45 protein-coding genes, 1 tRNA gene and 1 rRNA gene are annotated in these 41,726 nt (G+C 74.4%); 35 read left to right on the top strand and 12 right to left on the bottom strand.

Annotated elements, in window-relative coordinates:
- The 24 genes from rrf to CLV92_RS19985 form a co-directional block, all read left to right on the top strand.
- Window positions 1-83: ribosomal RNA gene (gene rrf, locus CLV92_RS23265) — 5S ribosomal RNA — on the top strand; the annotation flags it as partial.
- 244 nt (window positions 84-327) lie between these two features.
- The gene (locus tag CLV92_RS20100) at window positions 328-756 is read left to right on the top strand and encodes a tetratricopeptide repeat protein (protein WP_245886997.1); all 429 of its coding nucleotides are present in this window, start codon (window positions 328-330) and stop codon (window positions 754-756) included.
- Window positions 753-1,859 (top strand): HAD-IIA family hydrolase, encoded by a 1,107-nt coding sequence (locus CLV92_RS20095; protein WP_211291314.1) that lies wholly within the window; start codon window positions 753-755, stop codon window positions 1,857-1,859. Before CLV92_RS20100 ends, CLV92_RS20095 begins: the two co-directional genes overlap by 4 nt.
- A 9-nt stretch (window positions 1,860-1,868) precedes the next feature.
- Window positions 1,869-2,075, top strand: coding sequence for a hypothetical protein (locus tag CLV92_RS20090; protein WP_104435762.1), 207 nt, complete (start codon window positions 1,869-1,871; stop codon window positions 2,073-2,075).
- 5 nt (window positions 2,076-2,080) lie between these two features.
- Entirely contained in the window at window positions 2,081-2,893 is an 813-nt protein-coding gene (locus tag CLV92_RS20085; RefSeq protein WP_104435760.1) for a TlyA family RNA methyltransferase, read from the top strand.
- Window positions 2,890-3,792 (top strand): NAD kinase, encoded by a 903-nt coding sequence (locus CLV92_RS20080; RefSeq protein ID WP_104435759.1) that lies wholly within the window; start codon window positions 2,890-2,892, stop codon window positions 3,790-3,792. Before CLV92_RS20085 ends, CLV92_RS20080 begins: the two co-directional genes overlap by 4 nt.
- A gap of 115 nt (window positions 3,793-3,907) precedes the next feature.
- On the top strand, window positions 3,908-5,878 hold the full coding sequence (gene recN, locus CLV92_RS20075; RefSeq protein ID WP_104435757.1) for a DNA repair protein RecN: 1,971 nt from the start codon (window positions 3,908-3,910) through the stop codon (window positions 5,876-5,878).
- 28 nt (window positions 5,879-5,906) lie between these two features.
- Window positions 5,907-7,172: a putative cytokinetic ring protein SteA gene (gene steA, locus CLV92_RS20070; RefSeq protein ID WP_211291313.1), complete on the top strand. Its 1,266-nt coding sequence runs from the start codon at window positions 5,907-5,909 to the stop codon at window positions 7,170-7,172.
- A gap of 55 nt (window positions 7,173-7,227) precedes the next feature.
- The gene (locus CLV92_RS20065; protein ID WP_104435753.1) at window positions 7,228-8,259 is read left to right on the top strand and encodes a copper transporter; all 1,032 of its coding nucleotides are present in this window, start codon (window positions 7,228-7,230) and stop codon (window positions 8,257-8,259) included.
- Entirely contained in the window at window positions 8,256-9,155 is a 900-nt protein-coding gene (locus tag CLV92_RS20060) for a hypothetical protein (protein WP_104435751.1), read from the top strand. The genes CLV92_RS20065 and CLV92_RS20060 overlap by 4 nt, the downstream gene beginning before the upstream one ends.
- Window positions 9,156-9,165: 10 nt before the next feature.
- A complete protein-coding gene (gene murJ / locus CLV92_RS20055) occupies window positions 9,166-10,863 on the top strand; it encodes a murein biosynthesis integral membrane protein MurJ (protein WP_104435783.1) in 1,698 nt (565 codons plus the stop codon).
- Window positions 10,860-12,119, top strand: a complete 1,260-nt coding sequence (locus CLV92_RS20045; protein ID WP_211291312.1) for a glycosyltransferase family 4 protein — start codon at window positions 10,860-10,862, stop codon at window positions 12,117-12,119. Before murJ ends, CLV92_RS20045 begins: the two co-directional genes overlap by 4 nt.
- A 50-nt stretch (window positions 12,120-12,169) precedes the next feature.
- The gene (locus CLV92_RS20040; RefSeq protein ID WP_104435777.1) at window positions 12,170-13,843 is read left to right on the top strand and encodes a CTP synthase; all 1,674 of its coding nucleotides are present in this window, start codon (window positions 12,170-12,172) and stop codon (window positions 13,841-13,843) included.
- Complete coding sequence (locus CLV92_RS20035) at window positions 13,840-14,511, top strand: NUDIX domain-containing protein (protein WP_211291311.1); 672 nt, start codon at window positions 13,840-13,842, stop codon at window positions 14,509-14,511. The genes CLV92_RS20040 and CLV92_RS20035 overlap by 4 nt, the downstream gene beginning before the upstream one ends.
- A gap of 81 nt (window positions 14,512-14,592) precedes the next feature.
- Complete coding sequence (xerD, locus tag CLV92_RS20030; protein WP_211291310.1) at window positions 14,593-15,570, top strand: site-specific tyrosine recombinase XerD; 978 nt, start codon at window positions 14,593-14,595, stop codon at window positions 15,568-15,570.
- 524 nt (window positions 15,571-16,094) lie between these two features.
- On the top strand, window positions 16,095-16,982 hold the full coding sequence (locus CLV92_RS20025) for a ParA family protein (protein ID WP_425433595.1): 888 nt from the start codon (window positions 16,095-16,097) through the stop codon (window positions 16,980-16,982).
- 97 nt (window positions 16,983-17,079) lie between these two features.
- Window positions 17,080-17,994 carry a segregation and condensation protein A gene (locus CLV92_RS20020; RefSeq protein WP_211291309.1) on the top strand — a complete coding sequence of 305 codons (915 nt, stop codon included), beginning with the start codon at window positions 17,080-17,082 and terminating at the stop codon, window positions 17,992-17,994.
- Window positions 17,991-18,854, top strand: coding sequence for an SMC-Scp complex subunit ScpB (gene scpB, locus CLV92_RS20015; protein WP_104435747.1), 864 nt, complete (start codon window positions 17,991-17,993; stop codon window positions 18,852-18,854). The genes CLV92_RS20020 and scpB overlap by 4 nt, the downstream gene beginning before the upstream one ends.
- A complete protein-coding gene (locus CLV92_RS22995; RefSeq protein ID WP_281256958.1) occupies window positions 18,851-20,134 on the top strand; it encodes a pseudouridine synthase in 1,284 nt (427 codons plus the stop codon). Before scpB ends, CLV92_RS22995 begins: the two co-directional genes overlap by 4 nt.
- A 28-nt stretch (window positions 20,135-20,162) precedes the next feature.
- Entirely contained in the window at window positions 20,163-21,284 is a 1,122-nt protein-coding gene (locus CLV92_RS20005; RefSeq protein ID WP_104435745.1) for a prephenate dehydrogenase, read from the top strand.
- A gap of 91 nt (window positions 21,285-21,375) precedes the next feature.
- Window positions 21,376-22,134, top strand: coding sequence for a (d)CMP kinase (cmk, locus tag CLV92_RS20000; RefSeq protein WP_104435743.1), 759 nt, complete (start codon window positions 21,376-21,378; stop codon window positions 22,132-22,134).
- Entirely contained in the window at window positions 22,131-22,856 is a 726-nt protein-coding gene (locus tag CLV92_RS19995; protein WP_104435741.1) for a lysophospholipid acyltransferase family protein, read from the top strand. Before cmk ends, CLV92_RS19995 begins: the two co-directional genes overlap by 4 nt.
- Window positions 22,853-24,403 carry a ribosome biogenesis GTPase Der gene (gene der / locus CLV92_RS19990; protein WP_104435739.1) on the top strand — a complete coding sequence of 517 codons (1,551 nt, stop codon included), beginning with the start codon at window positions 22,853-22,855 and terminating at the stop codon, window positions 24,401-24,403. The genes CLV92_RS19995 and der overlap by 4 nt, the downstream gene beginning before the upstream one ends.
- Window positions 24,404-24,502: 99 nt before the next feature.
- Window positions 24,503-24,576 (top strand) — tRNA-Pro (locus CLV92_RS19985).
- A 110-nt stretch (window positions 24,577-24,686) separates the two neighbouring features.
- Here CLV92_RS19985 and CLV92_RS19980 read toward each other — a convergent pair.
- From CLV92_RS19980 to CLV92_RS19935, 10 genes are all read right to left on the bottom strand, one after another.
- Window positions 24,687-26,054: a tyrosine-type recombinase/integrase gene (locus CLV92_RS19980; RefSeq protein ID WP_104435738.1), complete on the bottom strand. Its 1,368-nt coding sequence runs from the start codon at window positions 26,052-26,054 to the stop codon at window positions 24,687-24,689.
- Complete coding sequence (locus CLV92_RS19975) at window positions 26,051-26,311, bottom strand: helix-turn-helix domain-containing protein (RefSeq protein WP_211291308.1); 261 nt, start codon at window positions 26,309-26,311, stop codon at window positions 26,051-26,053. The genes CLV92_RS19980 and CLV92_RS19975 overlap by 4 nt, the downstream gene beginning before the upstream one ends.
- A gap of 52 nt (window positions 26,312-26,363) precedes the next feature.
- Entirely contained in the window at window positions 26,364-27,461 is a 1,098-nt protein-coding gene (locus CLV92_RS19970) for an AAA family ATPase (RefSeq protein WP_211291307.1), read from the bottom strand.
- On the bottom strand, window positions 27,458-28,546 hold the full coding sequence (locus CLV92_RS19965; protein ID WP_211291306.1) for a bifunctional DNA primase/polymerase: 1,089 nt from the start codon (window positions 28,544-28,546) through the stop codon (window positions 27,458-27,460). Before CLV92_RS19965 ends, CLV92_RS19970 begins: the two co-directional genes overlap by 4 nt.
- A gap of 256 nt (window positions 28,547-28,802) precedes the next feature.
- Window positions 28,803-31,094 (bottom strand): FtsK/SpoIIIE domain-containing protein, encoded by a 2,292-nt coding sequence (locus CLV92_RS19960; protein WP_104435734.1) that lies wholly within the window; start codon window positions 31,092-31,094, stop codon window positions 28,803-28,805.
- The gene (locus tag CLV92_RS19955) at window positions 31,091-31,558 is read right to left on the bottom strand and encodes an RRQRL motif-containing zinc-binding protein (RefSeq protein WP_211291305.1); all 468 of its coding nucleotides are present in this window, start codon (window positions 31,556-31,558) and stop codon (window positions 31,091-31,093) included. The genes CLV92_RS19960 and CLV92_RS19955 overlap by 4 nt, the downstream gene beginning before the upstream one ends.
- A complete protein-coding gene (locus CLV92_RS19950; protein WP_104435733.1) occupies window positions 31,555-31,797 on the bottom strand; it encodes a hypothetical protein in 243 nt (80 codons plus the stop codon). The genes CLV92_RS19955 and CLV92_RS19950 overlap by 4 nt, the downstream gene beginning before the upstream one ends.
- A complete protein-coding gene (locus CLV92_RS19945) occupies window positions 31,794-32,051 on the bottom strand; it encodes a hypothetical protein (protein ID WP_104435731.1) in 258 nt (85 codons plus the stop codon). Before CLV92_RS19945 ends, CLV92_RS19950 begins: the two co-directional genes overlap by 4 nt.
- A complete protein-coding gene (locus tag CLV92_RS19940) occupies window positions 32,048-32,260 on the bottom strand; it encodes a hypothetical protein (protein WP_104435729.1) in 213 nt (70 codons plus the stop codon). The genes CLV92_RS19945 and CLV92_RS19940 overlap by 4 nt, the downstream gene beginning before the upstream one ends.
- Window positions 32,257-32,520, bottom strand: coding sequence for a DUF6284 family protein (locus CLV92_RS19935; RefSeq protein ID WP_104435727.1), 264 nt, complete (start codon window positions 32,518-32,520; stop codon window positions 32,257-32,259). Before CLV92_RS19935 ends, CLV92_RS19940 begins: the two co-directional genes overlap by 4 nt.
- A gap of 193 nt (window positions 32,521-32,713) precedes the next feature.
- Here CLV92_RS19935 and CLV92_RS19930 point away from each other — a divergent pair, with 193 nt between their 5' ends.
- From CLV92_RS19930 to CLV92_RS19900, 7 genes are all read left to right on the top strand, one after another.
- Window positions 32,714-33,787, top strand: a complete 1,074-nt coding sequence (locus CLV92_RS19930; protein WP_104435725.1) for a helix-turn-helix domain-containing protein — start codon at window positions 32,714-32,716, stop codon at window positions 33,785-33,787.
- Between the two features lie 12 nt (window positions 33,788-33,799).
- A complete protein-coding gene (locus tag CLV92_RS19925) occupies window positions 33,800-34,372 on the top strand; it encodes an HD domain-containing protein (protein ID WP_104435723.1) in 573 nt (190 codons plus the stop codon).
- Window positions 34,369-34,602 carry a helix-turn-helix transcriptional regulator gene (locus tag CLV92_RS23260; RefSeq protein ID WP_104435721.1) on the top strand — a complete coding sequence of 78 codons (234 nt, stop codon included), beginning with the start codon at window positions 34,369-34,371 and terminating at the stop codon, window positions 34,600-34,602. Before CLV92_RS19925 ends, CLV92_RS23260 begins: the two co-directional genes overlap by 4 nt.
- A 54-nt stretch (window positions 34,603-34,656) precedes the next feature.
- The gene (locus CLV92_RS19915) at window positions 34,657-34,974 is read left to right on the top strand and encodes a hypothetical protein (RefSeq protein WP_146099699.1); all 318 of its coding nucleotides are present in this window, start codon (window positions 34,657-34,659) and stop codon (window positions 34,972-34,974) included.
- A 202-nt stretch (window positions 34,975-35,176) separates the two neighbouring features.
- Window positions 35,177-35,329: a hypothetical protein gene (locus tag CLV92_RS21710; protein WP_158257358.1), complete on the top strand. Its 153-nt coding sequence runs from the start codon at window positions 35,177-35,179 to the stop codon at window positions 35,327-35,329.
- Between the two features lie 2 nt (window positions 35,330-35,331).
- Window positions 35,332-35,910: a hypothetical protein gene (locus CLV92_RS19905; protein ID WP_104435716.1), complete on the top strand. Its 579-nt coding sequence runs from the start codon at window positions 35,332-35,334 to the stop codon at window positions 35,908-35,910.
- A 103-nt stretch (window positions 35,911-36,013) separates the two neighbouring features.
- Window positions 36,014-36,343, top strand: a complete 330-nt coding sequence (locus CLV92_RS19900) for a hypothetical protein (RefSeq protein WP_146099697.1) — start codon at window positions 36,014-36,016, stop codon at window positions 36,341-36,343.
- Between the two features lie 118 nt (window positions 36,344-36,461).
- Here the strand turns inward: CLV92_RS19900 and aroA are convergent, their stop codons facing one another.
- Window positions 36,462-37,748 carry a 3-phosphoshikimate 1-carboxyvinyltransferase gene (gene aroA, locus CLV92_RS19895; RefSeq protein ID WP_211291304.1) on the bottom strand — a complete coding sequence of 429 codons (1,287 nt, stop codon included), beginning with the start codon at window positions 37,746-37,748 and terminating at the stop codon, window positions 36,462-36,464.
- 276 nt (window positions 37,749-38,024) lie between these two features.
- Here aroA and CLV92_RS19890 point away from each other — a divergent pair, with 276 nt between their 5' ends.
- From CLV92_RS19890 to CLV92_RS19875, 4 genes are all read left to right on the top strand, one after another.
- Window positions 38,025-38,588, top strand: a complete 564-nt coding sequence (locus CLV92_RS19890; protein WP_104435763.1) for a SigE family RNA polymerase sigma factor — start codon at window positions 38,025-38,027, stop codon at window positions 38,586-38,588.
- Entirely contained in the window at window positions 38,585-39,685 is a 1,101-nt protein-coding gene (locus CLV92_RS19885) for a hypothetical protein (protein ID WP_146099696.1), read from the top strand. The genes CLV92_RS19890 and CLV92_RS19885 overlap by 4 nt, the downstream gene beginning before the upstream one ends.
- Before the next feature lie 215 nt (window positions 39,686-39,900).
- On the top strand, window positions 39,901-40,323 hold the full coding sequence (locus tag CLV92_RS19880; protein WP_104435710.1) for a hypothetical protein: 423 nt from the start codon (window positions 39,901-39,903) through the stop codon (window positions 40,321-40,323).
- A 207-nt stretch (window positions 40,324-40,530) separates the two neighbouring features.
- Window positions 40,531-41,061 (top strand): hypothetical protein, encoded by a 531-nt coding sequence (locus CLV92_RS19875; RefSeq protein ID WP_146099694.1) that lies wholly within the window; start codon window positions 40,531-40,533, stop codon window positions 41,059-41,061.
- Between the two features lie 110 nt (window positions 41,062-41,171).
- Here the strand turns inward: CLV92_RS19875 and CLV92_RS21705 are convergent, their stop codons facing one another.
- Window positions 41,172-41,339 (bottom strand): hypothetical protein, encoded by a 168-nt coding sequence (locus CLV92_RS21705; protein ID WP_158257357.1) that lies wholly within the window; start codon window positions 41,337-41,339, stop codon window positions 41,172-41,174.
- Between the last annotated feature and the right edge of the window lie 387 nt (window positions 41,340-41,726).

Below are 41,726 nucleotides of genomic sequence, written 5' to 3'. Positions count from 1 at the left end.
ACATTCCGAACCCGGAAGCTAAGCCCTCCAGCGCCGATGGTACTGCCTCCGGGAGGGGGTGGGAGAGTAGGACACCGCCGGACTCAACGTGAAAGATCAGGCCCCGCGCCTGCCCGCACCACCCCCTCCAGGGTGGCACGCCGGGCGGGAGCGGGGCCTGTCCCACATCACCCCCCACCCACCAAGCCGGAGGCGCCGGCGAGGCCACCGTTCGCTGTGGTCATCGTGACGTCACCGCCCCCTCGACGTACGGTCGGAGGAGACGAGGCGTGCCGCGCGGGCAGACGGAGACTGCACGCCTGCCCGGGGTGACGGGAGGACGGATCGGTGTCCGATGGTGGAGCGGACGGCGCGGGGGCGGGTCTGCCCAGCGGTAGCGCATACGACTGGATGCAGCGCGGAACCGAGCTGCTGAAGCGCGGGGACGCGGCGGCCGCGGTGACCCTGCTGCGCCACGCGCATTCCGCCGAGCCCGCATCCGCGGCGGTGCTCGAGCTCCTCGCGAGGGCCCAGTACGACTCGGGTGACTTCGCCGGCGCGGTGGACTCGTTCGGGAGCCTCGTTCGGCGTCGACCGGATGCGGACTACGCTCATTTCGGGCTGGGGCTCAGCCTGAGCCGACTCGGCCGTTTCGCGCTCGCTGTGGAACACCTCGCGATGGCGCACGCGATGGCGCCGCAGCGGGCTGAGTACGCCGACCGACTGCGACAGGTCCGCGCCACCCTGGCGGCGCGGCAGACACCGGGGAGCTCGTGACCACGACGACCGACCGAGGCGCCGGCGGTGCCCTCGCACGCCTGCTGCCGAGTTCCGGACCCCTGGTGGACGACCACGACGTCGTGCTGCTCGACCTCGACGGTGTCGTCTACATCGGCCCGCACGCGGTGCCGGGTGCTGCCGAGCACCTCGGAAGCGCCCGGTCGGCGGGGGCGCGGCTGGTGTTCGTGACGAACAACGCGTCCCGCCCACCTGCGGTGGTCGCGCAGCACCTCACCGACCTGGGAGTCGACTGCGAGGAGACGGACGTCGTCACCTCCGCCCAGGCGGCGGCGCACCATCTGCGCAGCACCCTCGGCGCCGGCGCGCGGGTCCTCCGCATCGGCGGTGCGGGTCTCACCGAGGCCCTCGAGGCGGAGGGGCTGCAGCCCGTCGACTCCCTCGACGACGAGCCGGTGGCGGTCGTGCAGGGCTTCTCCCCGGACCTCACCTGGCGGCACCTCGCCGAGGCGACCAGAGCCGTGCGCTCCGGGCTGCCCTGGGTGGCGACCAACCTGGACCTGACCGTCCCGGTCGTAGGCGGCCCGGCGCCCGGCAACGGGACGCTCGTCGGGGCCGTCCGGACCGCCTCCGGGGTCGAGCCCTACGTCGTCGGCAAGCCGGAGCCGGCGCTCTTCGCCGAGGCTGTCCGGCGCAGCTCGGCGCGACGCCCCCTGGTCGTCGGGGACCGGCTCGACACCGACCTCGAGGGCGCCCGCCGCGCCGGCCTGCCCGGCCTGCTCGTCCTCACCGGCGTGAGCGGGATCCCCGACCTGCTGACCGCGCACCCCGGGGAGCGGCCGACCCACGTCTCCTGGGACCTCCGGGGGCTCCTCGACACCCACCCCGACGTGCGCGCGCGCGTGGACGGGCGGCGCGTCGAGGTGACCTGCGGCGCGGTGGTCCTCACGCACGCCGACGGCGGCTGGGACGCCGCGGGCATCGACGGCGCGGACGCGCTCGACGTGGTGCGGGCCGCAGCGGTCGCGGCCTGGTCGGCCGCCGACGCCGGGCTGGAGTCCGACACCGCCCTCCTGCACCGGGTCGCCGCGACCGCTCGCGATGATCGGCAGTTGCGTGGAGATGTCGCCGCGGGTGGGTAGCGTGGCCGCGTGACCGAACCGACCCGCCCCGGTGCCGCCGTCCCCGCCCCGCCGTCGGCGGTTCCGGAGTCCGCGGTGAGCCCGGTGGCCGACGAGGTCGGCACCTCGCTCGCCCGGCTGGACGCCCTCGAGGCGCTACCCGTGCACGAGCACGTCGACGTCTTCGCCGAGGTCGACCGGGCGCTGCGCCGTCGCCTCACGCTCGCCGAGGGCTGAGTGCAGTGCCCCGCCAGCGCCTCGACACCGAGCTCGTCCGCCGCGGCCTCGCCAAGTCGCGCCAGCACGCCGCCGACCTCATCACCGACGGTCGGGTGCGGGTGGGCGGCGCCCTCGCGGGCAAGGCCGCCACGCAGGTCGACACGTCGGTGGCCATCCTCGTCTCCGCCCCAGACGTCGGTGAGGAGTACGTCAGCCGTGGCGCGCACAAGCTGATCGGTGCCCTCGACGCCTTCGGGGACGGCCTCACCGTGGCGGGGCGGCGCTGCCTGGACGCCGGGGCGAGCACCGGCGGCTTCACCGACGTCCTCCTGCGGCGCGGCGCCGAGCACGTCGTCGCCGTGGACGTCGGCTACGGGCAGCTGGCGTGGCGGCTGCGCCAGGATCCGCGGGTGACGGTCCTCGAGCGGACCAACGTGCGCCACCTGCTGCCCGAGCAGGTGGCCCCGGCACCGGCCCTGGTCGTCTCCGACCTCTCCTTCATCTCCCTCACGCTGGTGGTGGGCGCCCTCGCGGCGTGCGCGGCTCCGACCGCCGACCACGTCCTCATGGTCAAGCCGCAGTTCGAGGTCGGCCGCGAGGCCCTCGGCAGCGGGGGCGTCGTGCGCGACGCGGGGCTGCGCGCCGCGGCCGTGCGGGCGGTGGCCGCCGCCGCCGCCGAGCACGGCCTCGGGGTGCGCGGCGTCGCGGCGAGTCCGCTGCCCGGACCGAGCGGCAACGTCGAGTACTTCCTCTGGCTCGGTTCCGGTGCCCCGCCCCTCGCGGAGGACCAGGTGCAGCGGGCGGTCGCCGAGGGCCCCCAGGCGGGGCTGTCGTGACGCGCCGGTTCCTCCTCCTCGCCCACACCGGACGCGCGGAGGCCGTCGCCGCCGCCACCCAGGTGGTCCGGTCGCTGGCGGAGGCCGGCATCGAGACGGTCATGGTGCCGGACGAGGCGGTGGCGCTGGACCCCGCGGAGCAGGCGCTCCTGGAGGTCTGCGACATCGCCGAAGCGGTGCTGCAGGCGGAGCTGGTCATCGTCCTCGGCGGCGACGGCACCATCCTGCGGGCGGCCGAACTGGTCCGCCAGACCGACGTCCCGCTCCTCGGCGTCAACCTCGGGCACGTCGGCTTCCTCGCGGAGAGCGAGCGGGAGGACCTCGACGAGACCGTCGCGCGCGTCGTCGCCCACGACTACCGCGTCGAGCACCGCATGACCCTCAGCGTCCGCGTCATCCAGGGCGGTGAGGTCGTCGCGCAGTCGTGGGCGGCCAACGAGGTCTCCGTGGAGAAGGCGAACCGCGAGCGCATGGTGGAGCTCGTCGTCGACGTCGACGGCAGGCCGCTGTCCCGCTTCGGCTGCGACGGCATGATCGCGGCGACCCCCACCGGGTCGACCGCCTACGCGTTCTCCGCCGGGGGGCCGATCATCTGGCCAGAGGTCGAGGCGATGCTCGTCGTGCCGCTCAGCGCCCACGCACTCTTCGCCCGCCCCCTGGTGATCGCCCCCACCAGCGTCGTCGGTTTCGAGGTGCTGCGGGGCATGGGGGACGGCGCGGTGCTCTGGTGCGACGGGCGCCGCACCTTCGAGGTGCCCGCCGGGTCCCGGGTCGAGGTCCGCCGCTCCAAGCACCCCGTGCGGCTGGCCCGGCTGACGCGGGGGGTCTTCACCGACCGCCTCGTCGCCAAGTTCCGCCTCCCCGTGCAGGGCTGGCGCGGCCCCGGGCCGCAGGCGTGAGCGCGGTGGCCCGCCCGCCGCACCGCACCGCCCGCTCCGCAGCGGCCTCGCACCTGCTGGTGCGCTCCTGGCGGGGAGCAGCGCTGCGGCGACCGCGACCAGAGAGGAGGCACCGGTGATCGAGGAGATCCGCATCCGCGAGCTGGGCGTCATCCGCGACGCCCGGCTCGAGCTGCAGCCCGGCCTGACGGTGCTGACCGGTGAGACCGGCGCAGGCAAGACCATGGTGGTCACCGGCCTCGGCCTGCTCCTGGGGGAGCGGGCCGATCCCGCGGCCGTCCGCCGGGGCGCGGGCACGGCCGTCGTCGAGGGACGGCTGCTCGTCGACCCGGACGGGCCCGCCGCCCGGCGCGCCGCCGACGCCGGCGGGGACGTCGACGAGGGCGTCCTCCACCTCGCCCGGTCCGTCGCGGCCGGGGGCCGCAGCCGCGCGCACGTCGGCGGGCGCGGCGCCCCGGTGAGCGTGCTCGCCGAGCTCGCCGAGCACGTGGTGGCGGTGCACGGGCAGACCGACCAGCTGCGGCTGCGGGCGCCGGCGCGGCAGCTGCAGGTGCTCGACGCCTTCGCCGGCACGGCCGTCCGGCAGCCCCTGGACGCCTACGCGCAGGAGTACGCGCAGTGGCGCGGCGCCCGCGCCGAGCTGGAGCACATCCGCACGCACTCCCGCGAACGCGCCCTCGAGGCGGAGCGCCTGCGGGCCGTCCTCGCCGACGTCGAGAAGCTCGTCCCGCAGCCCGGCGAGGACGCGCAGCTGCGCGAGGAGGCCGCGCGCCTGTCCCACGTGGAGCAGTTGCGCGCCGCGGCCGACGGCGCCCACGCAGCGCTGACAGGCGGGGGCGCCGAGCTCGCCGAGGGGGCCGCCGGTGCGGACGCGTTGATCGACGCGGCCAGGCGATCCCTGGCCGGCGCCGGCGACCACGATCCTGCCCTCGCCGCACTGGCGGGTCGCCTCGGCGAGGTCGCCTACCTGCTCGCCGACGTCGCCGCCGAGGTGGCCGCCTACGCCGCGGGTGTGGAGGCCGATCCGGCGCGGCTGTCCGCCGTGGAGGAGCGACGGGCCGAACTGGCCGGCCTGCTGCGCCGGACCTCGGCCGTCACCGGCGCCGAGGACGTCGACGCCGTGCTGGCGTGGGCGGAGGACGCCTCCCGGCGGCTGCTGGAGCTCGACGACGACGGGCGCGCCGAGGTCCTCGCCGAGCAGGTGCGGGTCCGCGAGCAGCGCCTCGCAGAGCTCGCCGACGTCCTCAGCGATGCCCGGCGCACCGCGGCCGCCGCCCTGGGCGGGCGCGTCAGCGCGGAGCTGGCGGAGCTGGCCATGGGCGGTGCCCGCCTCGAGGTGGCGGTGCGCACCGGCGCGGACTTCGGGCCGGGCGGGCGCGACGAGGTGGAGATCCTGCTGGCCGCCCACTCCGGTGCGACTCCGAGGCCGCTCGGGCGCGGTGCCTCCGGCGGCGAGCTCTCCCGGGTCATGCTCGGTCTGGAGGTCGTCCTCGCCGGGGCGGACCCGGTGCCGACGATGGTCTTCGACGAGGTGGACGCCGGGGTCGGCGGGCGGGCTGCGGTGGAGATCGGGCGCAGGCTGGCCCGGCTGGCGCGCTCGACCCAGGTGCTGGTCGTCACGCACCTGCCGCAGGTCGCGGCCTTCGCCGACCACCACTTCACGGTCGTCAAGACCGACGACGGAAGCGTGACGGAGTCCGGTGTGGTGCTGCTCGACGAGGAGGGCAGGGTGCGGGAGCTCGCCCGCATGCTCGCCGGCCGCGCCGACTCCACCGCAGCTCGCGAGCACGCTCGCGAACTGCTCGCGGCGTCCCGGTTGCCCGACGCCCCGACCGCCGGCGCGGGACCCGGCACAGAGGCGGGCGCGGAGGGCGGCGGTGCCGGGCCCGCCGCGCAGGGCGACGGCGCCGAGCCGGCGGGGCGCACCCGTCGTGGTGCCCGTGCCGGTGGCGCGGCGGCGAAGGCGCGGCCGGAGACGGCCCCCGACGCCACCCCGCGGCGGCGCGGGGGCAGGAGCGCCGGGCGCGGGGGGGCAGCGGGCGCCGCGCCGAGCAGCCCCGGCAGCGTGGGACGATCCGGGGGTTGAATTCCGGACGGCGGTGAGGAGCAGGGGCGTGCGGGCGCGGCGGAAGGGCAGGACGGGCGCGGCGGGGGCCGACCAGGCGCCGCCGGACGCGTCGTCGCTGTCGGGGCCGGCCCGCGTCGACCGGCGCACCAAGCGGCTCACCAAGCGGCTCAAGCCCGGCGACATCGCGGTCATCGACCACGTCGACATCGACCGGGTCTCGGCGGAGGCCCTCGTGGCCTGCCGGCCCGCTGCAGTCGTGAACGCCGCCCCGAGCATCTCCGGCCGCTACCCCAACCTCGGCCCGGAGATCATCGTGGCCGCCGGGATCCCGCTGCTCGACGAGGCGGGCCCGGAGCTGATGACCCGCGTCGCGGAGGGCGCCCGGGTGCGGCTGTCCGGCGACGAACTCCTCCTCGACGAGGAGGTGCTGGCCCGCGGCCGCATCCTCACCGTGGAGGCCGTGGCGCAGGCCATGGCCGAGGCGCGAGCGGGGCTGTCGGTGCAGCTGGAGGCCTTCGCCGCCAACACCATGGAATACCTGCGCCGTGAGCGCGAACTGCTGCTCGACGGGGTCGGCGTTCCGGACGTGCGCACCTCCCTGGAGGGGCGTCAGGTCCTCATCGTCGTGCGCGGCTACCACTACAAGGAGGACCTGGTCACCCTCCGGCACTACGTGCGGGAGTACCGCCCCGTCCTCATCGGCGTCGACGGTGGCGCCGACGCCATCCTCGAGGCGGGCTGGAAGCCGCACATGATCGTCGGGGACATGGACTCCGTCTCGGACGCCACGCTGCGGTGCGGCGCCGAGGTCGTCGTGCACGCCTACCGCGACGGCCGCGCACCCGGCCTGGAGCGCGTGCGGCAGCTGGGCATCGAACCGGTCGTCTTCCCCGCCACGGGAACCAGCGAGGACGTGGCGATGCTGCTGGCCGACGACAAGGGCGCGTCCCTCATCGTGGCCGTCGGAACCCACGCCACGCTGGTGGAGTTCCTGGACAAGGGACGCGCCGGCATGGCGAGCACCTTCCTCACGCGGCTGCGCGTGGGGGGCAAGCTCGTCGACGCGAAGGGCGTCTCGCGCCTGTACCGCTCGCGGATCTCGAACACGCAGGTGCTGGTGCTGGTGCTCGCCGGGATGCTCGCCCTCGTCGTCGCCCTCGCGGTCACCCCGACGGGGCAGGCGATCCTCGCGGTGACCGGCGCGCGCCTGGAGGACGTGTGGGCGCTGCTCACCGGATGGCTGCCGGGCGGGGCCTCCGACACCGTGCGCACCGCGACGGGCGAGTTCGGGCCGCGGGGAGCGCGGGCGTGAGGCGCAGCGCGGGAGTGCGTGCGGACGGGGCGAGGAACGACAGGCGGGACGTGCAGTGATCGACTTCCGGTACCACCTCGTGTCACTGGTGTCGGTGTTCATGGCGCTGGCGGTGGGCATCGTCCTGGGCGCCGGCCCGCTCAAGGAGGGCATCGACGTCGGCATCACCGACCAGATCCGGCAGCTGACGGCGGAGAAGGCGGACCTGCGCGAGCAGCTCGACGCCGCCGACCGGGCGATCGCCGCGCGCGAGGAGTGGACGGAGCTCGTGGCCCCGGAGGTCGTCGCCGGTGAGCTGGCAGGGGAGTCGGTGGTCCTCGTGCTCCTGCCCGGCGCGGAACCCGCGGCCGCGGACCAGATCGCGGAGACGGTGACGACCGCCGGGGCGGAGGTCACCGGACGCGTGACCATCCAGGACACCTGGACCGCTCCGGACGCGGAGGACGTGCGCGAGGCCGTGGCCGCCGAGCTGCGGGCGCAGACGGGGCAGACACCCCCGGCCGGGGAGGACGGCAGCGTGGGGGCCGTCCTCGCGGCGACCCTCGCCCAGGCCGTCGTGACCGAGGACGGCGACGACGACGCGTCGGCGACACCGGCCACGGCGGTCGGCATCTCGGCGCTCATGGGTGCCGGCCTGCTCAGCGGGGAGGTCTCCGGTCCGGCCACCCTGGCGGTCCTCGTCGCCGGTCCCGCCGACCCCGGCCCCGCCGCGGAGGAGACCGCGGCGGTGGCGGAGTCGCTGACGGCCCTCGCCGTCCGCCTCGACGTCGGAGCCCGCGGGGCGGTGGTGGCAGGCCCGGTCACGGCCAGCGCCGAGGAGGGCCTCATCGCGGCCATCCGGGCCGATCCGGACGCCTCCACTGTCGTGAGCACCGTCGACGACGCGGACCTGCCGATGGGACGCACGAGCGTCGCGCTCGCCCTGCGCGAGCAGGCCGACGGCGGCGTGGGCCACTACGGCATCGCCACCTCCGCCGAGGCCGTCTCACCGCCGTTGCGGCAGGAGGAACCGGACCCCCAGCAGGAGCAGGAGCAGGAGCCGGAGCAGCCGCAGGAGCCGCAGGAGCCGCAGGAGCCGGCGCCGTGAGCGCGCGGGCTGCCGCCGCCCGCTCGGCTGCGGCCGGTCTCGCCGTGGCCTTGCCCGTCGGTGCCGCCCTGGCCGGCGCCCTGGCCCGTCGCCCGCCCGGGGGCGCGCAGCGCTGGCGGCGCACCAACCACCGCGGTGAGGTGGTGACCCTGCTCGAGGGTCCGGCCGTCGCGGGGGCCGGGGCGGCCGCGGCGCTGGCCGCACCCGGTGTGCCGGCCCGCTGGCGCCTCGCCGCCGCCGGGGCCTGCGCCGGTGGGGCGCTGTTCGGGGCGGTCGACGACCTCGCCGAGCGCAGCGGCGAGCGCGACGCCGGTGCACGCGGCCTGCGGGGGCACTTCGCGGCCCTGCGGCGCGGGCGGGTGACCACGGGGGCGGTGAAGGTGCTCGGCCTCGGCGTCACGGGCGCGCTGGTGGCCGCCACCGCCGCGGGGCCGCGGGGCCGCGGAGGCCCGGCGCTCGGCCGGGTGCTGGACGTCGCGACCGGGGCCGCGGTGGTGGCCGGCTGCGCCAACCTCCTCAACCTCTTCGACCTGCGCCCCGGCCGAGCGCTGAAGGTGGTGCTGCTGGCCTCCGCCGCGCTGGCCCACCCGCCGGCCTCACCGGAGGCCGCCCGCGCCGCCGCCGCGCTGGCCGGGGCCGCGGCCGGGGCGGCTGCCGCGGCCCTGCCCGCCGACCTGGCCGAGCGCAGCATGCTCGGCGACACCGGCGCCAACGCCCTCGGTGCGCTGCTGGGCACGGTGGTGCTGGCGCGCTGCGGGGCCCGTGGGCGGCTGCTCGTGCTGGGTGGGGTGACGGCCCTGACGCTGGCGAGCGAGCGCGTGAGCTTCTCGAAGGTCATCGCCGCCACCCCGGGCCTGCGCGAGCTCGACGCCCTGGGTCGGCGTCCCGCGGGATGAGGTGCAGCACGTGAGGCCGGTGCGGACGCTGGCCGCGGCGGCCGTCACGGTCGCCGCGATCACGGTGCTGGCCCGGGTCGCCGGCTTCGGCCGGGTGGTGGTGTTCTCCGACGCCGTCGGGGACAACTGCCTCGGGGACGTCTACAACACCGCCAACCTCGTGCCCAACGTCCTCTTCGAGGTGGTCGCCGGCGGCATGCTGGCCGGCGCGCTCGTGCCGGTGCTGGCCGGGCCCCTGGCGGCGGGCACGGCGGAGGGCCGGGAGCGGGCCTCGCGCACCGCCTCGGCGGTGCTGACGTGGGCCGTGCTGGCCCTGGTCCTCGTCGCGGTCCTGACGGCCGTGCTGGCGCGGCCGGTGGCGGACCTGCTGCTCCAGGACAAGGGGACCGAGTGCCCGGGAGCGCTGCCGCTGGCCGTGGGGATGCTCTACGTGTTCCTGCCCCAGGTGCCGCTGTACGGCGTGGCCGTGGTCCTCGGCGGTGCGCTGCAGGCCCAGCGGCGTTTCACCGCTTCGGCGGTGGCGCCGCTGGCGAGCAGCCTGGTGGTGATGGCCGCCTACGCGGTCTTCGCCGCCGCACTGCCCGGCGGCACCGACCTGGCGAGCGCTCCGCTGTCGTCGCTGCCCGGGGGTGCGCTGGCCGTCCTGACCTGGGGAACCACCCTGGGGGTGCTGGCGATGGCCCTCACCCACGCACCGGCCCTGCGCTCGCAGATCCGCTGGCGGCCCGCTCTGCGCCCGGCCCCCGGGGACGGTGCGGCGCTGCGCAGGCTGGCGCTGGCGGGCCTGACCATCCTCTTCGCGCAGCAGGCGGTCGCCGTGACCGCCGTCGCCCTCGCCAACGACCGCGCCGCCGGTTCCGTCACGCAGTGGGGCTGGGCCTGGACGCTGTTCCTGCTGCCCTACGCGGTGCTGGCCGTGCCGGTGGCGACCGCGGTCTTCCCCCGGCTGGCGGCTGCGAGCGGCCCCCGCGCCCCGGACCTCGCCGCGCTGCTGGCCTCCACCGCCCGGCTGGTCACGCTGGCGAGCGCCGCGGGCGCGGCGGGGCTGGCGGCGGCGGCGCTGCCGATCGCGGCCTTCTTCCTCCTCGGGGACGGCAGTCCCGGCGACCCCGGTGACCTCGCGACGGCCCTGGTGGTGTTCGCCCCGGCCCTGCTCGGCTACGGGCTGACGGCGCTGCTGGTGCGGACGCTCTACGCCGTCGGGCGAGGTCGAGCGGCTGCGGTCGCCGCCACCGCGGGCTGGCTGCTGGTGCTCGGTGCCGCGCCCCTGCTGGTGCTCGCCCTGCCGCCGGAGCGGGTGGTGACCGCGCTGGCCCTGGCCCACACCCTCGGGCTGACGCTGGCCGGGGTGCTGCTGGTGATCGCGGTGCGCCGGGCCTGCGGGGTGGCGGCGCTGGCGGGGCTGCCGCGGGCGGTGCTCGCGGGTGCGGTGGCGGCGCTGCTGGCGGGCGGGGCGGGACACGGGGTGGCCTCGGTGCTGCCGCTGGCGACGACGTCGCAGGCGCTGGTCGCGGGGGTGGTCGCCGGTGCGGTGGCCGGGCTGCTGTGGCTGGCGGTCGTGGCGCTGCTGGACCGACGGGACGTGGCGGCGCTGGCGGGGCGCTTCGCGCGGGTGCTGCCCGTGCGGGGCGCTCGGGCGCCACGAGCAGAGGGCGCGCAGCCGGACGAGCGGGACGGGTCGCACGAGCAGGACGGGAGCCGCAGGTGAGCGATGTGAGCGGGACGGAACCCAGCGGGACGGAGCCGGGCGGGACGGAGCCGGGCGGGACGGAGCCGGGCGGGACGGAGCCGGGCGGGACGGAGCCGGGCGGGACGGAGCCGGGCGGGCAGGGCGTGCGCGGGCGGGTCCTGCTGGTCCTGGCCACCAGCACCGGCGGCGTGGGCCGGCACGTGGCGGCGCTGCTGCCCCTGCTGCCCGGTGCGGGCTGGCGGCCGCAGGTGGCGGCGCCCTCGGCGACGCTGCAGCAGTTCATGCTGCCCGCACTGGCGCCCTCGGTGGCCGTGGAGATCCCGGCGGCACCGCACCCGAGGGCGGACGCCCGGGCGGTGCGCGCGCTGCGATCGGTCCTGGCGGGGCTGGGCGCCGGCGACGTGGTCCACGCGCACGGCATCCGGGCCGGGTTCGTGGCGCTCGCCGCGCTGCGGACGGTGCCCGCGCGGCGTCGCCCGGGCCTCGTCGTCACCCTGCACAACGCCGTGCTCGCCGCCGGGGCGCGCGGTCTGCTCGGCCGCACCGTGGAGGCCGTGGTGGCGCGCGGCGCCGACGTCGTCCTCGCCGTCTCCGGTGACCTCGTGCGGCGGGCCAGGGCCGCCGGGGCCCGCGACGCCGCCCGGGCGCTGGTGCCCGCCCCGGCCTCCCGGCCCCCGCGGCGCACCCCGGCGGAGGTGCGGGCCCGGCTCGGCACCGGCGAGGCCCCGCTGCTGCTCACCGTGGCCCGCCTGGCGCCGCAGAAGGGCCTGCCCCTCCTCCTCGACGCCCTGGGTCGGTTGCGCGCCGCTGAGGGGCCTCCGGAGGCGGTTCCGGTGCTGCTGGTGGCAGGCGACGGGCCGCTGCGCGCCGAGCTGGAGGCGCGGGCCGCGGCGGAGGCGCTGCCGGTGCGCTGGCTGGGTGCGCGCCGCGACGTGGCCGACCTGCTCGCCGCCGCGGACGTCGTCGTCAGCTCCAGCGAGTGGGAGGGGCAGCCGCTGGCGGTGCAGGAGGCCCTGCGGGCGGGAGCCGCGCTCGTGGCCACCGACGTCGGCGGCGTCGGCGAGGTCACCGGCGACGCGGCGGTGCTCGTCCCGGTGGACGCGCAGGCGCTGGCGGCGGCCGTGCGCGGGCTGCTCGCGGACCCGCAGGCACGCCGTGACCTGCGGGAGCGGGCGCTGCGCCGGGCCGCGCAGCTGCCCACCGAGGAGGAGGCTCTCGCCCAGGTGGCCGACGCGTACGCGCGTGCGGCACGACGGCGGCGGGGCGTGGGGTAACCTCGAAGTCCGTGGCGGACCGCACCTCGCAGCAGCACCCCAACCAGCGCATGACGCAGCACATCTTCGTGACCGGGGGTGTGGCGTCCTCCCTCGGCAAGGGGCTGACGGCGTCCAGCCTCGGTCGCCTCCTTCGCGCTCGTGGCCTCCGCGTCGCGATGCAGAAGCTGGATCCCTACCTCAACGTGGATCCCGGCACGATGAACCCCTTCCAGCACGGTGAGGTCTTCGTCACCGAGGACGGGGCCGAGACGGACCTCGACATCGGCCACTACGAGCGCTTCCTCGACGTGCGCTTCGACGCGTCGGCGAACGTGACGACCGGGCAGGTGTACTCCGCGGTCATCGCCAAGGAGCGCCGCGGGGAGTACCTCGGCGACACCGTGCAGGTCATCCCGCACATCACCAACGAGATCGTCGACCGGATGCGGGCGCAGGCGCGGCCCGACATCGACGTCATCATCACCGAGGTCGGCGGCACCGTCGGCGACATCGAGTCCCTGCCCTTCCTGGAGGCGGCGCGCCAGGTGCGCCAGCGCCTCGGCCGCAGCAACGTCTTCTTCGTCCACGTCTCCCTGGTGCCCTACATCGGGCCGAGCGGCGAGCTGAAGACGAAGCCCACGCAGCACTCCGTGGCCGCCCTGCGCAGCATCGGCATCCAGCCCGACGCCATCGTCTGCCGCTCCGACCGGGAGATCCCCGAGAGCGTCAAGGGCAAGATCGCCTCCATGTGCGACGTGGACGCGGAGGCGGTCGTCGCCGCCATCGACGCCCCGTCCATCTACGACATCCCGAAGGTGCTGCACCGGGAGGGCCTCGACGCCTACGTCGTCCGCAGGCTCGGGCTGTCCTTCCGCGACGTCGACTGGCGCACGTGGGACGACCTGCTGCGGCGGGTCCACCACCCCGCCCACCAGGTCGAGGTCGCCCTCGTCGGCAAGTACATCGACCTGCCCGACGCCTACCTGTCGGTCACGGAGGCGCTGCGCGCCGGGGGCTTCGCCCAGGACGCGAAGGTGCACATCCGCTGGATCGCCTCCGACGACTGCCAGACCCCGGAGGGTGCGCGCAAGGCGCTGGCCGGCGTCGACGCCGTCTGCATCCCGGGCGGGTTCGGCGTGCGCGGCATCGAGGGCAAGCTCGGTGCCCTGCGCTACGCGCGGGAGAACCTCATCCCCACGCTGGGGCTGTGCCTCGGGCTGCAGTGCATGGTCATCGAGTTCTCCCGCAACGTCGCAGGCCTCGCGGGGGCGAGTTCGACGGAGTTCGACCCCGGCTGCGAGCACCCCGTCATCGCGACGATGGAGGAGCAGAAGCACATCGTGGCCGGTGAGGGCGACCTCGGCGGGACGATGCGCCTCGGGCTGTACGAGGCGCAGCTGCAGGCCGGTTCGGTGGTCGCGCAGACGTACGGCAGCGAGCGCATCTCCGAGCGGCACCGGCACCGCTACGAGGTGAACAACGCCTACCGCAAGCAGCTCGGCAAGGCCGGGCTGGTGTTCTCCGGCGTGGCGCCCGAGCTGGACCTCGTGGAGTTCGTGGAGCTGCCGCGGGAGGTGCACCCGTACTACGTCGCGACCCAGGCGCACCCCGAGTTCAGCTCGCGCCCGACGAAGGCGCACCCGCTGTTCTCCGGCCTGGTGGCCGCGGCGCTGGACCGCCAGCGCGAGGAGCGCCTGGTGGACGTGGAGACCCCGCCCGTGGTGGAGGTGGCCGTCCCGTGAGCGACGGCCTGCCGGGGACGCCCGCCACGGGCGCCGACCTGGCCGACCGGCGGGTGGAGCGGGAGGTCCGCAGCTCCGAGGTTGTCTTCGCCGGCCGGGTCTGGGACGTCGTCCGCGAGGACGTCGCCCTGCCCGGCGAGGACGGCGGGCAGGTCGTCACCCGGGAGTTCCAGCGCCACCCGGGTGCCGTGACGGTGCTCGCCCTCGACGACGACGAGCGGGTGCTGTTCCTGCGGCAGTACCGCCACCCGGTGCGGCACGAGCTGTGGGAGCTGCCCGCGGGGCTGCTCGACGTGGACGGCGAGGACCCGCTCGCGGCGGCGCAGCGTGAGCTCGCCGAGGAGGCGGACCTGCGGGCGGGGAGCTGGGCGGTCCTGGCGGACTGGTTCAACTCCCCGGGCGGTTCCGACGAGGCGCTGCGCGCCTACGTGGCCCGGGGCCTGTCCGCGGTGCCGGCGGAGCAGCGGCACGTCCGCGAGGACGAGGAGGCCGACATGCCGCTGCTGCGGGTGCCGCTGGACGAGGCGCGGGACGCGGTGCTGGCCGGGCGCGTGCACAACCCGGGCGCGGTCATCAGCGTCCTCGCCGCCTGCGCGGCGCGGGAGCAGGGCTGGGCGACGCTGCGCCCGGCCGACGCGCCGTGGCCGGAGCACCCCCGGCTGGGCTGAGCCCCGCCCCGGCGGGGCTGCCGCCGTGGTGGGGGCGTGGCGTTGGGCGGAGGGGACGGGCGGCCCGGCTAGGGTCGGCCCGTGCCCGCCCCCGCGTCCTCGCCGAGCTCCCCGCCGAGCCCGCTGCGGCACGCCCTGCAGGACTACCTGGGCCACCTCGGGGTCGAGCGGGGCCTGGCGGAGAACACCCTCGGTGCCTACCGGCGGGACCTGCAGCGCTACGTGGACTTCCTCGAGGCCGCGGGCGTCGGCGACGTCTCGGCCGTGCGCGAGGAGCACGTCAGCGCCTACGTCGTGGCGCTGCGCAACGGCACCGACGGACGCGGCGCGCTGACGGCGAGCTCGGCTGCCCGGGCGGCCTCGGCGGTGCGCGGCTGGCACCGATTCCTGCTGGAGGAGGGCCGCGCCGCCGACGACCCCGCCCACGGGGTGCGCCCGCCGGTGCCCCCGCGGCGGCTGCCGAAGGCACTGGACGTGGCGGAGGTGACCCGCCTGCTGGACGCGGCGGGGGCCGCCGAGCCGCCCGTGGGGCTGCGCGACCGCGCCCTCCTGGAACTGCTCTACGGCTCGGGGGCGCGCATCAGCGAGGCCGTCGGGCTGGACGTGGACGACGTGGTGGCCGCCGCCACGGCCGACGGGGTGGTCCGGCTGCGGGGCAAGGGGTCCAAGGAGCGGGTCGTGCCGGTGGGTTCCTACGCCCGCGCGGCCCTGGAGGAGTACCTGGTGCGGGCGCGGCCCGCCCTGGTGTCCGCGGGGCGCGGCACCGCGGCCCTGTTCGTGAACTCGCGGGGCGGGCGGCTGTCCCGGCAGAGCGCGTGGGCGGTGCTGCAGTCGGCGGCCGTGCGGGCGCGGCTGGGCAGCCGCGTCTCGCCGCACACGCTGCGGCACTCCTTCGCCACGCACCTGCTGGCCGGCGGGGCGGACGTGCGGGTGGTGCAGGAACTGCTGGGGCACGCCTCGGTGACGACGACGCAGGTGTACACGCTGGTGACGGCGGACTCGCTGCGGGAGGTGCACGCGGCCACGCACCCGCGGGCGCTGCGCCGCTCACCCGCCTGAGATCCGCCGCCCGGCGTCCTCCGGGCACCCCACCGCAGGAGCCGCCGCAGGGGTGCGCGGGCACCCTGGGGCGTGACGGCTGCGCCGCGCCCGACTAGGGTCACCCCGTCCACGGGGCCGTGCAGCTGATCGAGGAGGCCGGACGCCCCGGACGCCCAGCACGCCCCCCGCGGGCGACGTCCACACGAGGAAGTGCCGCACCCGTGAGCAGCGATCACCAGCAGGCCGGCCCCCTGAGCGGCGGCGAGCAGCCGGACCGCGCTGGAGCCCAGCCGCCCGTCGCGCTGTCGGTGGAGCAGCCCGCAGCCCCCGCGCCGGTGGGCGGGAGCGGCGCCGGACCCGTCGGGTGGCTGCAGGCGGTGACCGACCGGGACGCGCCCGCCGACCCCGTGGGATGGCCGCGGCTGCAGGACGGGCCGGAGGATCCGCGGGCCGTGCACGTGGCGGAACCCGCACCGGTGGAGGCGGCCGAGGCGGTGGAGCTTCCCGAGCCCGCCGAGGCCGTGCAGACGAGCGAGCCCGTCGTGGCGGCCCCCGAACCCGTGGCAGTGCCGGAGCCCGTGGCGGCACCGGTGCTGGGCGCGACCGGCCGGCCCATGCCCCTCTTCCGGGAGCCCGCACCGCTGGAGCAGCACGGCCCCGCGCGGGTCATCGCCATGTGCAACCAGAAGGGCGGCGTCGGCAAGACCACGACCGCCATCAACCTCGGCGCGGCGCTCGCCGAGTACGGCCGTCGTGTCCTGCTGGTGGACTTCGACCCGCAGGGCGCGCTGTCCGTCGGCCTCGGCATCAACCCGCACGACCTCGACCTCACCGTCTACCAGGTCCTCATGGACCGCGGCACCGACATCCGCTCGGTGGTGCGCGAGACGGCCGTGGAGAACCTCGACCTGCTGCCCGCCAACATCGACCTGTCGGCGGCTGAGGTGCAGCTGGTGGGCGAGGTCGCCCGGGAGAGCGTGCTGACGCGGTGCCTGCGTCCGGTGCTGCAGGACTACGACGTCATCCTCATCGACTGCCAGCCCTCGCTCGGCCTGCTGACGGTGAACGCCCTCACCGCCGCCCACGGCGTCATCATCCCGCTGGAGTGCGAGTTCTTCGCCCTGCGCGGCGTGGCGCTGCTGGTGGAGACGATCGAGAAGGTGCAGGAGCGGCTCAACCCCGCCCTGGAGATCGACGGGATCCTCGCCACGATGTACGACGGGCGGACCCTGCACAGCCGGGAGGTCGTCACCCGGGTGGTGGACGCCTTCGGCGACGACGTCTTCCACACGGTCATCGGCCGCACGGTGAAGTTCCCCGACGCCACGGTGGCGGCCGAGCCGATCACCTCCTACGCGCGCCAGCACCCCGGTGCCGAGGCGTACCGGCAGCTGGCCCGCGAGCTGATCGCCCGGGGCGACGCCGCCTGACCCGGCGGGGCGCCGACCGCCCGTCGCACCCGCAGCCGGGTCCGAGGGCGCTGCGGGCGTGTCCGGGAGAGGGCCCCGCGCTCTGTACCGTGAGGGGGTGCCGAACCCGTCGTCCCCCGCGCCCACGCGCAGGCCGGAGGCGACCCGGCGGGACGAGGGCGCGGGCGGCTTCCAGGTCCACCTGGAGAACTTCACCGGCCCGTTCGACCTGCTCCTGGGGCTGATCGGCAAGCACCAGCTCGACATCACCGAGGTGGCGCTGGCCCGGGTGACCGACGAGTTCATCGCCCACATCCGCGCCTCCTCCGAGAAGGGGCAGTGGGACCTCGACGAGGCGAGCGAGTTCGTCCTCGTGGCGGCCACCCTGCTCGACCTCAAGGCGGCGCGCCTGCTGCCGGCGGCTGAGGTGGAGGACGCCGAGGACCTGTCCCTGCTGGAGGCTCGCGACCTGCTCTTCGCGCGCCTGCTGCAGTACCGCGCCTACAAGGAGGTCGCGGCGGTGCTCGCCGAGCGCATGGCGGAGGGCGCGCGCCGGGTGCCGCGGACGGTGGCCCTCGAGCCGCACTTCGAGAAGCTGCTGCCGGAGCTGGTGCTGACGGTCACCCCCGAGCAGTTCGCCGCGGTGGCGGCGCGGGCGCTGACGCCGAAGCCGGTGCCCGTGGTGCAGCTCGGGCACCTGCACGCCAGCACCGTCAGCGTGCGGGAGCAGGCGGCGGTGGTGGTGGCGCGGCTGCGGACGGCGGGGACGGTGACGTTCCGGGAGCTGGTGGCCGACGCGGGCGACGGTCCGGACGCGACCCTCGTCGTGGTGGCCCGCTTCCTCGCCGTGCTGGAGCTGTTCCGGGAGCGGCAGGTCGCGCTGGAGCAGCCGGAGGCCCTGGGCCCGCTGACCGTGCGCTGGCAGCCGCAGGACGACGCGCCCAGCGGGGTGGACGTCCTGGCGGGCGTGGACGAGTTCGACGGCACCGACGCGGAGCGGGCGCCGCGGCCGGTCGAGGTGGGAGGGGCATGAGCGAGGCGGGAAGCGCCCTGGAGGACGGGTACGGGCCGGGCGAGCCGGTGCAGGACGAGCCGGGGCTGGACGACGGTGAGCGGGCGCGGCTGCGCCCGGCGCTGGAGGCGGTGCTGATGGTCGCCGACGACCCGGTCGGGGTGACGGCGCTGGCGCGTGCCACGGACAGCGACGAGGCGACGATCACGGCTGTCCTGCGCGACCTGGCGGGGGAGTACTCCGACGAGGGCCGCGGCTTCGAGCTGCGCGAGGTCGCCGGCGGCTGGCGGATGTTCTCCCGGCCGGAACACGCCGGGGTGGTGGAGGCGTTCCTCCTCGACGGGCAGACCGCCAAGCTGACGCAGGCGGCGCTGGAGACCCTGGCGATCGTGGCGTACCGGCAGCCGGTGAGCCGCGCCCGGGTCTCGGCGGTGCGCGGCGTCAGCGTGGACGGCGTGATGCGGACCCTGCTGTCGCGCGGGCTGGTCGCGGAGGCGGGGGTCGAGGCGACTTCGGGTGCGACCCTGTACCGCACCACCGACGAGTTCCTGCACCGGATGGGCCTGACCAGCCTGGAGGACCTGCCGCCGCTGGCGCCGTTCCTGCCGGAGCTGACGGAGGTGGACGCCGTGCTGCAGGAACTGGAGGAACCGGAGGTCCTGGCTCCGCAGCCACGGGAACCCCACCACGACGAGCAGCACCACGACGAGCAGCACCACGACGAGCAGCACCACGACGAGCAGCACCACGACGAGCAGCACCACGACGAGCAGCACCACGACGAGCCTGACCCGGCCGAGCACGAGCCGGACCAGCACCACCCAGACGAGCAGCAGACGGCGGGACGCGAGAGCGGGTCCGCCGACGAGGAGGACCGATGAGCCCGACCCCACCCCGCCGCGGCGGGGGAACGCCCGGAGCCCGTCCGGGCAGCGGGGCGCAGCGCTCCGCCGGCGCGGCGGGCAAGCCCGCCCGCGGCGGTAGGCCCGCTGGCGGCGCGAGCAGCGGGAAGTCGTTCGGCGGCAAGCCCGCCGGTGGTGGCGCGAGCGGCGGCAGGACGTTCGGCGGCAAGCCCGCCGGTGGCGCCACGAGCGGCGGCAGGACGTTCGGCGGCAAGCCCGCCGGTGGCGCCACGAGCGGCGGCAGGACGTTCGGCGGCAAGCCCGCCGGCAGTGGCGCGGCCGGCGGCAAGCCCGCCGGCAGTGGCGCGGCCGGCGGCAAGCGCGCAGGTGGCGCGACGGGCGGCAAGCCGTTCGGCACGTCGACCGGTCGCCGGACCGGCGGCGCCACCTACGGCGGCCAGCCCGGCACGGGGGCCCGCCCCACGCCGCGCCGTGGCGCCGCCAAGCGGATGACCGACGACATCACGCCCGCGCCGCAGCCGCCGCGCCGCGGCCCGCGCCCGCCGGCGCGCCGCGACCTCGACGTCCACGACCCCGAGGGCGTGCGCCTGCAGAAGCTCCTCGCCCAGGCCGGTGCCGGTTCGCGCCGTGCCTGCGAGGAGATGATCGCCGCCGGGCGCGTCACCGTGGACGGCGAGGTCGTCACCGAGCTCGGTGTCCGCGTCGACCCCAGCCGCCACGTGGTGCACGTGGACGGCCTGCGCTTCCAGGTGGACGACGACCTCGTCTACATCCTCGTCAACAAGCCCACCGGCGTGGTCTCGACGATGTACGACGAGGAGGGTCGGCTGAACCTCGCGGACATGGTCGGTCCCCGGGAGGAGCGCCTCTTCCACGTCGGGCGCCTCGACATGGACACCGAGGGCCTCATCCTGCTGACCAACGACGGGGCGCTGGCGCACCGGCTGCAGCACCCGTCCTTCGGGGTGCAGAAGACCTACCTCGCGGAGGTCCGCGGCCCCGTCAAGCGCGACCTCGGCAAGAACCTGCGCGCGGGCATCGAGCTGGAGGACGGCCCGGTGACGGTGGACTCCTTCCGGCTCGTCGACTCCAAGCCCGGCTACGCCCTCGTCGAGGTGATCCTCCACGAGGGCCGCAAGCACGTCGTGCGCCGGCTGCTGGAGGCCGAGGGCTACCCGGTCCTGAAGCTGGTGCGCACCCAGATCGGGCCGCTGGTGCTCGGCGACCTCAAGCCCGGTCGCAACCGGCGGTTGACGAAGGGCGAGGTGCAGCAGCTCCTCAAGGCCGCGGGGCTGTGACGGGCCGGGCGGCGCGGGGGTCCGCGCGGTGACCCTCGACCCCACCTCCCCGGCCCTGACCCGGGGGCCGGTGCGCGTCGTCGGCACGGGGCTGCTCGGGGGCAGCATCGGCCTGGCCATGTCGGCGCGTGGCGTCGACGTGCTCCTCAGCGACCCGTCGCCCACCGCGATGGCGCTGGCGCGGGACATGGGTGCCGGGCGGGTGCACGCGGAGGTTCCCGACGCCGCCGAGCCGGCGCTCGTGGTGGTGGCTGCTCCGCCCGACGTGGTCGCCGACGTGGTCGCGGCGGAGCTGCAGCGCTGGCCGGGGGCGGTAGTGACGGACGTCGCCAGCGTCAAGGGCGAGCCGCTGCGGGAGCTGCGGGAGCGCGGCGCCGACCTGGCCCGCTACGCCGGTGGGCACCCGATGGCGGGGCGGGAGCGCTCCGGCGCCGTCTCCGCCCGCGGTGACATCTTCGCGGGGCGGCCCTGGGCCATCACCGCCGCGCCGGAGACGGAGGCCGCGGCGGTGGAGGCGGTGCGGGCGCTGGCCCTCGACTGCGGCGCGATGCCGGTGGAGATGCCCCCGGAGCAGCACGACGTCGCGGTGGCGCTCGTGTCCCACACGCCGCAGGTCGCGGCGAGCCTGGTGGCGGCGCGGCTGCGCGAGGCGCCGGACGTGGCCGTGGGCCTGGCCGGTCAGGGGTTGCGGGACGTCACCCGCATCGCCGCGAGCGACCCGGCCCTGTGGGTGCAGATCCTCACGGGCAACGCCGGGCCGGTCGCCGCCGTCCTGCGCGCGCTGCGCGACGACCTGGACCAGGTCATCGGCGCGCTGGAGGCCCTCGCGGAGGATCCGGCCGCGCCCGGCGCCCGGGGGCTGCTGGCCCGGGCGATCGCCGACGGCGGGCTGGGGCGCGACCGCATCCCAGGCAAGCACGGCAGCGCGCCGACCCGCTACGCCCCGGTGCTGGTCGTGGTGCCGGACGCACCGGGCGAGCTGGCGCGGCTGCTGACCGACGTCGGCGAGGAGGGCGTCAGCGTCGAGGACCTGCGCCTGGAGCACTCGCCCGGCCAGCGGGTGGCCCTGGCGGAGATCGCCGTGCTGCCAGCCGCGGCGGAGCGCCTGCAGCACGCCCTACGCGCGCGGGGGTGGACCGTCCCGGAGTGACGGGCCCGGGGAGGGGGCGGGCCGAAGGGGGCCGGGGTGGTGCGCGACGCTGCCGTGCGGGGAGCGCTCGCGTGTCGACTAGCCTTCGACGGTGCCCCACCCCGAACGTCCCAGCTCTGCTGCCCCCGGTCCGCTGACGCCTCCCGCGCCCCTCGTGGTGGCGGTCGACGGCCCCTCCGGCTCCGGCAAGTCCAGCGTCTGCCGCGCCGCGGCCGACCGACTGCGCACCGCCTACCTCGACACCGGCGCCATGTACCGGGCGGCCACCTGGTCCTGCCTGCAGGCGGGTGTGGACCTCACCGACGGCGCCGCCGTCGCCGCGCACGTGCGCTCGGTCCCTCTCGTGATGGGCACGGACCCGCACGCCGCCACGACGGCGGTGGGCGACGTCGACGTGACGGAGGCCGTCCGCAGCGCGGAGGTCACGGCGGCGGTGAGCGCCGTCGCGTCGGTGCCCGCGGTGCGCGCCGACCTCGTGCTGCGCCAGCGGGCCCTCATCGACGCCGCCTGCGCGGTGCCGGCGCCGGGCCGGCGTCCCGGGGTCGTCGTGGAGGGCCGAGACATCACGACGGTGGTCGCCCCGCAGGCTCCGGTGCGGGTGCTGCTGACGGCCCGGGAGGACGTGCGCCTCGCCCGCCGCGCCCGCCAGGACCTCGGCTCGGCCGACTCCGGTGCGGTGGCGGCGGTGCGCGACGCCGTCGTGCAGCGCGACCTCGTGGACTCGCGCACCACCGACTTCCTGGTGGCCGCCGACGGTGTGGTGACGCTGGACTCCAGCGACCTGGACTTCGAGGGCACCGTGGTGGCGCTCCTGGGGATCGTCGAGCACGTCGCGGCGGTTCCGCAGTGAGCGCCAGCGTCGACGTGCAGACCCCCCGGCGCTGGACCAAGCACGTCGGGACGCTGCTGGCCCACGGGGTGTGGAACTCCTCGGTGCACGGTGCGGAGCGGGTGCCGCGCAGCGGGCCGGTCATCTTCGCCGCGAACCACGCCTCCATCCTCGACGGGCCGCTGCTGTTCGCGGTGGCGCCGCGGGACGTGCACTTCCTGGTGAAGCAGGAGATGTTCAAGGGCGTGATCGGCTGGGCCATCACGCGGGCCGGCCAGATCCCGATCGACCGCAGCCACGGTGACCGGGCGGCGCTCAGCGCCGTGCTGGCCGTGCTGCAGTCCGGTGGGGCGGCGGGGGTCTTCCCCGAGGGCACCCGCGGTGCGGGGGACGCCTCCTCGGTGCGCTCGGGGGTGGCGTGGCTGGCGTTGCAGTCGCAGGCGCCGGTCGTGCCGGTGGCGTGCCTGGGCGCGCACCGGCCGGGGGAGCGGGCCCGGGCCCTGCCCCCGCCGCGGCGGAAGCTGCACTTCTGCTTCGGGGAGCCGTTCACCGTCAGCAAGGAGGCGGGGGTGCCGGGCCGGGTGGCGCTCGCCGCGGCCGCGGAGCAGGTGCGCACGCGCCTGTCCGCCCACGTGATGGACTCGCTGGCGCTGACGGGGACCCAGCGCCCGCACGACATGCGCGAGGACGAGCTGGGACTCGGCGAGCTCGCCTCCGACGACGTCACCGGAGGTGGCAGGTGAGTTCCGACGAAGCACTGCACGAGCAGGACGGCCACGACGAGCAGGAGCCCGGCGGGCAGGAGCACGTCCCGCAGGACGAGGCGGGCGCTCAGGACGAGGCGGGTACCCAGGACGAGGCGGGCCGCGAGCGCGCGCTGCGGGTGGGCCTGGCCGAGTACGAGCTGTCCGAGGAGGACCTCGCCCTCCTCGACGGCGAGCACGGCGACGGCGGCCACCAGGGTCCGGACGGGCCGCTGCCCGTGCTGGCGATCGTGGGGCGGCCGAACGTCGGCAAGTCCACCCTGGTCAACCGCATCCTCGGGCGCCGCGAGGCCGTCGTGGAGGACGTGCCGGGGGTGACGCGCGACCGCGTCATGTACCAGGCGGAGTGGGCCGGGCGGGACTTCACCCTCGTCGACACCGGCGGCTGGGAGCGCGACGTCGTCGGGCTGGACCTGCGCGTCGCCGAGCAGGCGGAGATTGCCATCGAGCTGGCCGACGCCGTGGTCTTCGTCGTGGACGCCACGGTCGGGGCCACCGCCACGGACGAGGAGGTCGTGCGCCTGCTGCGCCGCTCCGGCAAGCCGGTGGTGCTGGCCGCGAACAAGGTCGACGACCAGCGCGGCGAGGCGGACGCGGCGGCGCTGTGGTCGCTGGGCCTGGGGGAGCCGATCCCGGTCTCCGCGGTCCACGGCCGCGGCACCGGTGACCTGCTGGACGCCGCGGTGGCCGTGCTGCCGCAGGTCTCCCAGGTCGGCGGGGCGGTCGCCGTGGGCGGTCCCCGGCGGGTGGCGCTCGTGGGGCGCCCCAACGTCGGCAAGTCCAGCATGCTGAACAAGCTGGCCGGCTCGGAGCGGGTGGTGGTGGACGCCACCGCAGGCACGACCCGCGACCCGGTGGACGAGCTGATCGAGCTGGGCGGGCGCCAGTGGCGCTTCGTGGACACCGCCGGCATCCGGCGCCGGGTGCACCAGACGAAGGGCGCGGACTTCTACGCGTCCCTGCGCACGCAGGCCGCGCTGGAGAAGGCGGAGGTGGCGGTCGTCCTCCTCGACGCCAGCCAGCCGATGAGCGAGCAGGACATCCGGATCGTGAGCATGGTGCAGGAGTCGGGGCGCGCCCTCGTCCTCGCCTACAACAAGTGGGACCTGACCGACGAGGAACGCCGCCACTACCTGGAGCGGGAGATCGAGCGCGAGCTCGTGCAGACGCAGTGGGCGCTGCGGGTCAACGTCTCGGCGGCGACCGGCCGGCACCTGGAGAAGCTCGTCCCGGCCCTCGACACGGCGCTGGAGTCCTGGGACACGCGCGTGCCCACGGGCAAGCTCAACGCCTTCCTGGGCGAGCTGGTGGCGGCGCACCCGCACCCGGTGCGCGGCGGCCGGCAGCCGCGGATCCTCTTCGGCACCCAGGCCTCGACCCGCCCGCCGCGCTTCGTGATCTTCGCGACGGGCTTCCTGGAGGCCGGGTACCGGCGCTTCATCGAGCGCCGCCTGCGGGAGACGTTCGGCTTCGCCGGCTCGCCGATCGAGGTCAGCGTCCGGGTGCGGGAGAAGCGCAAGCGCTGACGTCGGGACGGCAGGCGAGGGGAACCGCGTGCCAGGGGATGCCTCCGGTGCGGTAAGCTCCTCACCGGTTCGAAGCGCTCTCGGGCGCTCCGGCCGGATCGGGCTGTGGCGCAGCTTGGTAGCGCACTTGACTGGGGGTCAAGGGGTCGCAGGTTCAAATCCTGTCAGCCCGACAGGTAAGGCAGCAGGTCAGAGGGCCCAGGCGAAAGCCTGGGCCCTCTTGCTTTGCCGCAGGAGGGCTCGCGAAGCCTGTGCTGTAGCCAGATGTGTAGCCAACCGGCCCTCAAGAGGCGTCTACGGCGTCCTGCTCGGCATCGAGGGCGGCCTGGATGAGGGCGCTCATCCGCTCCGCCAGCGGGCGGTCCTTGCCGGTGGAGCGGTGCGTGTAGACCTGCATGGTGATGCTCGTGTTGGCGTGACCGATCCGGTCGCTCAGCGTCTTGGGGTCGGCGCCGGCGTCCATGGCGAGGGTGGCGTAGGTGTGCCGGATGTCGTGGAGGCGGATGCGAGGGACCCCGGCGCGGTCCACCAGCCGGTTGAAGCGCCGCGTGAAGGTGTCCGGACTCAGGCAGCGTCCCTCCGGGCTGACGGCGACGTGGTCGTGATCGGGGTAGCTGGCGCCGAAAGCTTCCCGCTCCGCGTCGAGGCCGGCCAAGTAGGCCCGCAGATGTTTGATCGTGAAGTCGTCCAGCGCGATCATCCGTCGCCCGGAACGGGTCTTGCCGTCCGAGTCCGCTACCCGCCCGTTGATGACGACGCGGGTGTCTTCCACCGTGAGGGTCTGCGCTTCCAGGTCGAGGCGTGTCCGGCGCACTGCTGCCAGCTCGGAACGGCGCAGCCCGGTGGTGGCGGCCAGGACCCACAAGCCGCCGTAGCGGTCCTCCAGCGCCACCCGGAGCCAGCGCGCCAGCTCCTCCACCGTCCACGGTGCGGTGCGCTGTACGGGCGTCTCAGCGCGTCGGCGGGGGAGGACGGCGTGCGCGGCGGGGTTGGACAGCAGGCACTCCCACGCCACCGCGTCGCGCAGCGCCCGCCGCATCAGGGCGTGGACGTGCTTGACACTCTTGGGGGAGAGGCCCGGCGTGGTCGGGGTGGGCACCCGTCCGCGCCGGAAGCGCATGGTGGCGGCTCGGGCGGCGGCCTTGGAGGTGCCGCAGGCTGCGGCGATCTCGGAAGGGAGGGGGCCGAACCCGCCGCGTTCGTCGCGGCGGGCTGTCCACATCTCGTACATGGCGGTGCCAGTGTCGGTGCGGACCCGGCCCTGCTCGCTGAGGTGGCGGTAGAAGGCGTTGAGGGTCTGCACGCTCAGGTCGCTCAGCCAGCGGTTGCCGAGGGTTGGGTAGACGTAGAACTCGGCCATGTTGCGGTAGTTGGCGTGGGTGGTGGCCTTCAGCGCCGGTCGGGTGGCCTCCAGCCACTGCTCCAGGAAGTCGCGGACCTTGATGCGGCGGTTGTGGGGCACCTGCCCCTGGTTGACGCGCTTCTGGGCGTCTACGCCCGCCGTCCAGGCTTCGCGTTCGGTGGGGAAGCCGCCCTTGTACTTGCGCTGCCGTTCCCCGGTGAGGGGATGCCGCTCGCCCTCGACCTGGTAGGCCCAGGTCTTGCCGCGTGGGTAGACGGTGAGGCCGGGGATGCTGCGCTGCCCGCTCACGCTGCCACCTCCTCACCGTTGACGAAGGCGGCGAGCTTGGCCGTGACGACGTAGACGCGCCCGGCGAGGCGGCGGGTGGGTAGGGCGCCGGAGGCGGCCAGGCGGTAGGCGCTGGCGCGGCTCAAGCCGAGGATGAGGGCGGCGCGGGGGACGGAGATGAGGACGGGCAGGCCGTCGAAGGGCTGCACGGGGCTCCCTGTGGTGATCGGAGTGACGGCGGACGGGGCGGGCGGCGTGGTGGTCCTGGTGCTGCGCACGGCTCTCCTCAGAAGGCTTTCCCGGTCGGGTGGGTCAGGTGCGTCAGGTGGGTCAGTCCGAGGGTGTCTCGGGGACGACGGGTTGCTGCCAGTCGCCCGGGGCGCTGTAGACACCGCCCGGATCGACGTGAAGTTGCCGGCTCTCGGCCATGCGCGCGCAGGTGCGTCGGACGTGCTCGCGGCTCTGCCCGGTGGCCTGCCCGATGGCGTCGTGGATAGCGACGGGCTTCGCGGGGCCGTGGGTGCGCAGGTGGCGCAGGATGGCGGCGCGGGTGTCGTGGAGGCCGTGTTCGTCGGCGGGGCGGTCGGACATGGTCCAGTGGCCGGTCTCGGGCTGGAACACGAGGGCGTGTTCGGTCTCTTCGACGTCGCGGCCGGTGACGTGCAGGACGCCGTCGTTCTGCCCTCGGGGGCGGCGCAGGACGAGGGTGGCGTCGGCGGCTCCAGCGATGCCGTTGGTGCCGGAGACCTCTTGCAGGAAGTCGTCGGAGCCTGCCTTGCGGACGTGGTGGACCAGGACGACGGCGATGCCGTAGTGGTCGGCGAGGCGCTTGGCGCGGCCTACGGCGGCGTAGTCGGCGTCGTAGGCACTCATCCCCTGCGGGGAGGGTCCGCGCATCTTGGCGAAGACGTCGAGGACGACCATCCGCGCGTCAGGGTGGGCGTCGAGCCAGGTGGCGATGGCCCGGTCTCCTCCGGCCGGCAGGGGCGGCCAGTCGGTGGCGATCTGCAACCCGGCCGGTGCCGCCTGGCCGTGGAGGAGTTTGGCCATGCGGGACTGCAGGCGGCGGGGGGTGTCCTCCAGCGCCAGGTAGAGCACGGGGCCGGGCTGGACGGCGATGGTCCCCAACGCGGTGCCGCCGCAGGCGACGCCCAGCCCCAGGTCCAGCGAGAGCCAGGACTTGCCGACCTTCGGTGCCCCCACCAGTAGGGACACGCCCTCACACAGGACGCCGGGGACCGCCCACTTCGGCTCGGGGAAGTTGGTGGCCATCAGCGTGTCGGCCGCCCACAGGTGCGGAGTCCAGGCGCGGGGCGCCTCCCCGTCGCGGACGGGACGCAGCCGTGGACCGTCGCCGCCGTGCTGGCCAGGTGCTCCGGTGCGGGGCGGGGCGTGCTGCGCCCCGGGGCGTTCCCGCTCGTTGCTCATGCCGCGCTCCTGTCGGTGGTGGCCGTCGTCCTAGTGGCCGCGCCTGCCGTGGCCGTGGTGGCCGCCGTGGCGGTGGTGGTGTCGAAGGAGCGGGGGCGGTCCTCGCCTCGGCGCAGGCCGGATGCGATGGTCTTGGCCGCCTCGGTCTGGGACTGCCCGACCTGGCACCCGGCCGTCAGCAGGACGGCCCGGACGGTCTCGGCGTCCAGCTCCCCGCCGGCCACGAGCTGGCCAAGCTGCACCGCCGCGCCGTAGAGAGCGGCGTTGTGGCCGTGGTCGGCGGACGTCAGCACTGCGCGGACCGCGCCGTTGAGAGCGGCTTGGAGGTAGGCGCGGCGGCGGGTGTCGCTGACGTCGGCCAGGCGCACTGTGATGGGCTGCTTGGGCGGCAGGGGCGCCGGGCGCAGTCGGGCGGTCAGCCAGCCGGGCAGCGGGGCGGGTTCTTCGTGGCGCACGATCCGGTAGACGCCGGTGGTGGTGCGGGTGGGGGGTGCGACGACGTAGCCGCCGTGGCCTCGGGTGTCGATCATCCAGCCGAGCCGGTTGGGGCTGCCGGGCCCGGTGTTGGGCAGCGCGACATCCGTGGGCTGGCGGAAGTAGATGTGCCAGCCGCCGCGTGCGGTGCGGGCGGTGAACGTGTGCGGCACCGCTCGGCGGGTGTCGGTGCAGAGTGCGGCGAGAACTCCGGTGCCGTCGCGGACCTGCCGGTCGGCCCAGTAGCCGGGCACCTCCTCTCCCGGCTTGGGCACGTCCAGGTCCACGACGAGCAGGCCCGAGGGGCCGCAGGCGATCCCGAGACCGAACACGCTCCCGCTCCGGTGCTCGGGGGAGCCCCAGGCGGCCCGGATGCGGTCGGGGTCGGTGGTGGCACGCTCCTCCCACTTGATGTGCCGTCCGGCGCGGGCGCGGCGCAGGTCACGGCCGGTGCAGGCGTGCTCGGCGTGGTCGGGGAAGGCGGGGCGCTTGTCCCCGGGGCGCAGCGGGAACACGGCCCACCCGGACTCGGCATAGGCCAGGGCGGCGGTCAGGACGTCGGAGACAGGGGCGGTCGAAGAGTCATCAGGGGTAGTCGAGGGCTGAAACACGGGGGGTTCCTTCCACATCAAGTTCGTCACGTTGAGTAGTCGCGAGCGGGCATGGGAATGCCCGGGGCGGTGGGGGTTAGCGGTTCGAGCGGCGGCCCGGAAAGTGCGCTGACCTGCGGTTTCACCCCCACGGTGGCGTGGGGCGCTAACGCGCTAACAGGCAGGTCAGCAGCGGCGTAGGGGTGTTAGCGGGGCCGCTAACGTTAGCGACGGGTGGTTGCCGTGTTAGCGGCCCCGCGAGGGTGTGCGGTGCGGGTCAGGCGCCGCGCTTGTCGTCACGTTCGGTGAGTGCGGCGTGGACACCGGATTGGGTGAGGCCGCGCCGGTTGAGGACCTTGGCGCCGTCTCGGCGCCCGACCTGGATGGTCTTGAGCCCGAAGGGGGCGACGGCGCCTGCGAGGTCGTCGGCGTCCCAGCCGGTGTAGACGTCCGGCCGGTACTCGGCCAGGCGCTGCACCAGCACCTCGGACCATTCCTTCTCCGGGCCGGTGGCCATCACCTCGGCCAGGTCGTCCAGCACCGTGGGCACGGGGGCGTTCTCGTCGGTGTCGGGGTCGATGCCTGCCGCGTGCCCGGTCAGGCGCCCAGCGGCGATGCGGGCGGTCCGTGCCCGTGCGGCGATGGCGGCCGCGGCGGGGTTGTCCAGGTAGGCGGTCTTGACGATGACGGGCTCGGCGCCCTCGCCGACGAGGTAGCCGATCCCGAGGTCGGAGCGGGTGAACGTCGTCGCCCGGATCCCCGCCTTGTACATCGACGTGCCCAGCACCATGTCGTTCTCGGTCTGGCCCATGACCCGCAGGCAGTACCGCAGGATCGCGTTGGCGCTGATGCCGGTCGGGAGGGACTTCGCGTCGGGGCGCTGCGTGGCGACCAGGACGACGATCCCGACCGCGGGGCCGCGCTTGACCAGGTCGGTGATGAGGGTCTCGGCGTCCTTGCCGTGGACGGGGTGCTCGAACAGGAACTGGCACTCATCGATCCCAAGCACCACTGGATGCAGGCCCAGCTCCCGGCGGGCGGCCAGATCGGGGGTGACCTTGTTCTCCGGGCACTCGCTCCGGGGCAGGGACCGGATCACGGTGTAGCGGCGGCGCATGTCCTTCACCAGCGCCCGCAGGTCCGCCATCAGGTAGGCCAGGTCCTCCTCCTCATCCCCCGCCCGGTAGCGGTGCGCCACCGTTTCGAGGGCGGAGAGGTCCCCGGAGCCCTTGAGGTCGTAGGGATGGACCTCGGCCAGGGGGTCCAGGGCGGCGGCGAGCAGGAGCAGGCGCAGGGTGAACGTCTTGCCCATCCGCGGGGTCGCGCCGATGACCATGGAGGCGTACATCAGCGTCAACGTCGCCGGGCGCCCCCGCTGGTCCACCCCGATCGGGAAGGGCTCGAAGAGGGAGACCTTGCCCGTCTTGGCCAGCGGCCACGGCACCGGCTTGCCCGCGGAGAGGGCCTTGTCCCCGACCCAGAGGATCAGACGGCCCTCGTGCTGGCTGGCGTCGGGCTCCGGCCAGACGCACCCCAGGGGGCGGCGCAGCCCCGAGGCCAGGCGGTCGCGCTTCTCGATGACGTCGGCTGCCGTCACCCCCGGGGGGAGGTCCAGGTCGGCGCGCCAGCCGGACCCGTCGCGGTGGATGGGGCCGACGAACCGCACCCCCTCCCCACCCGGCCTGCCCGCCTCGGCCAGGCGCAGGTGCTTGTTCAGCTCCGCGATCCCCAGCGACCCCAGCGCGGTCAGGATGAGATCGGAGGTGAACCGGGGCACCGCCGACGTCGAGACCGCTGAGCCGGTGATCCGTTCGTCGGGCTTGCGGCCCAGGGCGCCGATCCCGGCGAGGGTGGTGCCCACCGCGAGCAGTAGCGCCCACGCGGCCAGCGACGTCGCCAGCACGTAGCCCACCACCGTCACGGCGAGGACGGCGGCGCCCAGCACAGCCAGGCGGGTCCGGACCCGGTCGCGGTGCTGCTCCGAGACCCGGTGGAAGGCGGTGGCCTCGGCCGACCCCATCACCTGACCCAACGCCACCGCCCGGCGGACCTGCCGGCCGTTGCCGTCCGAGGCCCACCAGAACAGTGCCCGGACGATGCGCCACGCCCCGCGCGGGGCGAGCTGAAGCAGCCGCAGCCAGTACAGCGGCAGGCGCAGGGCGTGGAACGCCACGGTGAACCCGGCTCGTCGGGCGGAGTCCGCCACCAGCCCGGCCAGGGTTTCCCGGTCGAGGAGGTGGGAGGGCACCAGCTCCCGGCGCGACCGTGCACCGGCCACAGCCGGGGCCTTGCGCACCAGCTCATCGGCGTCGAGGACGACGCCCTCGACTACCTCCGCACCCTCCCCGGTGTCGTCGTGCTGGTCCTCGTCCAAGTGGCGGCGGGCGCGAGCCGCACTCAGGTCCACCACCTCACCGCGCACCCCCTCACCCCGGAGCACCACACCGCAGACGACGCTGCGCCCCGGTCCGCCGTCCTTGCTCAGGTCCACGCTCTCCGCCTCGTCGTCGCGTGCGTTCTCGTCGTGCCCGTGGTCGTCGTAGCCGTGGTCGTCGTGGTGCTGGGTCATGCCGCTTCCCCCGCCCATTGCGTCGCTGTCGGGGCGCCCCAGGCGCGATCGGTTCCGGCGACGAGGCCGGAGACCGGGAACATGCAGTCCACGCACTCCCGTGTGGACGTCGGCACGCAGTAGCCCACGTCCCGCCCGCAGCGGGTGCAGGTCCGACGTGCGGCCATCGCCTTGCCCAGCGCGGCGAGCTGCGCGGCGGACGGCACCCGCTTCGGCCTCGCGTCGGCGACCCGGTACAGGTACGCCACCCGCTTGAAGCCCCGGCCCCAGCGGATCTCCGCACCCGGCCGGCGCCCACCGGGGCACAGCCCCAGCGCACCGAGCTGGCGGCGGGTGACGTAGCCGTCCGGAGCGCAGCCCCACCGATACGTCAGCCACTCCCCGGCCTCGGTGGCGGCCACCGCCTCCGGCGTCGCAGACGCCGCGAACACCCGCACCCGCCGGGTACGGCGCCGGGCGGTCACGACCGGCCTTCGATGCGGCGCAGGTGCTCCAGCACGGCCGCGTAGGTGGTGCCCAGCGCCAGGGCCACGTCCTCCACCGCGTCCAGGACGTCGCGGTACGTCCCGATCCGCTCCGCCGTGCCGTCGAAGCGACAGGCAAGGCCGTAGGCGCCGACCTGAGCCAGCAGCAACGCCAGAACCTCCGTCGCGCCCTGCGGCGACAGACCCAGCCCCGGAGCCGTCTCCGGTGCCGCGCTCACGCCGCACCGTCCAGGACCTCGCCGTAGTCCGTCGGGGACACAGCCACCGTCCCCGTGAGGAGTGCGGCCAGGGCGGTCGGACGGGCCGCGTGGTGCAGCCCGTCATGGACCCCGGCCAGGAACTCCGCCTCCGTGGCGCTGCCCACCGCCGTCCCGGACAGACGGCACGCCAGGCACACCACCACCGACGCCGGCCCCTGCCGCGAGGGCCGCCTGTCTGGAGAAGTCGTCTCGATGCTCGTCATGGCGCTCACGCCCCAAACAGGCTGCGGCCGAATGCATCCAGGGCGGTACGCACACCCTCGATGAGGGAGCCCGCTACCCCGGACAGCGCCCCATCCGATCCGGCGATGGTCATGCCCAGCATCACGGCCACCACCGCCACGAACGTGGCCCGCCCGTTCTTCCAGCACCCACCCACCAGTGCCCCCAACAGGAACAGGCCGAAGATCGCCAAGCTCACGCCGCCACCCCCGCAGTCGTCACCGGTGCCGTGCTCGTCGTCTCCGCGCAGCGAGCGGCCCACGCCCGGGCTTCCATCGCGACGCGTGCCTCCGCCCGGCGCACCCTGCGCCGGGCCAGCTCGCAGGAGGCCGAGGCCGCCCGAAGCAGCGCGCTCTCGGCGTCCACCAGCTCCACTTCGGCCGCGATCAGCGGCCACTCCTCCTGAATCGCTGTCAGCTCGGCGGTCGTCGGACCACTCGAAGGGTTGTGCGGCGTCATCGATTCTCCCTAGGCTGTACAGCGTTGACGCTGTAGAGCAGCGGGTGTCGCTGCAGGCACATCAGCCTTGGCGAAGCGGCAGAAATCCTGGACTGACCACGGGTACGCGTTAGGGGACCCGGAGCGAGGCAAGGCGGCCCGATCCCGGCGCGGGAGCGGGCCGGAACACTGCGACTCACGAGGGGTTGGACGCATGGCTGAGTCCGCCGTGATCGCGGGCTACGTGTTCAAGGTGCTGCGTGAGGGGGTTGAGCTGACGCAGGCCGAGGCTGCGGAACGTCTGAGCGTCGACCTCAGCACCATCCAGGGCTGGGAGTCAGGCCGCCGCCCGCTCGGCTCGCTGCGCGCGAGCCAGCTCCTCGGGCTCCGTTCCCGCCTCACGCTGCTCGGCTGCCCCATCCGAGCAGCCGATCAGCTCCTGGCCGCCGTCGAGGCGGACACCATCGTGAGCACCGCGTTGGAGGCAGGGGACCGTCCAGTCCCTCCCCAGCTGCATCCCCTCGCGGCCGTGATTCACCGGCGCACCCTCGTTAACCTCATCACCTGGCCGTTCACCGGCCTGTCCCCGCTGGTCCTGCGAGAGCTGCCGAAGGCGCGCCGGCGCGGTCCCGTTGCCGACCGGCCGCTGCTCAGCGGGACCGAGCAGCGTCGCTTCTTCGACCACATGCGGGTGACGGCGGAGCTTGCCAGCGGCCCCGAGCACAGCGTGCTGAGGCGGCAGGCGGTCTTCCTCCTCGGATTCGATCGACGCCCGGAGACCGTGCACTGGCTGCTCACCCGAGGACAGGTCGTGATGCGACGCGTCGCGGATGATCTCGACCTGTCCTCCGGGATCGAACTGCGGTCCACCGCCCTGGCTCTGGCGCGCTACGGCGATGTGGAGCCGTTGCGGTACGCCATCGACCACGTGCTGTCCCACGAGCGGCACGCCGTGGCCAACCTCAACTACTGGGCCTACTGGCTGGGGGAGTCCAGTGAGTTGCACTCCCGCGATGACGACGTCCTGGAGGCTCCCGTGAGCAGCTGGGGCGGCACGAAGGTGATGGCGCACCTCATCGACCGGCTCGACACGCCGGGGCACGCGGACCTCAACATCCACAGCCTCTGGACGCTCATCCGCGCCCGCCAGCACCTGCTCGCCGACCACCCGCACCTGCGACAGGCGGCGGAGCAGAAGCTAGAGCAGGCCGGGGTCATCGACCTCAGCGAACGATCCCGCAAGGAGCTGGCCAAGCTCTCGGCGGCCATCGAGTTGGCGAACCACTAGGAGGAGCAGGTCATGGCAGAAGTCCCGGACGAGGCGGCGTGCAGCGTCGCGGCATTCGCCTACGAGATGGGCGTGCTCAAGCGCGTGCGCCGCTCCGGCTGGTGGCACGTCGGGGTCCGCGACCCTGAATCCGTAGCCGAGCACTCCTTCCGCGTCGCCCAGCTCGCGGCCCTCATCGCCGCAGAGGAGGGCGCCGACCCGCAGCGCGCTGCGTACCTCGGCCTGTGGCACGACTCACAGGAGACTCGGATCACCGACCTGCCCCACAGCGCCCGGCCCTACGTCGAGGCCGCCGCCAACGAGAAGATCACCGCAGACCAGGTCGCGGCGCTGCCCCTCGCCTCCGCCACCACCATCACCGACGCCGTCGCCGAGTACGAAGGCCAGGCGACCGCCGAGGCCCGCTGTGCCCGCGACGCCGACCGGATCGAGTGCCTCATCCAGGCCGTGGAGTATCGCGACGCCGGCTACCAGCGCGTCCAGGGCTGGATCGACTCCTCCCTGGCCAAGGTCCAGACGCCCTTCGGCAAGCGACTGGCCCAGGCGGCGCTGACCACCTCCCCGCTCGCCTGGCGCAACCGGTGACGAACCCCGGCCGGGACCTGCCGGAGGACTGGTGGAGCACCGAGGATGTCGCCGGCTACCTCGGCATCAGCACCTCCACCGTGCGTGCCTACCTGGCCCGGCGCCAGATGCCCGAGCCCACGCGCAAGATCGGCCGCATGGCCCTGTGGAGGCCGGACGATGTGCGCGACTGGGCTGGACAGCGGCCTCGCGCCGGTATCCAACGGGGAAGCGCGGAGGTGACCGCTTAGTCCGTCGGATCGCACCCTGAGGGCGGCATGGGCGCGCGTTGCGGTGACGTGTCGATGGACCTCATGCAGGCTGAAGCCGTGGCGCCTCTAGTTGAGTCCGGCGAAGTTGTTGATGCCTGGGACCTCTACGACGGTGATGTGATCGAGCACCCCGACACAGGGGAGGTCATGACGATCTCCGCGCACATCCACCTGAATCCGCACTACTTGTGGCTCATGCCCGGCGTCATCCGCTTCGACGTCTACGACGGACTCGACGTCGACGGGCCGCTGGAGTGGGACGGTGAGCCGGTCAAGCTGACGATCAGCGAAGGCATGCCGATCCGCCGGCTCTTTCAGTACGTCCTGCCACCTGGAGGGCGCATCAAGTGACGCCTTGATCGCTGCGCGTGGCCACCCGCTCATCGGCGCGGTCGGGCGTCGTCGGCCGCGCCATGATCGCGCCCGCAGCGCGTCATAGGCGGATGTTGGAGCGACGCGGTCACGCGCCTCCGCTGAGGGGGGAAGAGCACCAGGCTGGCGTCGGCGCTGGTCCCAACGGCTGATGTCGGCGCCGTCGTCGTCCACGATGCCGGTGCCGCAGGGCATCGTGGACATCGTGGACATCGAGGTCGCCGACGCGGGCGGCGACGCGGGCGGCGACGGCTGCGGCCAGGCGGTCGCCCTTCTCGACGGCGCCCTGCGGGGCCGTATGACGGGTGCTCCCCTGCGCGCCGGGCGGGGTTGACGGTGTCTGCGCGCAGCTCCCGGGGCCTGCGCTACCTCAGGCCCCGGGATGTGCCCGGCTACGCCGAGGCGCGGGCACAGGGGCGGACACCGCAGGTGCCGGTCCTGCCGCCACCACTGCTACCGGGGCTGACGGCGCACCAGATGTTCGTGCGTGCGTTGCTCAAGTGCGCCATCGTCTTCCCCCTGACCTTGGTGGTCATCGACCTGATCGCCGAGCCGGGGCCTTCCGGTGACACCCTGCCCTGGTTGGGGCTGCCGGTGATGATGGCGCCTTTCGTTCTGGCGTGGCGGTGGGGGGTTGCCGTGGGCAGGCGCAACATCGAGGAGCTCCAGCACGGCTACACCACCCACGTGCAGGTGTTCGGTCAGTTCCACATCGGTGGCGGCAGCCACGTGCGCGACACCGACGCTGGCCCGCCCTGGGACTACAGCGGCACCTGGGTCCTGCTCCGGGACGGGCGGGTGAAGTCCGCGCCGCAGCCCGGCTACGACCCTCCAGGGCTCTACCCCTCACCTGCGCGGCCGGGCGCCTACGAGCTGTGGACGGGCGCCTCCTGGACGGGCTACTACCCGACCTGAGGGCGGTCCAGGTCGTCTCAGACCGCTCATGATCGCGCCCCACGCGCGGCATGACGGTGCGTTGGCGGACTGCTGGATTCAGATCGGCTGGCATCCTCAGGCGATGACCGGGGCCACCAGCGTGTCGATGACCGTTCTTCGAGCGGCGCTGGACCGGGTGCTCGGCGAGGTGCAACGCCGCCACGGTGACGTCGTCGACCTGGACGCTGACCTGTATTACGTGCTGCCTGCGGAGAGCGTCTACGCCCCGGGCACGGTGCCGGACGGGCAAGCCTGCACGCTGGGCAGCCTGGTGGACGACGTCGATGCCGTGCGAGAGCTGGCCGCCGGTGGGCTCGCTGAGGAGGGCGAGGAGGCGGAGGTCGTCGTCTGGCACGACCTGGCGCACGTAATCGGCGTGCTGCAGAGACTCGCCGCGATCGACCGTCCCTAGCCCTCGCCACGCCGTCACAGCGGCGTGAGCGCGCGTCAGGATCGGCGTTGCGTGAGTGCATGAAGCCGATGCAGGGAGACGCCGAGATGGACGGGCGTGCGGTCGGGCTCAGCTCAGCTCAGCTCAGCTGCGCAAGATCGTGGAAGTAGTTGGGGTAGGTCTTGGCCACGCAGCGGGGGTTGTCGATCTCGATGCCCGGGGTGCGCAGGCCCAGCAGGGCCAGGCTCATGGCCATGCGGTGGTCGTCGTAGGTCTCGAACCGCGTGGGTGCGGGGGTGCCGGGGTGGATGGTGAAGCCGTCGTCGTCTTCGATGGCGTCAATCCCGGCGCGGCGCAGCTCGGTGACCACGGCCGCGATGCGGTCGGTCTCCTTGCCGCGGATGAAGCCGATGCCCCGCACCCGGGTGGGTCCTTCGGCGTGGACGGCGACGGCGGCCAGGGTCTGGGCGGTGTCGGAGATGTCGACCATGTCCACCTCCACCCCGCGCAGCACGCCGGTACCGGTCACGGTGATCCGGTCAGGGGTGCGCTCGACCCGGGCGCCCATGCGCTCCAGGACGTCGGCGAAGCGCACGTCCCCTTGCAGGCTGGCGGTGCCCAGACCCTCCACCGTGACGCGCCCGCCGGTGATGGCCGCCGCGCCCAGGAAGTATGAGGCGGCGCTGGCATCCGGCTCGATCGCGTAGTCGCAGCCGCGGTAGCCACCGGGGCGCACGTGCAGGCCCTCGACGTCAGCGCCGAAGGCGCGCATCACCGCGGCGGTCATCTCCAGGTAGGGCACCGACACCAGCGGGGACGTCAGCTCCACCGAGAGGCCTTCGGGCATCAGGGGCGCGGTCATGAAGAGCCCGGAGAGGAACTGGCTGGACAGGTGCCCCGGCAGCGCGACCCGCCCACCACGCACCGGGCCGCTAACGGCCACGGGCAGGTTGCCGGGCCGGGCGAGGTCCTCCACCTGGGCCCCGAGGTGGCGCAGCGCCTCCACCAGCGGGCCGAAGGGCCTGACCCGCAGCTGCTCGCTACCGTCCAGAACGCTGCGCCCGGCCAGCAACGCCAGGGCCGGCAGCACGAACCGCGAGGTCGTGCCGGACTGACGAGCATCGACGTGGACACCCCCGGAGGCAGTCAGCCCGTCGGTGGAGGCCAGGCCGGAGACCACCACGGTCCTGGTGGCCTCGTCCAGGTCCACGCCGGCGCCCAACGCCCGGACCGCGTCCAGCATGGCGCGGGTGTCGTCGGCCAGCAGCGCCCCGCTGAGCGTGCTGGTGCCCTGCGCCAGCGCCGCGCACAGCAGTGCCCGGTTGGTGACGCTTTTCGACCCCGGCACCCGGACCGTCACATCAGGTGCACTCCTCACCGGGTGCACGGGCAGGACGTCGGGCAGGTCACCGGCTCCACTCAGCACCCCGCCAGTCTGCCCGGCACCAGCGGCCACCCGATCCATCACCCCCGCCCCCGTCATCCGCAAATCGGCAAAGGCGGGCGTTCGTCGGCGGTCGTGATCGCGGCATGAGCAGTCGCCGGGAGCGCTGCGCCGGGGCGTGGAAGGCGGTGCGCCCGGGGTGGAGGTGACGCACTGCTGCCGTCGGGGTGACTTCACGTGCGGTTACTGGGGGACGGCCGCGGATCGGTTGCGGCTTGATGGAACCTTCTGGGGAGTCCCGGTCCCTTTAGGGGTGTGATGTTGCGCAACCGTCTCCACGATGCGGGGCAGGGGCCTCCTGGCTTCGCTGACTTCGCCGCTGCCCGTTACCCGTCCCTGGTCCGCTTGGGCACCCTGCTCAGCGGTGACGCCCACCATGGTGAGGACTTGGCCCAGATGGGCTTGCTGGAGGTGCTGAAGGCGTGGCGGCGACTGCACCCCGGCGGTGATCCAGAGGCCTATGCCCGGGTGGTCATGACCCGCCTGGCAGCCAAGGCCGGGCGTCGCCGCTGGCGTGGGGAGACCCCCACCGCCGTCCTGCCCGACACCACCTACGCCGGGCACGGCGACCTCGACGCCGACCTGGACGCGCAGCGGATGCTGGCCGAGTTGCCCACACCGCAGCGCCTCGTGCTGGTGCTGCGCTTCTGGCTGGACCTGAGCGAGCAGGACACCGCCGAGGCCCTGAGCTGCTCGGTCGGCACCGTGAAGAGCCGCACCTCCCGCGCCCTGGCCACCCTGCGCGCCACGACGGCCCAGCAGGCCGAGGCCCCTCCCCGACGCGATGCCGGCACCCGTCCGGAGAGCGGAGTCGCACGATGAACGACCTCGACATCAAGGGCCTCCTCGAATCTGCCTCTCGCACCACCCCCCGCGAGCACGACCCCGTCGCCGCCGTGTTGCGACGCCACCAGCAGGCCCGTCGCCGCACCGCTGCCTTCGCCACCACCGGCCTGCTCGCCGCCTGCACCGCCGCTGCGCTGATCGTAACGGGCCCTGGCGGTGACGCAGCCAGCCGGACCCGGCTGGCCCCGCCAGCTGGATCCGCCACCTCCGCACCGGCACCCGCCCCTGCACCTCCACCGCAGTGGGAGCCACCGGGCGTCGAGGTCAGTGAGCGCGGTATCAACGGTGTGGAGGTCACCGCGGAGGGCTACGAAGCGAAGGTCGGCCCCAGCTCGTCCTGGACCTGCCTGGCCCCGGGAGCGATCACCGTGGTGGCCGCACCCATGACCAGTGGCAGCGCCGGTTGCGACGCCCCGTCCGGCGGCCCGGGCGCGCTCATCAAGCCCGAGGACGTGCGGCAGTGGACGGGAGGAGCGCCGGCCAGGCCAGGGGTGCAGCTCATCGACGGGGTTCCGGCCTACGTCAGCGGACCGCCCAGCGGCGGGAGCACCGACGAGCGCGTCGCCTCCGTCAGCGTCCCCTCCCGCGGGGTCCGGGTGGAGCTCGCGGGGAACGAGGCGCAGGTCCGGGCCCTCCTGGACAGCATCACCATCCAGCCGCGTCCCGAACAGCAGCAAGCACCCGCCCGCGCCAGCGGCAACCCCGTGGCCGGGGCGGTGATGACGGAGGCCAGTGGTGAGTGGGTGAGTCAGTCCCGCGATCCGATCCTGCTCGCCCGCCTGCAGGAGGTCGTCGACACCGCCCCCCTTGTGCACGGCGAGCCGGACTGCGTCCTCACGCCCGGGCAGCAGGCGCAGATCGACCTGCTGACCACACCGGACTACGAGCACAACGCCGATCACACGCCCACCCAGAGGTACCTGCGGGAGTACACCTACCTCGCCGTGGACCTCACCGGCGGCTGCGACCTGCTGTTCTCCAGCACCGGTGCCATCCTGCGCCCCGACCCGGCCACCTTCGGTCCACTGGTGCAGCAGCTCCGTGACAGCAAGGACTTCAACGACGGCAGGTGACGACCCGACGCAACAAGAGGGTGAGCAGCCTCCACAGCACCGCACGTGGAGGCTGCTCGCCCTCACTGGCACCCACCGCACGGCTCTTCGCAAGGCCCGATCGGCGTCTCGGAATCGACCGCTTCCGAGACGAAGATCGCGCCCCACTCGCGGCAATTGCGGATGCTGGCTGGCTGCGCCTGGACCGCCCCTGGCTGGTAGCGGATCCTGCAGGTGTGCGATCGCTGAGGATCTCGACGGTCCTGCTGGTCCTGGTTGCTGCGACGTCGTGCACCTCGCACGCCTGCACGCAGATCGGCGCATCCAGCGGGGTGACCTTCGACTTCTCGGCGTTGCCCGCGACGGGAGCGCCCTGGCAGGTCACGGCCTGTGTCCAGGAGGTGTGTGACACCCGCATCGTGCAGCCGGGGGACGGGACGACCTCCTATGTCCGCGACGACGCGTTGCAGGACGACACCGCCGTCCAGGCCCGGCTGCGGGTGGTGGATGCCTCCGGGGAGACGGTGGTGGACGACACGGTCAGCGTGACGCCTGTCCGCTACCAGCCCAACGGGGAGGGCTGTGAACCGATCGTGTGGCAGGCGGAGACGGTCGTCGAGGCTGACGGCACCCTGCGACAGGTCGAGCCGACCTCATAGATCGGCAGGGCCTCCCACCAGGCAGGTACCTGACGCGTGTAGCCCAGCATCCGCAGATCAGCAGCTGAGGGCGTCTGGTGGCCGTCATGATCGCGCCCCACCAGCGGCGAATGCGGACGTTCGTCGTGCGGGCCTTGGGGCCACCCGACTCCAGTCACGAGCCTTCATCGACGCCCCGGACGGGTCCGCCTGGGCACACTGATGCTCATGGCTGAGGCGGTGCGTAGTCCTTCAACTCTCGGCGTCGACATTGGCGGTGTCATCGTCGCCAGGGCCGACCACGACGATGACACCTCCTTCTTCGGGTCGCGCCCCTTGCAGACGCCGGCAGTGCCCGGGGCGCTGGAGGCTCTGGCTCATCTCCACGCGGGGCCCTTCTGCGGCCGGGTGCACTTGGTCTCCAAGGCCTCGGCTCGCATCGAAGCCGTCACCCGCGCCTGGCTCGCCCACCACCAGTTCTTCGACCACACGGGCATCGACGCGTCCCACCTGCACTTCGTACGGGAGCGACGGGAGAAGGCACGCGTGTGCAAAGAGCTGGGCGTCACCCACTTCGTCGACGACCGCCTCGACGTCCTCGCGCTCCTGGAGACTGTCGATCACCGCTACTGGTTCACCGGAGGCCTGCCAGGCTCGGCCACCTCTCAGCCCGCGCCTGCTCAGGTGACCCGCATCGCCGCCTGGAGCGAGGCGCATGACCTTTTCCAGGGTCGCGCCGCTCACCCCATGTCGGGCTGAGCGAACATCCGCAGATCGGCACGGTCGGATGCCGCCGACCGTCGTGATCGCGCCTTCATCGCGGCGAAGGCGGGCATCTGCTGCTGGTTGAGGCAGGGATGTAAGAGGCCTCAGCCGTGCGTGCTGTCTGGCTTGGTCTGGTGCTGGGCGTCGAGGTGCTCGGTCAGAGGAGCCCGCTTGGCGGGACGAAAGAGTCGCACGAGGAAGACGGTGAGGGCGATCGGGACGCCGAGGTAGAAAATGGCCACTTGCAGGATGAAGCCCCAGCCGAGAGCCATGACTCACTCCCTTCCTTGTGTCCTCGGCGTCACCTCGCAGCGAGGAGGTGAGACGTTCGACGGGTCCAGCGTCCCACCGACAGCAGGACACCGGAGCGCGTGCGCACAGGAGGAGGCGTGGCCACCGCGCTCATGCAGTCCTCATGCTCGCAGGCAGGTCACCGAGGGGGCGGCCACAGCTGACGTAGAGCGCCTGTACGGCGCAGCCGCAACAAGTCACGCGAGCAGCAGCAGAGCAGCCGTTCCTCGGCAGGGGCGGGCGTCCAGGCGCCGTCATGATCGCGCACTGAGTGCGGCTACTTGTTCACTGGTGGCACGGCAACGGCCCGGCCAGGCTGTGTCGAGGTGCCCGGCGTGACGCTCTCTTTGCGGCTGCCCACCCGCTGG

Source organism: Kineococcus xinjiangensis, from assembly GCF_002934625.1.
In the GTDB taxonomy this organism is placed as follows: domain Bacteria; phylum Actinomycetota; class Actinomycetes; order Actinomycetales; family Kineococcaceae; genus Kineococcus_A; species Kineococcus_A xinjiangensis.
The sequence above is the reverse complement of the archived record's forward strand: the minus strand, read 5'-3'. Positions and strand labels throughout refer to the sequence as shown.

Bases quoted from the DNA above. Each gene is read 5' to 3' on its own strand.
- CLV92_RS20040 (WP_104435777.1), top strand. From the start codon at position 12,170: ATGACGCAGCACATCTTCGTGACCGGGGGTGTGGCGTCCTCCCTCGGC.
- scpB (WP_104435747.1), top strand. From the start codon at position 17,991: ATGAGCGAGGCGGGAAGCGCCCTGGAGGACGGGTACGGGCCGGGCGAG.
- CLV92_RS22995 (WP_281256958.1), top strand. From the start codon at position 18,851: ATGAGCCCGACCCCACCCCGCCGCGGCGGGGGAACGCCCGGAGCCCGT.
- CLV92_RS19970 (WP_211291307.1), bottom strand. From the start codon at position 27,461: ATGAGCAACGAGCGGGAACGCCCCGGGGCGCAGCACGCCCCGCCCCGC.
- CLV92_RS19960 (WP_104435734.1), bottom strand. From the start codon at position 31,094: ATGACCCAGCACCACGACGACCACGGCTACGACGACCACGGGCACGAC.
- CLV92_RS19935 (WP_104435727.1), bottom strand. From the start codon at position 32,520: ATGACGCCGCACAACCCTTCGAGTGGTCCGACGACCGCCGAGCTGACA.
- CLV92_RS19930 (WP_104435725.1), top strand. From the start codon at position 32,714: ATGGCTGAGTCCGCCGTGATCGCGGGCTACGTGTTCAAGGTGCTGCGT.
- CLV92_RS19925 (WP_104435723.1), top strand. From the start codon at position 33,800: ATGGCAGAAGTCCCGGACGAGGCGGCGTGCAGCGTCGCGGCATTCGCC.
- CLV92_RS19915 (WP_146099699.1), top strand. From the start codon at position 34,657: ATGGACCTCATGCAGGCTGAAGCCGTGGCGCCTCTAGTTGAGTCCGGC.
- CLV92_RS19900 (WP_146099697.1), top strand. From the start codon at position 36,014: ATGACCGGGGCCACCAGCGTGTCGATGACCGTTCTTCGAGCGGCGCTG.
- CLV92_RS19890 (WP_104435763.1), top strand. From the start codon at position 38,025: ATGTTGCGCAACCGTCTCCACGATGCGGGGCAGGGGCCTCCTGGCTTC.
- CLV92_RS19885 (WP_146099696.1), top strand. From the start codon at position 38,585: ATGAACGACCTCGACATCAAGGGCCTCCTCGAATCTGCCTCTCGCACC.
- CLV92_RS19875 (WP_146099694.1), top strand. From the start codon at position 40,531: ATGGCTGAGGCGGTGCGTAGTCCTTCAACTCTCGGCGTCGACATTGGC.
- CLV92_RS21705 (WP_158257357.1), bottom strand. From the start codon at position 41,339: ATGGCTCTCGGCTGGGGCTTCATCCTGCAAGTGGCCATTTTCTACCTC.